The 57671-nt window shown below is 59.2% G+C and carries 40 protein-coding genes and 4 pseudogenes; 38 read left to right on the top strand and 6 right to left on the bottom strand.

The genetic code is table 11. The features are described 5' to 3' along the window. Positions 1-207: 207 nt before the first annotated feature. From K1W69_RS26220 to K1W69_RS26210, 3 genes are all read left to right on the top strand, one after another. Positions 208-1392: an acetyl-CoA C-acyltransferase gene (locus tag K1W69_RS26220; RefSeq protein WP_220231452.1), complete on the top strand. Its 1185-nt coding sequence runs from the start codon at positions 208-210 to the stop codon at positions 1390-1392. A 16-nt stretch (positions 1393-1408) separates the two neighbouring features. Continuing rightward, entirely contained in the window at positions 1409-2272 is an 864-nt protein-coding gene (locus K1W69_RS26215; protein WP_220231451.1) for an SDR family NAD(P)-dependent oxidoreductase, read from the top strand. 154 nt (positions 2273-2426) lie between these two features. Next, positions 2427-3647: an NAD(P)/FAD-dependent oxidoreductase gene (locus tag K1W69_RS26210; RefSeq protein WP_220231450.1), complete on the top strand. Its 1221-nt coding sequence runs from the start codon at positions 2427-2429 to the stop codon at positions 3645-3647. A gap of 11 nt (positions 3648-3658) precedes the next feature. Here the strand turns inward: K1W69_RS26210 and K1W69_RS26205 are convergent, their stop codons facing one another. Beyond that, positions 3659-4672, bottom strand: coding sequence for a LacI family DNA-binding transcriptional regulator (locus tag K1W69_RS26205; RefSeq protein ID WP_220231449.1), 1014 nt, complete (start codon positions 4670-4672; stop codon positions 3659-3661). Positions 4673-4786: 114 nt separating this feature from the next. On the opposite strand from K1W69_RS26205, the gene K1W69_RS26200 reads away from it, so the two are divergent. The 8 genes from K1W69_RS26200 (at position 4787) to K1W69_RS26165 (ending at position 11348) form a co-directional block, all read left to right on the top strand. Next, entirely contained in the window at positions 4787-5812 is a 1026-nt protein-coding gene (locus tag K1W69_RS26200; RefSeq protein WP_220231448.1) for an extracellular solute-binding protein, read from the top strand. Then, entirely contained in the window at positions 5809-6666 is an 858-nt protein-coding gene (locus K1W69_RS26195) for an ABC transporter permease (RefSeq protein WP_220231447.1), read from the top strand. The genes K1W69_RS26200 and K1W69_RS26195 overlap by 4 nt, the downstream gene beginning before the upstream one ends. Then, positions 6666-7475: an ABC transporter permease gene (locus K1W69_RS26190; protein WP_220231446.1), complete on the top strand. Its 810-nt coding sequence runs from the start codon at positions 6666-6668 to the stop codon at positions 7473-7475. The genes K1W69_RS26195 and K1W69_RS26190 overlap by 1 nt, the downstream gene beginning before the upstream one ends. Next, positions 7472-8554 carry an ABC transporter ATP-binding protein gene (locus K1W69_RS26185; protein WP_220231445.1) on the top strand — a complete coding sequence of 361 codons (1083 nt, stop codon included), beginning with the start codon at positions 7472-7474 and terminating at the stop codon, positions 8552-8554. Before K1W69_RS26190 ends, K1W69_RS26185 begins: the two co-directional genes overlap by 4 nt. A gap of 13 nt (positions 8555-8567) precedes the next feature. Further along, positions 8568-8999 carry a cytidine deaminase gene (locus K1W69_RS26180; protein ID WP_220231444.1) on the top strand — a complete coding sequence of 144 codons (432 nt, stop codon included), beginning with the start codon at positions 8568-8570 and terminating at the stop codon, positions 8997-8999. Positions 9000-9030: 31 nt separating this feature from the next. Further along, complete coding sequence (locus K1W69_RS26175) at positions 9031-10188, top strand: adenosylhomocysteinase (RefSeq protein WP_220231443.1); 1158 nt, start codon at positions 9031-9033, stop codon at positions 10186-10188. 50 nt (positions 10189-10238) lie between these two features. After that, positions 10239-10595, top strand: coding sequence for a hypothetical protein (locus K1W69_RS26170; protein WP_220231442.1), 357 nt, complete (start codon positions 10239-10241; stop codon positions 10593-10595). Between the two features lie 63 nt (positions 10596-10658). Next, positions 10659-11348, top strand: coding sequence for a L,D-transpeptidase (locus K1W69_RS26165; protein WP_220231441.1), 690 nt, complete (start codon positions 10659-10661; stop codon positions 11346-11348). Between the two features lie 95 nt (positions 11349-11443). Here K1W69_RS26165 and K1W69_RS26160 read toward each other — a convergent pair whose 3' ends face one another. After that, a complete protein-coding gene (locus K1W69_RS26160) occupies positions 11444-12874 on the bottom strand; it encodes an aldehyde dehydrogenase family protein (protein WP_220231440.1) in 1431 nt (476 codons plus the stop codon). A 299-nt stretch (positions 12875-13173) separates the two neighbouring features. Between K1W69_RS26160 and K1W69_RS26155 the strand changes: the two genes are divergently transcribed. From K1W69_RS26155 to tnpA, 4 genes and pseudogenes are all read left to right on the top strand, one after another. Further along, positions 13174-14349 carry a hypothetical protein gene (locus K1W69_RS26155; RefSeq protein ID WP_220231439.1) on the top strand — a complete coding sequence of 392 codons (1176 nt, stop codon included), beginning with the start codon at positions 13174-13176 and terminating at the stop codon, positions 14347-14349. Between the two features lie 159 nt (positions 14350-14508). After that, a complete protein-coding gene (locus tag K1W69_RS26150; protein ID WP_220231438.1) occupies positions 14509-16464 on the top strand; it encodes a TRAP transporter permease in 1956 nt (651 codons plus the stop codon). Further along, the gene (locus tag K1W69_RS26145) at positions 16461-17438 is read left to right on the top strand and encodes a TAXI family TRAP transporter solute-binding subunit (protein ID WP_220231437.1); all 978 of its coding nucleotides are present in this window, start codon (positions 16461-16463) and stop codon (positions 17436-17438) included. Before K1W69_RS26150 ends, K1W69_RS26145 begins: the two co-directional genes overlap by 4 nt. Positions 17439-17638: 200 nt before the next feature. Next, positions 17639-17881, top strand: a pseudogene (gene tnpA / locus K1W69_RS27525) (IS66 family insertion sequence element accessory protein TnpA); the annotation flags it as partial. A gap of 234 nt (positions 17882-18115) precedes the next feature. On the opposite strand, the pseudogene K1W69_RS26140 reads toward tnpA, so the two are convergent. From K1W69_RS26140 to K1W69_RS26130, 3 genes and pseudogenes are all read right to left on the bottom strand, one after another. Beyond that, a pseudogene (locus tag K1W69_RS26140) lies at positions 18116-18362 on the bottom strand (integrase catalytic domain-containing protein); the annotation flags it as partial. 76 nt (positions 18363-18438) lie between these two features. Continuing rightward, on the bottom strand, positions 18439-19662 hold the full coding sequence (locus K1W69_RS26135; protein WP_220231436.1) for an ABC transporter substrate-binding protein: 1224 nt from the start codon (positions 19660-19662) through the stop codon (positions 18439-18441). A gap of 56 nt (positions 19663-19718) precedes the next feature. Then, on the bottom strand, positions 19719-20483 hold the full coding sequence (locus K1W69_RS26130) for a glucose 1-dehydrogenase (RefSeq protein WP_220231435.1): 765 nt from the start codon (positions 20481-20483) through the stop codon (positions 19719-19721). Positions 20484-20670: 187 nt separating this feature from the next. Between K1W69_RS26130 and K1W69_RS26125 the strand changes: the two genes are divergently transcribed. Together K1W69_RS26125 and K1W69_RS26120 are read left to right on the top strand one after the other, a co-directional pair. Next, a complete protein-coding gene (locus K1W69_RS26125) occupies positions 20671-21549 on the top strand; it encodes an SMP-30/gluconolactonase/LRE family protein (RefSeq protein WP_220231434.1) in 879 nt (292 codons plus the stop codon). A 46-nt stretch (positions 21550-21595) separates the two neighbouring features. Further along, positions 21596-22795 carry an NADH:flavin oxidoreductase/NADH oxidase gene (locus K1W69_RS26120; RefSeq protein ID WP_220231433.1) on the top strand — a complete coding sequence of 400 codons (1200 nt, stop codon included), beginning with the start codon at positions 21596-21598 and terminating at the stop codon, positions 22793-22795. Between the two features lie 14 nt (positions 22796-22809). Here K1W69_RS26120 and K1W69_RS26115 read toward each other — a convergent pair whose 3' ends face one another. Beyond that, positions 22810-23589 (bottom strand): IclR family transcriptional regulator, encoded by a 780-nt coding sequence (locus K1W69_RS26115; protein WP_220231432.1) that lies wholly within the window; start codon positions 23587-23589, stop codon positions 22810-22812. A 269-nt stretch (positions 23590-23858) separates the two neighbouring features. Here K1W69_RS26115 and K1W69_RS26110 point away from each other — a divergent pair, with 269 nt between their 5' ends. From K1W69_RS26110 to K1W69_RS26010, 21 genes and pseudogenes are all read left to right on the top strand, one after another. Further along, positions 23859-24617 (top strand): SDR family NAD(P)-dependent oxidoreductase, encoded by a 759-nt coding sequence (locus K1W69_RS26110; RefSeq protein ID WP_220231431.1) that lies wholly within the window; start codon positions 23859-23861, stop codon positions 24615-24617. A 196-nt stretch (positions 24618-24813) separates the two neighbouring features. Next, positions 24814-25728 carry an SMP-30/gluconolactonase/LRE family protein gene (locus K1W69_RS26105; protein ID WP_220231430.1) on the top strand — a complete coding sequence of 305 codons (915 nt, stop codon included), beginning with the start codon at positions 24814-24816 and terminating at the stop codon, positions 25726-25728. After that, complete coding sequence (locus K1W69_RS26100; protein WP_220231429.1) at positions 25721-27829, top strand: acetate--CoA ligase family protein; 2109 nt, start codon at positions 25721-25723, stop codon at positions 27827-27829. The genes K1W69_RS26105 and K1W69_RS26100 overlap by 8 nt, the downstream gene beginning before the upstream one ends. Next, complete coding sequence (locus K1W69_RS26095) at positions 27826-28365, top strand: nuclear transport factor 2 family protein (RefSeq protein ID WP_220231428.1); 540 nt, start codon at positions 27826-27828, stop codon at positions 28363-28365. The genes K1W69_RS26100 and K1W69_RS26095 overlap by 4 nt, the downstream gene beginning before the upstream one ends. A gap of 30 nt (positions 28366-28395) precedes the next feature. Further along, positions 28396-28908, top strand: coding sequence for a flavin reductase family protein (locus K1W69_RS26090; RefSeq protein WP_220231427.1), 513 nt, complete (start codon positions 28396-28398; stop codon positions 28906-28908). 13 nt (positions 28909-28921) lie between these two features. Continuing rightward, positions 28922-30493 carry an SDR family oxidoreductase gene (locus tag K1W69_RS26085; RefSeq protein ID WP_220231426.1) on the top strand — a complete coding sequence of 524 codons (1572 nt, stop codon included), beginning with the start codon at positions 28922-28924 and terminating at the stop codon, positions 30491-30493. 151 nt (positions 30494-30644) lie between these two features. Continuing rightward, positions 30645-32276, top strand: coding sequence for a long-chain fatty acid--CoA ligase (locus K1W69_RS26080; protein WP_220231480.1), 1632 nt, complete (start codon positions 30645-30647; stop codon positions 32274-32276). Between the two features lie 44 nt (positions 32277-32320). Continuing rightward, the gene (locus K1W69_RS26075; protein WP_220231425.1) at positions 32321-33445 is read left to right on the top strand and encodes an acyl-CoA dehydrogenase family protein; all 1125 of its coding nucleotides are present in this window, start codon (positions 32321-32323) and stop codon (positions 33443-33445) included. Positions 33446-33456: 11 nt separating this feature from the next. Further along, positions 33457-34239, top strand: coding sequence for an enoyl-CoA hydratase/isomerase family protein (locus tag K1W69_RS26070; protein ID WP_220231424.1), 783 nt, complete (start codon positions 33457-33459; stop codon positions 34237-34239). Further along, complete coding sequence (locus K1W69_RS26065; RefSeq protein ID WP_220231423.1) at positions 34239-35396, top strand: acyl-CoA dehydrogenase family protein; 1158 nt, start codon at positions 34239-34241, stop codon at positions 35394-35396. The genes K1W69_RS26070 and K1W69_RS26065 overlap by 1 nt, the downstream gene beginning before the upstream one ends. 38 nt (positions 35397-35434) lie before the next feature. After that, positions 35435-36220, top strand: a complete 786-nt coding sequence (locus K1W69_RS26060; protein WP_220231479.1) for an ABC transporter ATP-binding protein — start codon at positions 35435-35437, stop codon at positions 36218-36220. Continuing rightward, a complete protein-coding gene (locus tag K1W69_RS26055) occupies positions 36210-36929 on the top strand; it encodes an ABC transporter ATP-binding protein (protein WP_220231422.1) in 720 nt (239 codons plus the stop codon). The genes K1W69_RS26060 and K1W69_RS26055 overlap by 11 nt, the downstream gene beginning before the upstream one ends. A gap of 5 nt (positions 36930-36934) precedes the next feature. Beyond that, the gene (locus K1W69_RS26050) at positions 36935-37819 is read left to right on the top strand and encodes a branched-chain amino acid ABC transporter permease (protein WP_220231421.1); all 885 of its coding nucleotides are present in this window, start codon (positions 36935-36937) and stop codon (positions 37817-37819) included. Then, positions 37816-38739 (top strand): branched-chain amino acid ABC transporter permease, encoded by a 924-nt coding sequence (locus tag K1W69_RS26045; RefSeq protein ID WP_220231420.1) that lies wholly within the window; start codon positions 37816-37818, stop codon positions 38737-38739. The genes K1W69_RS26050 and K1W69_RS26045 overlap by 4 nt, the downstream gene beginning before the upstream one ends. Before the next feature lie 40 nt (positions 38740-38779). After that, a complete protein-coding gene (locus tag K1W69_RS26040) occupies positions 38780-40432 on the top strand; it encodes a flavin-containing monooxygenase (RefSeq protein WP_220231419.1) in 1653 nt (550 codons plus the stop codon). Positions 40433-40648: 216 nt separating this feature from the next. Continuing rightward, positions 40649-40777: pseudogene (locus K1W69_RS26035) on the top strand (helix-turn-helix domain-containing protein); the annotation flags it as partial. Positions 40778-41368: 591 nt separating this feature from the next. Further along, on the top strand, positions 41369-44602 hold the full coding sequence (locus tag K1W69_RS26030) for a cadherin-like domain-containing protein (RefSeq protein WP_220231418.1): 3234 nt from the start codon (positions 41369-41371) through the stop codon (positions 44600-44602). Positions 44603-45253: 651 nt separating this feature from the next. Continuing rightward, positions 45254-49315, top strand: coding sequence for an autotransporter domain-containing protein (locus tag K1W69_RS26025; protein ID WP_220231417.1), 4062 nt, complete (start codon positions 45254-45256; stop codon positions 49313-49315). A 1109-nt stretch (positions 49316-50424) separates the two neighbouring features. Beyond that, positions 50425-51483 carry a helix-turn-helix domain-containing protein gene (locus tag K1W69_RS26020; RefSeq protein WP_220231416.1) on the top strand — a complete coding sequence of 353 codons (1059 nt, stop codon included), beginning with the start codon at positions 50425-50427 and terminating at the stop codon, positions 51481-51483. A 218-nt stretch (positions 51484-51701) separates the two neighbouring features. Beyond that, positions 51702-55556, top strand: a complete 3855-nt coding sequence (locus K1W69_RS26015; RefSeq protein ID WP_220231415.1) for an autotransporter outer membrane beta-barrel domain-containing protein — start codon at positions 51702-51704, stop codon at positions 55554-55556. Between the two features lie 161 nt (positions 55557-55717). Next, positions 55718-57671, top strand: a pseudogene (locus tag K1W69_RS26010) (hypothetical protein); the annotation flags it as partial.

The raw sequence follows: 57671 nt of genomic DNA, 5'->3' as shown, positions 1-57671 counted from the left end.
ACAGGAACGGTCGAATTGAAGGAAGACCATCCGGTGGACGCGTCGGCCGATACTGGCTCCGGCGGCCGCGGACCAGTTGACTTTACCCGGTGCTCCGGCATACCGGTGCACCGCACAGTTTTTTAGTTGCAATGCGAGACGGCGACAATCGCCCCGGATGCAAGGGCGGAGGTAATCGATGAAAAACAATCCCTGGAGGAGAAAAATATGAGAGAAGCAGTTATCGTCAGCACGGCCAGAACCGGTATCGGCAAAGCCTTTCGCGGCAGCCTCAATGCGACGAAATCGCCAACGCTGACTGGCCACGTGCTCAACAAGGCCGTCGAACGCGCCGGCGTCGAGCGGGACGAGATCGAGGATTTTGTCCTCGGATCGGTCCTGTGCGCCGGAACAGCGGGCAACAATCTTGCGCGCACTTCGGTCTTCGCCGCCAATCTGTCGAGCAGCGTTGCCGGCCAGACGATGGACCGGCAATGCGCATCCGGACTGATGGCGATCTCGACGGCGGCCAAACAGGTCATGGTCGATGGCATGGACGTTGTTGCAGCCGGCGGGCAGGAAAATATCTCGGCCGTCCAGGAAAAATTCTTTACCTGGGTGCAGGAGACGAAGGATCCGAATGTGACGGCGCATGCGCAGCACGCCTATATGCCGATGCTGCAAACCGCCGAATTCGTGGCGAAGAAATACAATGTCAGCCGCGACGCGCAGGACGAATACGCGCTTTCGTCGCAGCAGCGCACCGCCGCCGCCCAGGAAAAGGGTCTGTTCAAGGACGAGATCGTTCCCTTTGCAACCACGATGCTGGTCAAAGACAGGGAGACAGGCGAGATTTCAGAACGGGACGTCACGATCGAAGGCGACGAGGGCAACCGGCCGCAGACAACGCTCGCTGATCTCCAGAAGCTCAATCCTGTGATCGAAGGCGGCGTGATCACCGCGGGCAACGCAAGCCAGCTCTCGGACGGCGCGTCCGCCTGCGTCATCATGGAATCGAAACTGGCTGAAAAGCGCGGCCTCGAACCGTTGGGCGTCTATCGCGGCATGATGGTCGCCGGATGTCCTCCGGAGGAAATGGGCATTGGTCCAATCTATGCGGTTCCGAAACTGCTCAAGCAGCATGGATTGACCGTGGACGATATCGGCCTGTGGGAGCTGAACGAAGCGTTCGCCGTACAGGCGCTCTACTGCCGTGATCATCTGGGCATCGATCCGGAGATCTACAACGTCAATGGCGGTGGCATTTCCATCGGTCATCCCTATGGAATGACGGGCGCGCGACTGGTGGGCCACGCTCTCCTCGAAGGCAAGCGGCGCGGCGTCAAATATGTCGTGGTGACCATGTGCGTCGGCGGCGGCATGGGCGCGGCCGGGCTGTTCGAAGTCAACTGATCTACAGGAGAATAAAATGAATCTCAGCGACCGTGTCGCCATTATCACCGGCGCCGGGGGCGGTCTCGGTCGCTGCCACGCTCTGCTGGCGGCCCGCCTGGGCGCCAAGGTACTCGTCAACGACATGAACGGAGAGAACGCCGAGCGCGTCGCAGAGGAAATCAGGGAGGCGGGCGGCGTGGCGACCGGTTTCGCCGCTTCCGTGACGGACGAGGCGGCGGTCGCAGAGATGGCCGAGCGCGCACTGTCCGACTGGGGCCGCATCGACATCCTCGTGAACAATGCCGGCATCCTCAGGGACAAGAGCTTCGCGAAGATGGATAGCGCGGATTTCCGCCTGGTGATGGACGTCCATCTCATGGGCGCCGTCATCTGTACGAAGGCGGTGTGGGAGACGATGCGCCAGCAGAACTACGGCCGTGTCGTCTTCACGACGTCATCCAGCGGGCTCTTCGGCAATTTCGGCCAATCCAACTACGGCGCGGCCAAGATGGCGCTGGTCGGCTTGATGCAGACCCTGGCGCTGGAAGGGGCGAACTACGGAATCCGGGTCAATTGCCTGGCGCCGACGGCGGCGACGCCGATGACGGAAAACCTGCTTCCGCCGGATGTGATTGAAAAGATCGCCCCGGAACTGGTGAGCCCGGGCCTGATGGCGCTTGTCGGAGAGGATGCGCCCAACAAGTCGATCCTCAGCACCGGCGCCGGCCACTATGCCCGCACCAATGTGAGCCTGACAAAGGGTGTTTACATCGGTGGCGGCGACGACGCCGCCGACGCTGTGATTGCCCGCTGGGACGAGATTAGCGACCGGTCGGGCGATATCGTTCCGGGTCGCGGCTACGACCAGGTGGAACGGGAACTCAAAAGCGAGAAGTAAGAGCCGCGATATCAGTTTTCAAAAGATTGCACGCCCTGAACAATGCGGCAGGAGCTGGCCGCATAGCCATATCGCGCGGACCATGCAACCAATTGACTGTCTGGAGCATTATCGCCCCGCAAATTCGCCGTGATACAGGGTGGAGAAAAGGGACGTGCGGGAAACCACTGAAAAGCAGGACTTGCGCAGCGGTGAGCCCTTATGGCTCTCGACGCCGCGCATCTCCGTGCGCGCGCGCGCACGGCCGGAGCGCGACCACTATGACGTGGTCATCGTCGGCAGCGGCGTTAGTGGCGCCTTAATGGCGCATGCCCTGGCGGATGGCCAGAAACGCATCCTCATGCTCGATCGCCGGAAGCCCGTTCGGGGCAGTACGATCGCAAGCACCGCGATGATCCAGCACGAGATTGACGCGCCGTTGCACCAGCTTGCGCGCCGGATCGGCAAGGACAGGGCGAAGCGGGCCTGGCTGCGCTCTGCTCGAGCGGTCGAAGACCTGATCGAGCTCTGCCGCGAGACGAATATTGCATGCCAAATGCAGCCGAAGAAGGCGCTTTATCTTTCCGGAGACGAATTCGGATCCCGGGCGCTCAGGACGGAGGCCCGCATGCGCAGGCGCATCGGGCTCGACGCCGAGTTCATCGGAGCCGAAACGCTGCGGGATCAATTCGGAATCGACCGCACGGGCGCCATCGTCAGCACGGCCTCTGCTTCCGCCAATCCCGGGCAACTGACCGCCGGCCTCATCCGTATTGCGCAGAAGAAGGGACTTGTCGTAGCGAGCCCTGTTGAAATCACCGATGTCCTGCCTGTCGGCGACCGTGTCGCCATGGCGAGCGCGGACGGGAACGCAATCAGCGCCTCGCATGTCGTTTTCTGCACCGGATACGAGTTTCTGGACAGGCTGAGGAACTGCAATCATTCCGTGATCTCGACATGGGCCCTGGCGGCTCGGCCGGCAACGGAGATTCCGCCCTGGTTGCAAGACTATCTCGTCTGGGAAGCGTCCGATCCCTATCTCTATCTTCGCATGTCCGATCAAGGCTTTCTCATTGCCGGCGGAGAAGACGAAGCCGATCCGGAAGCGCACCGCGATCCCGTCAAACACAAGCGCAAGACTGCGACAATACTGAAAAAGGCTGAACGTCTGCTGGGGGTGAAAATCGCCGCCCCGGACTATGCCTGGTCGGCCCTCTTCGGGACAACCACAACGGGTTTGCCGATGATCGGGCAGGCGCCTGGAATGCCGAATGTCCACGCCGTCATGGGGTTCGGCGGAAACGGTATCACGTTTTCAATGATCGCCTCGCAAATCGTCGCAGCTGACATCCTGGGCAAAGCCGACGCTGACAGGGACCTGTTCGGGTTCGTTTGATAAAACCCGGATCAGCCTTTTGCAGGTCGCGCCGTCGAAAACCGGATCTTCAGGGTGAGCTCCGCCTCGTAGGAGGATGACGCCCTGGCCGGATCTTCAAGCTTTTCCAGAAGCTTGTGAACCGCTTCCTGCGCAATCCGCTCCGTCGGAATGGCGAGCGTCGTAAGCTCCGGGCTGAGCACACGCGCCAACTCGATGTCGTTGAACCCGACGACCGATAGATTGTCCGGTATCGCGCGGCCTGCCTTGCGCGCGGCGCGGTAGACACCGGCGGCCAGCAGGTCGTCGTCACAGACGATCGCGGTGATTTCCCGTTGGCGCGCCAGTTTCTCCGCGCCCGGCGTCGAAGCCTCGATTTCGAAGGTCGCGCCGGAATGCCACGCGTTCCTGAATTCCAAACCAAGGTCCCGGAGCTTTTTCCGAAAATAGTCGAAGCGACGCTGGAACGTCACCTTCGGGTAATCGGCGCTCAGGTAGCCGATGCCTGTATGTCCGAGGCCCGCCAGGTGCTCGACAACGGCGTCGACGCCGCTTTCAACGTTGATATCGACCAGCGAGCCCGAATTTTGCCCCTCGATGACCAGCACCTGGTCGGCGATCTCCGCCAGTCTCGGTTCGTCATCGCTGTCGCTGGCGTAGACGATGGATCCGGCGATCATCCGGCCGCGGACCATGTCGATGATCCTCTCGACCCATTTCGGATCGTTTTGCGTGTCGATCAGAACCACTGCGTGGTCCGCCTGCCGGGCGGCCTTTTCGGCCGCGACGAAGATCTCCCCGAAAAAGGGCTGCTTAACATTGGGCACTGCGAGCGCAAGGATGTTGAGAACGCCCGTGCGCAGCATGCGGGCCGTGGCGTTGGGCCGGTATCCCAGTTTGTCCGCGACAGCCATGACATGGTCCCTGGTGTTGTCGGAAACGCGCCCCGCCGATTTTCCGGACATGACAAGGGAAACCGTCGACTGGGAAACGCCCGCGGCTTTAGCGACCGAATTGCTCGTAATTGGCGATGGACCCGTTTTCACAACACACCTCTCTATGAAATCGTCATACGTAGTATTGACAGGGATTTCAACATGAGAGATGGTTAGTCATACGATTGACTTGATCAATCCAACACAGCAATGGGGAACCCGCAAATGCCTCTTTCATCTAGCATCCGCATACTCGCCACCGTGCTCGCCGTCGGATCTGCGGCGGCGCCTGCAATCGCCGAGGACGCGACCTTGGTCTGGGTCGACGGCGGCGGCGCATACCACGACACCGTACAAACACGGGTGCTTGACCCCTGGCAGGAAGAGACCGGAAACAAGGTTGTTTCCGTGGCCGGCACCGACAACGCCAAGCTCCGCGCCATGGTGGAAGCGGGAAGGGTCGTCTGGGACGTCTACAATGGCGACAATTCGTGGGGCACGGACGCCGATGGCGAATGGCTGGTTCCGATCGACTACTCGGTCGTGCCGAAGGACGAGATCATCCCGGGCTTTGCCTCCGCATATCGTGTCGCGAACATGATCTATTCGATCCAGCTTGCCTACAACACGGATCAGGTGACGACGAAGCCGGAAGGCTGGGCCGATTTCTTCGATCTTGAGAAATTTCCGGGCAAGCGGGCGGTGATGGATTATTCGGTCGGCGGCATTTTCGAGATCGCGTTGCTCGCCGATGGCGTGAAGCCCGACGCGCTTTACCCTATGGACATTGATCGCGCGATCGCCAAGCTGGACACCATCAAGCCATCGCTCGTCTTCTGGCAGAGCGGCGCCCAGTCCGAGGAACTGGTCGGATCCGGTGAAGTTGCGATGGTGATGACCTATAATGCGCGCGCCTATGACGCCAAGGTGGCGCTGGAAATGCCGGTGGATTACATTTTCGAGGAGCAGATCCTCGCCGCCGCCTATCTGACCGTGCCCAAGGGCTCGAAGAACGTCGACGAGGCCATGAACCTTATCGCCTTTGCCGTGAGCAAGCCCATCAACGAGACCATGAGCGCGGATCTGCCGCTCGGTCCTTCGAACGTCAACGCATCGCCCAATCCCGAGATGGCGCCGGATCTTCCCTCCAGCCACCTCGACAAACCCTATGCGGTTTTCGATGATCAGTGGATCGCCGAGAATTCGAAGATGATCGAATCCCGCTATCAGGCCTGGAAAAGCGCCCAGTGACGACTGTCGTTCGCCCCGAAGCAAGAAGCTGGCCCGTGTCGTTACCCGACAGCCTCGGCATCTGGCCGCTTCTTGCAGCGCTCCTTGTTCTCTTCATGCTTCCTGCCGCCACGATCATTTCGAACAGTGTGACGGAGCCTGAAAACGCCGGTCTGTCGAACTTCCGGTCCGTTCTGACCGACCCGACCTTCGCGATCTTTGCGATCAATACGGTCCGCACCGCCGTCCTCGTCTCGATCGTTTGCGCGGTGCTCGGATATGTCTACGCCTACGTCATGTACAGGAGCAGCCCGGGGTTGCGCGCCATCCTGATCTTCTGCGCGCTTCTGCCGCTCTGCACCAGCCTGCTGGTGCGCAGCTTCGCCTGGACGGTCATTTTGAGGGATACGGGAATCGTAAACTGGATCCTGATCAACACGGGCGTCATTGCGCAGCCGGTGGGTATGCTGAGAACGTCCTTCGCCGTCACGGTGGGCATGGCCCAGATCCTGCTGCCTTTCAGCATCTTTCCGGCCTATGTGAGCATGGCGCGGTTCGACGGCACACTGTTGCGCGCTTCGCGCAGTCTCGGCGCAGGCCCGGTCCGTTCATTCCTCGAAGTCTTCTTTCCCGCGACGCGGGTCGGCATGATCGCCGGCACCGTCCTCGTTTTCGTGCTTAGCCTCGGATACTTCATCACGCCGGTTCTGCTCGGAGGACCCGGAGACCAGCCGATCGCCGTATTGATCGACGCGCAGGTCACCAGTCTGCTCGATTGGGGAGCAGCAGGAGCAATGTCGGCGATCGTAACCTTCTTCGTGCTTCTGTTTCTTGCTATCGGATGGCGAGCCGTCAGCAGGATATTCTTCGCCTGATGCAGACTTCATCCACATCGCAAATCCGTAAGGCGTCAGGGTATCGCGGTCTTGTGACATCGCTTCTGATGACGCCGATCCTGATCATTCTGCTTGCGCCGTCGTTGATCATCATTCCGATGAGCTTTACGGAAGTGCCGTTCCTGTCCTGGCCGCCGAAAGGCTTCAGCGCCAAGTGGTATGCGCGCCTGTTCGACAGCCCGGAATGGCTGGCGAGCCTGTGGCACAGTCTCGAGGTGGCGCTTTTGTCCACGATCATCGCCGTGCTGCTCGGCGTTCCGGCCGGCGTCAGCCTGGCGCTGAAACAATGGCCTGGAAAGCAGTTCGTGCTCGCTTTCATCATTACGCCGCTCGTGGTGCCGACGATCGTGGTCGGGATCGGCATGTACAAAATCTACGCATGGCTCGGGCTTTTCGACCGGTCTGGACTGGTGGCCGCCCATGTCATGATCGGAGTTCCGCTTGTCGTGGTTACGACCATGTCGGCGGCGCGTCAGGTCAATCCGGTTCTGCTGCGCGCGGCGCGAAGCCTGGGGGCCGGACCGGTGTCCACGTTCTTCCGGGTCACGCTGCCGATCATTTCGTCCGGCGTCCTGTCGGGAGCAGTGTTCGCCTTCGTCAGTTCGTGGGACGAGGTGGTGATCGCGAAGTTCCTGTCGAGCCCGACCTACGAGACGGCGCCGGTGCGCATGTGGGCGCAGATTACCGAGCGGGTCGACCCCACCGTGGCGGCTGTCTCCAGCATTCTCTTCACCGCAGCGCTTCTGCTGATGATCAGTTTGATGCTTTTCGAAAGGGTCAGACGATGAAAGCCGGCCACTTCGCCAAGAGCATCAGGCTCGAAAACGTTCGCAAGAGTTACGGTTCGCAGATTGTACTCGACGACCTCAATCTGCATGTCGAACCGGGCGAATTCGTTTCCATGCTCGGTCCGTCCGGATCGGGCAAGACGACGGTGCTGAACCTCGTTGCGGGTTTCGACGACCCCGATGCAGGCAGCGTTCTTCTGGACGGAGGAAACATGACCGGCATTGCGCCCGAACACCGAAATATCGGCGTGGTTTTCCAGAATTATTCCCTGTTTCCGCACATGAGCGTCGCCGAGAACATCGAGTTTCCGCTCCGCATGCGCGGTGTTTCGAAGGCTGAGCGCAGGGAAGCGGTCGGAAAGGCCCTTTCTCTGGTCGCGCTCGATGGATTCGGAGACCGCAAACCGGAACAGCTTTCCGGCGGCCAGCAACAGCGGGTCGCTATTGCAAGGGCGGTGGTCTTCAATCCGGATGTGCTTCTCATGGACGAACCGCTCGGCGCGCTTGACCGCAGGCTGCGCGGCGACCTGCAGCTTGAAATCAAGACGCTCCACGAAGAACTGGGCGTGACCATCATCTACGTCACGCACGACCAGGAGGAAGCGCTTTCCATGAGCGACCGGGTCGTGGTGTTCAACAAGGGACGCGTCGAGCAGGAAGGCAAGCCGCGGGAAGTGTACCGGCGACCTGCGACTTTGTTTGTGGCCGATTTTCTCGGCGACTCTTTGTCGATCTCGGCGATGGCGTCCGGCGACAGTGTGACGCTGCGTGAGCTGAATACGGAGGTCGCGTCAAGCGGACACGGCCTGCAGGGGCCTGTCAGGCTGCTCTGGCGCTCCGATCAGGTTTCTCTTGCCGGCGCCAATGATCCGGGCGACCGGATTTTGACCATGCCCGCCACGGTCGAGACGGTGGCCTATGCCGGTACGATCACGCGGATGCGGGTGAAAACATCGACCGGAGATATCGGCGTCATAGAGGCTGCGGAAGACAGTGAATTCGCCGCAGGCGATGCGATCGTGCTTGCGCTCGATCTCGACAAGGCGTCCTTGCTTCCGGCCGATGAGGACAACAGGTGACGGGATGGGTGAGATGACCAGGATAAGCGATGAAGAGGTGAAGCGTCTGATCGCTGCGGCGACGGAATGCCGCGAACACGCCTATGCGCCCTATAGCAGGCATACGGTCGGCGCGGCGGTGCTCGACGGCGAAGGCGGGATACACGCCGGCTGCAACATCGAGTTCGTAACACTGCAGCAGACGGTTCACGCCGAGCGGACGGCGATCCTGAAAATGGTCGCCAGCGGCCAGCGGCAATTGCGCGCCGTCGCCGTCGTCGGACCCTATTCGGGGATTCCATGCGCCGAATGCCGTCAGGCAATCTGGGAGTTCGCCTGCGCGGACCCGACCGTGACGGTCGTCAGCGCGCCGACCGACAGCGAGATGGAACTGGTGGAACTCGGAGAAATCTATCCACGCCCATACGGTCCGGAGACCAAGAACATTGATCCGCGGGATTACTGACCCGGAAGTGCATTCAGAAAAGGAAACAATAATGAACAACCGCATAGACTGGGTGCGGCGAAACTGCCGCCTGCTCGCCTCGATTTCCGAGGAGTTCCGCGTCGAACAGCCCTTCGCCGGCATGACCATCGGCACTGGCATTCATCTGGAGCCGAAGACAGTTGCGCTTATTCTGACGTTGCAGGACGGCGGAGCGCGGTTGGTCTCGACCGGCAATCTCAACACCACGCAGCCGGCCGCCATGGATTATCTCGGCGCGCGCGGAGTGACCGTCATCGGACAGCCGACCCGCGACGCGGCCGAACACGGAACCTATCTGGAAAAGGTCATCGACGAAAAACCGGATATCATTCTCGACAATGGCGGCGATCTGTTCGACCGGTTTCTGAAAAAGCCCTACGGAAACCTGAAAGGAGGGACCGAGGAAACGACCTCCGGCCGGATGCGGTTAGAACCGCTGCGCGATGAGTTGGTCATGCCGATCCTTGTCATCAACGACAGTCCGATCAAGCAGTTCGCCGAAAACGAACACGCCGTTGGCCAGAGCGTTCTGGAATCCTATATGCGGATCACCAACCGCGTCACCAATGGTCAGCGGGTGACGGTTTTCGGCTATGGAGCTTGCGGCCGCGGCGTCGCCCGGAATTTCCGCGCGGCCAACGCCAAGGTCAGCGTCGTCGAGGCGGACCCGGTCAAGCGCCTGCAGGCGCATCTTGACGGTTACGATACGCCGTCGCGCGAGCGCGCAATTGCGAGCGCTGACCTGATCGTGACCGTGACCGGCAACGGCCGGGTCATTGGCGAGGCCGACTTGCCGCTTCTCAGGGATGGCGCGATTCTCGCCAACGCCGGGCACTTTCCAGTCGAAATAGACGCCGCGGCGATCGCAGGCAGCAACGCGGTGACGGAGCGCGTCGCCTACGAGGACGGCGTCGAAACCCTGCGTCTTGAAGATGGACGCGCGATCCACCTGATTTCCGAAGGGCACATGTTCAATCTGGCGGGGCCGCGGCCGCTGGGCAATTCGATCGAATCGATGGATCTCGGCTTCGCGCTTCAGGCGCGATGCCTTGAAGCCGTTGCGCGCGGCAAGGTCGGCGCGGAATCCTGCGTCGTGCCGGTTCCGCGCTTTATCGACGAGATGGTCGCGAGCTCCTATCTGGACCTGAATTATCGCGCGGCCGCATGAACAAGCCTTTGTGACTGGAAATCGCCGCATTTCGCTGTAGGTAAAGACTTATGGTGTTGCTTCGCGTTCTCATTGTCAGTCTGCTTGTCCTTGCTCCGGTCAGTCTCGGCATGGCGAAGTCCGCGCACGCAAGCGCGCAGGCGGACGTCTCCGCGGATCTGTCTGCTACACAGGCGAGCGCCTTTGCGGGTGGTTCCGATGGATCGACTTCTGCGCAGGCGCCGTCCAAGCGATGTCTGCAGGGCAGCGGCGGCAACAGTCTCTGCGCAGGAACCATTCTGACCCAGGATCGCCCGGTCGAACGCCTGATGTCGGGGGCCGCCAGACTTTGCGGCCCGCTTTCGGACGCATCGCTGGAGGGTCTGATGCTCGAAGGCATATTCCACCCGCCCCGTTTTCGGTCCTGATCGTCCGTCGCCCGGCCCGCTTGTCGCGGTCGGAATTTTCAGGTCTCAGGAAACGAAAACACAATGATGAAACGTCGCTCATTCCTGGGCGTGGCAGCCTTTGCCGCCCTCACCGGCTGTGCCAGCACAGGCAATCGGTCCAGCGGATCAGTAAACGCAATCGCTCGGCAACCCTCCGTGATGCCCTCATTCTACGCTGCTGTGCCGACCGAACCCTATCCGATACCGGCCGTGCCGCCTGACGTGGTTCCGCAGCGCTTTTGGCGTCAGCGGGTGGAAAATCCGTTTCCGGATGAACGGGTCGGAACTATCGTCGTCGATCCAAACGCCTTTTATCTGCATCTCGTGGAAGAGGGGGGCTCGGCCATGCGCTACGGCGTCGGCGTTGGACGCCAGGGATTTTCCTGGTCGGGGGACGCAGTCGTTCAGTACAAGCGCCAATGGCCGCGATGGAAGGCGCCGGACGACATGGTGGCGAGACAACCCGAACTGGAACCCTATTCGGTCGCCAATGGCGGCATGGATCCGGGTCTTGACAACCCGCTGGGCGCCAGAGCGCTGTACCTGTTCGAGAACGGGCAGGATACGCTCTACCGCATCCACGGAAACCCGGAGGCTCAGTCCATTGGTCAAGCCGTGTCGTCCGGCTGTATCAGGATGCTGAACCAGGACGTCATCGACCTCTACAACCGGGTGACCGATGGCGCGAGGGTCGTGGTGCGGCCGTCACAGATGCCCGACGCGCTTGCGTGACGCCGCCGACATTGCCCACCGCCTGGCCTGCCAGGCGGTATTACTCCTGTATTTTGATTTGCGCGCCTGCCACGAATCTATTGGGTTCGAACCGGTCAGGCGTCCGGGAAGCCGAGCAGAGCCTTTACCTCGAGATATTCCTCGAAGCCGAAACGGCCGAACTCCCGGCCGTTTCCCGACTGCTTGTAGCCGCCAAACGGCAACGCCCTGTCGAAGGGAGCGCCGTTGTAATACACGCGCCCGGCCTGCATCCGGTTTGCGATCTCCCGCGCCTTCTTCGGGTCCGTGGACTGCACGAAACCGGCAAGGCCGAAGGGGGTGGCGTTGGCGATCTCCACCGCTTCGTCTTCGGTCTCGTAGCTCATGATGGAGAGGACGGGTCCGAAGATTTCCTCTTCGGCGATGCGCATGCCCCGCACGACATCGGCAAAGACAGTCGGTTTGACGAAGTAGCCCCTGTTGACGCCGTCAGGTTTGCCTGTCCCGCCTGCGACCAGCGTTGCTCCCTCATCGATCCCTGACTGGATGAGCTCCTGAACCTTGTCGAACTGCTGGCGGCTGACCAGCGGCCCGAGCCCGGTTTCCGGATCGGCGGGATCGCCCACCCTGATGGTTTCGACAGCGCCGCGGGCAGCTTCGACAGCCTGGTCGCGGTGCGTATTGTGCACCAGCATGCGCGTCGGTGACTGGCAATTCTGCCCCCCGTTTGTGTAACACGCATGAACGCCCGCCACGACCGCGGACGCTATGTCGGCGTCGGGAAGGATTATGTTGGCGGATTTTCCGCCGAGTTCCTGAGCCACCCGTTTGACGGTCGGAGCTGCAAGCTGGGCCACGCGTATTCCGGCTGCGGTCGAGCCGGTAAACGAGACCATGTCGACTTCCGGGTGCGAAGCGATCGCTTCGCCAACTTCGGGGCCATCGCCGTTCACCAGATTGAACACTCCCGGCGGCAGACCGGACTCGTCTATGATTTCGGCGAGCAGCATGGCGCTAAGCGGCGCTATTTCGCTCGGCTTGAGCACAACCGTGCATCCGGTCGCAATTGCGGGAGCAAGCTTGGAGCCAACCTGATTGAGAGGCCAGTTCCAAGGCGTAATCAGACCGCAGACACCGATAGGTTCGCGCCGGATGCTGCCGACCCCTTCTTTCCATTCGAACTGGAAGTTCGCCAGCACACGCGCCGCCTCCTCGAAATGGAAAAGGGCGACCGTCGCCTGACGCTGGGTCGAGAAAGTGATCGGGGCGCCCATTTCCGCCGTCATCATTCCGGCGATTTCAGGCAGTCGTTTCCTGAATCCCGAGATGATGCGTTCGAGATATCCGAGACGCTCTTCTCTCGAGGTGAGTGAATAGGAAGCAAAGGCCCGGCGCGCAGCCATGACGGCGCGATCGACATCTGCGCGGGTTCCGAGACTGATCTCGCCGACGGATTCTTCCGTGGCCGGGTTTTCGATAGCCAGACGAACGGTTTCGACTGGTTCGACCCAGGCGCCGTCAATGTAGAATTTCGTGCTGTTGAGCATTGCCTCTTCCCGCCTCCTGCTGCCGTCCTGTCCTCGCGAACGCGATCTTTCCCACTGCACAAATGACTATAGTGAAGACCTCCGCGGTGCGTAACAGAGCGCATCGGAGCGTTCCGCTTGTTGAAACGCAGCCGCCAACCGGTTGACTCGCCTGGTAAAGCATCGATCCTGTCAGCTAACAGTTCACGGAATGTCGAAGTGGTGGAAAAGGCCCTGGGCCCTTAACCAAACCACCCGCTTCAGACGCCGTCGAAACTACGGTGATGCAAGAGGATGCGTCGCGAAGGGGGAGAGGACGCATGACAATCGCGCTCACAGAATCGATTCTGCAGTTCGGCGATCCGCTGGGCTTCAAGGTGCGCCACGGATCCGAACGCTCTCCCGCCATTATCGGAACGGGCTCGGACACCTTCAAGGTCGAGGCGCGCACGCTATCCGGCCATCAGAAGGAAGCCATCGTCACAGAGGGCGAGACGGGCAGTGTCTGGCGCCTGGCGTCAGACGAAGGCAAGGTCATGAAGGGGGACGACCTAGCTCCGTTTCCGCTCGGTTATTTCAACGCGGGCGTTATGGGCGACATCTCAAATCGGACGCGACGTATCGCCAACCAGCGTCAGCTGGGACTGGATCGGCTGCGCATCCGCATGTCTCATTTGTTCGGAACCGACGGATCATTTGTCCACTCCACGGCGAAGGCCTATTCGGAAACGGTCGAATTCCGGATCGAAATGGACGGCGCCCTTGGGCTCGAGGAGGCCGGTTCCCTTATTGAGGCGGCGATGGACGCCTCGCCGGCCATCGCCCTGTTGCGCCGTCCCATGCAGGAAAACACTTTCGCGCTCTACATAAACGGACGACGGCGGGAATTGGCAGATCATCCGAACTCCTCCGCGCAGGATGCGATGGACCCGTTCCTTGCGCACAAACGCCCCCCGCGACCGTCAAGCGGTGAACCAAGAAATGATCTCATCCGGAAGTGCGATGTCGTCGAAAGCGGCGAAAGTCCCGCCGTGCCGCTAACGTCCGCGCAAAAGAGGTGCTTCACGATCGAAGCCCAAGGAGAGTCGCGGGACCAGACCGGCGAATTTGAGACAGACACCTGGATCGGCCGTCCTGGCATGACCCATTTCCGCATGATCTCTGACGAGAGCGACACCGATGCCGCGCCTTCCGGTCTCGGGTTGATGTCGGCCGGTATCGGTCTCTGCTATCTGACCCAGTTGCAGAGATACATCGATGCACAGAAGCTGGATATTTCGGCGGCCCGGCTCGTGCAGTTTACGCCGTTCCTGACCGGTGCTGAGGGGCGATGCGACGCAATCGACACCCATCTGTTCCTCAACGGTCAGGCTCCCGACGAGATTCATCTCAACCTGCTGACCATCGCAGCGCGGACCTGTTTCATGCATGTGGCCGCGTCGACGGCCCTCGAACCCCAAGTCACTCTGGTCGTCAACGGACAGCAGGTCGGGTAAAGGCGGAATGGGAAGGGCTCTCATCATCCTCTGCGGTCGGGTGCTCGGACTCTCTTCTTCACCACGCGGCGTTTTCTCAGTATCCTCGCGAGGTTCCGGTCTGTCCTCCACAGGGAGGCGCGAGACTGACTGGGCGCAGTGGATGGGGAGGGGGGCTCGTTGACACAATCATCGACAAACAAGCCGCGTGACTGGCTGGTGGCGGGGCTTGCCGCTGTCATGTGCGTCGCCTGCATTCTGTGGAACATCTCTGCGCCGACCCGCCTGGGCTTCGCCATTCTCCTTCAGCAGTACATGGCCTTTCAACTCGGGTTGGCGCTGACCATCTGCTATCTCAGTTTCGATTGGCGCGGAGACGTCAAGGAGAGGCTCGGTCTCGTTGACGGCGCCGTTGCTGTCATCGCTTTCCTGACGCTCATGTATGCGGCATGGGATTATATCTGGCTGCTCAAGGAACAGCCTTACCGGCCCTGGCAGATCACCCTGGTCGGCGCTGTGGTCACGATCACTGTCATGGAGGGCGTCCGCCGGCGAACCGGCTGGCTGCTTTTCGCGCTGGTTGGGATTTTCCTGCTCTATGCCCTCGTCGCCGACAAGGTTCCGGGCCGGCTCATCGGCAAGGAGCTCAGCCCCGTTCGCCTTGTGCAATATGTCGGCTTCGATCCGTCTGCGGTGTTCTCGATACCGCTGGCGGTCGCGACCGTAATCGTCCTGCTCTTCGTTTTCTTCGGCAACCTGCTGTTTGCGGCGGGCGGCGGGACTTTCTTTACGGATCTCGCCATGGCTGCCACCGGCCGGTCTCGCGGGGGCAGCGCCAAGGTCTCGATTGTTGCTTCGGCGATGTTCGGTTCGATTTCGGGCAGCGCCGTTTCCAATGTCGTGACGACCGGCGTGATCACCATCCCGCTCATGCAGCGCGGCGGTTATACGAAGAGGGATGCAGGCGCGATCGAAGCCGTGGCGTCGACCGGAGGACAACTGACGCCGCCGATCATGGGGGCCGCCGCGTTCCTCATGGCAGAATTTCTAGAGATTTCCTATTACTCCGTCGTGTCTGCCGCGCTCATTCCGGCCATCCTCTACTATATCGCCGTCTTCATGCAGGTGGACCTGATAGCCGGACGCGACAATGTCAGCGCAAGCGTCGAAGAAAAGCAGACGGTGCGCCAGGTTCTGGCCGATGGGTGGCATTTTCTCCTGCCGTTCGCTGTTCTTCTCGCGGCCCTGTTCTGGTGGCGTGTGGATCCGGAGGACTCCGCGCTGCTTGCCTCGATCGTCATCGTGATCGTGGGGTTTGCGCGCGGATACCGGGGACAGCGGTTGAGCCTCGGCTCGCTCTGGCGTGTATTCGTCGAAACCGGCGTCGGCATGGTCAATCTCATTCTGATTGTTGCGGCGGCCGGTTTCGTGATCGGTATCCTGAACGTCACGGGACTGGGATTTGCGCTGACTCTGGTTCTGGTCGACGCCGTCGGTTCCAACGTGATCATGCTGCTTCTCATATCGGCCGTCATCTGCATCATTCTCGGAATGGGAATGCCCACGGGGGGCGTCTACGTTCTGTTGGCTGCGCTCGTCGCCCCGTCGATGGTTGAGGCGGGCCTTCTGCCAATCGCCGCGCATCTTTTCATTCTTTATTTCGGAATGATGTCCATGATCACGCCTCCGATCGCCCTGGCGGCGTTTGCGGCGGCGACAATAACCAAGGACGATCCGCTTTCAACCGGCTGGGCGTCAATGCGCATCGGATGGGCGGCATTTATTATTCCCTTCGTTTTCGTGGCGTCTCCCGGCATATTGCTGGAGGGAGACATGATCGGGATATTGGCCGCTTCGATCCTGTCGATCGTCGGGATCTGCGCGGTTACAGCCGCTATCGTTGGTTACTGGTCCCGACGACTTGGCTTCGCAATACGCCTGTGTGCAGGCGTGCTTGGCGTATTGGCAATGCCGTTGGGGTTTTTGCCATTCGCTGAATACGTGCATTGGCTTGCTGCCGTCCTGCTCATTGCAGTGGGGGGAGTTCTGATGCTTTTACGATCGCCCAATTCGACGGATGCAGAGGAGCATTCGATGAATGACGTCCAATCAAACCCAGGGAGGAATATCCAGTGAAGATTTTTGGAAAAACAGTCGCTTTGGCGGCGCTTGCCGTGGCGTTCGGCGCCGTGCAGGCGTCAGCCCAGGTGGTCACGATGGCGACGGGCGCGCAAGGTTCGCTCGCCTACAACTCGGGCCAGGCCGTCGCCAAACTGGCGAACGAGAATGGCATCACCGCGCGCACACAGCCGCTGGTCGGTTATCTGCCGCTGATCAACAACGGAGAAATCGATTTTGGTTTCACCAACGGCGTTGATGCGACTTTCGCTCTGAAGGGAACGGGGAACTACGACCGGGCGAATCCCAATCTGATGTATGTGGGCGTGATGTTCCCACTCACCACCGGAATCATGGCGCCATGCGATCTCGGCATCAAGACCGTAGATGATCTGAAGTCAAAGGCCGGCGAATTGCGGATTGCGGCGGAGTACACTTCCTCTTCGATCATCGCCTATTATATCAGGGGCGCGCTGGCGACTGCCGGGATGACCTACGATGATTTCGGGACACAAGTGCCCGTGGCCAGTTTCGTCGCCGGGATCAACGCCCTTGGCGATGATCTGGTCGATGTCGCGCTCGTCAGCCTGAATTCAGGCGCCGGCAAGCAGGCGGCCGTAAAGCTGCAGGGACGCGGCGGCCTTTGCTACATATCTTTGAATAACTCAGCCGAGGCCCTCGCTGCATTTCAGGAGATCATGCCCACGGCGGCGATCGTTGAAATGCCGCAGAACGAGAACAATCTCGGTCTCGAATCCAGCGGTGCGAACATTATCCGCATTCCCTGGATGATGCTGACCAACAAGGATGTGAGCGAGGAACTCGTCTACAACATCACCAAGGCGATTGCCGAAAACAAGGATACGCTCAAATCCTATTTCGGCCCGTTCGGTCTCGCCAATCCGGAAACAATGGCGCCGGCAAGCGATGTGCCCTATCACCCGGGCGCGGTCAAATACTACGAGGAAGCCGGCATAAAAGTCGGCGGGTAACAAAAATCCGGGAGCGCTCGTCATGGCGCTCCCGTCACGTCGGTCGCATACCCGTGAACCGGAGCACGCGCTTCTAGCTGCATGGATTGTGAAAGCATGAAATATTGGCTGTGCAGCCAGTATTGAGCGAACCAGTCTCTGCAGGAAATTTCCCTGCAACGCGGGAATTTCCATTTTTAGACAAGCAATTACAGTCTGCAATGGTAAGCGTCTGGGCGCTGCAAGATTGTTTTCGGCGCGGCGGCTTCGATCTTCTGTTTTACGGTGATGTCTGTGGAACAGGTGGGATGATCGTGCCGCGAATGAAGGATACGAAACGCGCTGAGCTCGAGGCTTTCTGGCGTTCGCACCTGGAAGGCTGGGCAGCAAGCGATTTGAACCAAAGAGAATATTGCGAGGCGCATGGTTTGCCTCTGAAGCGGCTTGGCAACTGGCGTGCGAAGTTCAGGTGCGAAGGCCCGGTACCGTCCCGCCGGCTGTTGTATTGGCGGGGCGGGAGCCCTGGCCATATGGTCAGCCATATGTCTGACAGGCAAATCGAGGATACTTCGACCGGCTATGTTCCCCCGGCGCTGGCCATGCCTGACGGACGGCGGAACTTCCGGATGTCAGACAAGAAGCGGATCGTGGCCGAAGCCATGACGGTAGGCGCGACCGTATCGGGTGCGGCCCGAAAATTCGCGGGAGATGAATTCGCTGCCCTTGTCGACCCGCATTGTCTTCGGATAGCCACCGCTTTTTGCAGATCCGCTCGAGAGTCTGAACGACATCCTCACCACGATAGGCAAAGCACGGTTTCGTTACCGGGCAATAGCATGAATGCGTGTCAACAATCGTCAAAATCCGCAGTTTCGCGCCTGTCGCCAACTGGTCGTGCATAAAATCCATCGCCCAGATATCGTTCGGCCCGATTGGAGAGTGACGCTAATGCAGCGACCACCCTACGCGGATATCCATCGCAGGGTGGTCTTGTCATGAAATCAGCGGTTTTGGATCTATCTTACTTCAGTAAAGCACACTGACTGTCAGCAGCAGGTCGCCATGCATCCTCTGGAGCGATTTCGCTGATGATATCATAATAGTCGTATTCACCCTTGGATTCGTCCGGTTGCTTGATGCGCGCAGCGTAAAGCGGGCGCATGACCTGTCCGTCATCGCGGATGGATACGTCTTTCATCGAGAAATCGTTGATCGGGATTTCCTTCATCTTCTGCATGACGGCCTCGCCGTCGTCGCTATCTGCAGCTTTGGCGGCTTTCAAATAGTGGGCGACGGCGCTGTAGGTTCCTGCCTGCGGTGCGTTCGGAAACCGTCCGTTGAAAGCGTCCTGGTATCGCTTCGTGAACGCACGAGTTTCATCATCCATGTCCCAATAGAAGGCCGTTGTCAGACGAACGTTCTGCAGAACCGGCAATCCGATGCCGTGGGCATTGTTGATGAACATGCCAAGTGGAACCAGCAGCTGGCCGTCAGTGCCGACACCGAATTCCGAAGCTTGCTTCATGGTGTTTGCGAGATCGCCGCCGGCGTTCGCCAAGGCGATAGCTTTCGCGCCGCTGGATTGCGCCCTTAACAGGTATGACGAAAAGTCATTGGAGCCCAGCGGATGCAGGACAGAACCCACGACCTCGCCGCCGCCATCCTTGATGAAGGTTGTCGCATCGGCTTCCCACGCCTTGCCGAAGGCATAGTCGACGGTAATGAAATAATAGCTGTCGATGCCTTCACCCAGCAGTGCGTTGACCGTCGCACGGGGCAGTGCGTATGTGTCGACGACCCACTGTGTCGTCATCGGCGAACAACGGTCATTGGTGAAAAAGGACGAAGCCGTCCCCGAAAGCATCAGCGGCTTCTTGCGCTCAGCCATCATGTCGTGAACGGCGCTGGCTATGGAAGACGCCGAACAGCTGACGATCGCGTCAACGCCCTCTTCATCCAGCCATTTCAGCGCGACCGCGGCGCCGACATCCGGTTTGTTCTGATCATCGGCCACGACGATTTCAATCTTCTTGCCGTTGACCTCGCCGCCGGCGTCTTCAACCGCCAGCTTTGCGGCGGCGACGGCTCCCGGGCCGCAATTGTCTGCGTATGGGCCTGACTGGTCATTCATTATCCCGATCTTGATTACGTCGCCCGAGATTTCGGCCGACGCGGTTACCGGGGCAAGCGCCGTTCCCGCCGCAAGCGTTGCGGCCAGAATGACTGTGGTGTCACGAGTTTTCATTGGTTCCTCCCTTGTGAGTTACAGGTGCTCGTAAGCGGGTACGCATGGACGGTCGGCTAGACACATCGACCTCCATCCACTTCCATCGTGACGCCTGTCACGAAAGCTGCTTCATCTGATGCGAAATAGAGCGCGGCGCTGGCGATATCGTCCGGATCGGCGAGCCGATTGAGTGGTATCGTCTTGCGCAACATTTCGCGGTTCGCTTGACCGTCACCGGTCATGTACTTGTCCAGCATCGGGGTTTCGCCAGCCACCGGGCAAATCGTGTTCACCCGGATCTGGTCACTGGCAAACTCCAGAGACAGGGTCTTGGACATCGCCACCGCCGCGCCTTTCGACGCATTGTATATGGCCATGCCGGGACGGGGACGCACTGCGCCCGTCGATGCCACGGTTATGAGCGATCCGCCGCGACCCACTTTCTGCATATGGGGCACGGCGTGACGGGCAAACAGCAGTATAGACCGCGTATTCACGCCGAAAACCGCTTCAAAATCAGCGTCTGTCAGTTTGAGCGCGGATTGCGGCTTGTGTGAAATTCCCGCGTTATTGACCACGCAGTCCACATGGCCGAACCTGTCGATTGCCACAGACACGGCAGCTTCGACATCATCGTTCTGTGAGACATTCGCCTCGACGGGAATTGCAAAACCTTCGCCTGGTTCTTCACGAATTTCGCGGGAAACGGCAGTCGCTGCGTCGAGATCGATATCAACGACCACGACATGCGCGCCTTCGGACGCAAAGCGCCGGGCGATTGCCCGGCCATAGCCGGAACCGCCGCCAGTCACTATCGCGACTTTATCCTCCAAACGCATGTTCTGTAGCCTCCCAATCTCCAACAACGTTAGCGAGACCTAATTCACGCGCCAACATGAATGAGCATGCCAAGCCCAGTTTCACATGGGTGAATTTGGACGGGGCGCGCCTATTTGCTTTGACCGACTGTCTTCGCCGGGGTCATTTTCGCCGATATCGTGACGTTGCATACGGAGGAGGCGCCTGATGACAATTCGCTTTGAACGGATCGGACCCGGTCGGGACTGGCTGGGTGAAAGCCCGGTCTGGGACCCGTCAACGGCTTCGATGTTCTGGGTCGACAGCCGCAGCGGGATTGTCCGTCGTTTCCAACCATCTTCGGGCCGTCAGAGATCGTGGCAATTGCCAGCCGAAATCGGCGCAATCGCTCTGGCGGGGCAGGGGCGCTTGATAGCCGCGCTCCGGAATGGCTTCTATTACGTTGATCTGGAAAGCGGAGAAATTGAACGGATCGTGGAGGCATTCGACGATGACGACAGCGCGCGTTTCAACGACGGCAAGATGGACCGGCAGGGTCGGTTCCTGTGCGGAACGATGGCGCTCGGTTCCGATGAGCCAACCGGCAAACTGGTGCAACTGAACGGAGGCGGGCAGGTCAAAATACTGGAGACGGGGATTGGCATAGCCAACTCCACTTGTTTCAGCCCGGACGGCCGCGTGCTCTATTTCGCCGACAGTTTCGATCGGGCTCTGCGAGCTTATGACTATGATCCAGACACCGGTTCGGTGAGCAATCGGCGGATTCTTTGCGACGTGTCGACCCACAATTCGGCGACAGATGGAGCGACGGTCGATTCCGAAGGAGGCATCTGGGTATGTCTTGTGCAAATTGGCAAGCTGGCGCGGCTGACGCCCGACGGCGCTCTGGATCGACTGATCGACACCCCTGTCCCGCTGCCCAGTTGCCCGGCATTCGGAGGCGAGGACATGAATGTGCTTTACCTGACATCCATTCGCGATTCCGGCACCGGGCGCACGAAATCTGACGACCCCAAAGCAGGCGCTCTCTTCGCCATACACGGCCTCGGTGTCCGAGGTATTGCGGAAGCAGCCTACTCCGCCTGACGCGTGTCGAGGCAAATGCGCACAATGTCCGTGGAGGGATGACAGTATGAGCAACCTGTTTCAGCCAATTACCGTCGGAGGCCTGGCTCTCGGGAATCGCATCGCGATATCTCCCATGTGCCAGTACAGCGCAGAGGAAGGTCTGGCGCAATCCTGGCACCTGATTCACATAGGTGGGATGATGATGTCGGGCGCCGGTCTCGTCATCATGGAGGCGACGGCTCCGGAAGCGGCTGGGCGCATAACACACGGATGTCTCGGCCTCTACAACGACGCTCATGAAGAAAAGCTGCGGGAAATCGTAACAGAAACCAGGAAACTCTCTTCGTCTCGCATCGGCATTCAGCTGAGCCACGCCGGGCGCAGAGCATCCTGCCGATCTGTGCGCGACCGCTGGCGCGGGGAATCACTTCCGCCGGAAGAGGGCGCCTGGCAGACCTGGGCGCCGTCGGCGCTGGCCTATGACGATTCGTGGCACTGTCCGGCAGAGATGAACGCTGACGCCCTGGCGCGGGTGCGTCGCGCTTTCAAGGACTCTGCGGAACGGGCGGACAGGGCTGGTTTCGACCTGCTGGAGATACATGGCGCCCATGGTTACCTGCTGCACCAGTTTCTGTCGCCCGTGACCAATCGGCGCAGAGATTTGTATGGCGGCGACGTCGTCAAGTGCATGAGATTTCCACTGGAGGTGGCGCAGGCCATTCGCGAGGTGTGGCCGGCGGACAAGGCTCTGGGTTTCAGGATGAACAGTTCCGACTATCATCCGGATGGATTGACGCTCGATGATGCTGTCACGCTTGCGCGTGAGCTTGAGGCCATCGGCATCGATTATGTCGTCATGTCGGCGGGCAATCTGGCGCCAGGATGCAAAATACCTCCGGCGACGCCCGGTCACCAGGTGGAGTACGCCGCCCGCATCAAATCCGAGACCGGGCTGACGGCGATGGCTGTCGGGCTGATTGTCGAACCGGAGCAGGCTGAAGAGATTATCACATCCGGGAAAGCTGATATGGTGGCGATTGCGCGCGCTGCGCTCGACAATCCGCGATGGCCGATGCATGCGGCCGCAGCGCTTGGCGTCGATATGGAATATCCGCCACAATACATTCGCGCTCGACCGAACAACTGGACAGGGTTTCCGATTGTTCATCCGAACGCACGGGAGATAAAGGCGACACGACAAATGGACAGGCCAAGTTCCGGAAGCTGGGATAGGCCGGAAGTCGTTACGATAACAGACAGTTAAACGATAGCCTGAAATCAGATTTCAATCTGAATCGGCGTATCGAAATCCGGCGTGGCGCGAATGGTGCTCGCCGCGTCGCGCAACACAGTCAGGTACTTGTCCGCATTCTGGCGCATGCGCTGTTCAGCGCCTCCGAGCGCCAGCGTGACGGGTTGATTATCCACCTGCACATCCAGCAATATTGCCAGGGTGGCGCCTCCTTGGAATGGTACATTTTCTGCCCAAGCATAACCGTTGCGCCTGATTTTCTCGATTTCCGTGAAGATGTCCTTGATCCGTACCCGTTCAGTCGGCGCGCCGACGGCAATATTCGCCCGCCTCACCATGTTTTCGATCTTTTCGTCCGTCAGGGTCGACAAAAGCACCCAGCCTGCGGCGGACTTGATGATCGGACGCACTGTGCCTTCCTCGATATGAAAGCGCAGCGCGTGGAGTGACTGCTTCGTTTTAAGATATTGCAGGTAGATATCGTTCTTCGCGCCTATGAACACCCCTTCATGGGTCGCCGCATGAACGTCGTTGAGCGCATCGAGAATTTGTCCGGCTCCAAACAATGCGCGCGGAATCCATTCGCCGAGCGCCGTGACCTTCGGCGTTGGAAAATAGACGCGCCGTGTGCGGTCGTAGTTCACATAACCCATTTTTACCAAAGTCTTGAGCAAGACGGTGGTGCTGGACAGAGGATATCCCAAATCGTGCGCGAGTTCCGACATCGAGCGCGGTTGTTGGGCAAGCTTGAAATATTCGAGCATTTCGATGGCCCGCGTAGCAGATTTCACCTGCTTGTCTGACATGGCGCTCCTCCCAGGTTTTCACAATTGTGAAATTGGCCATCACATATAGAATTTTCTAGCTCGACTCCGCTCCACATGGCAAGCTGCGAAACAGGTTGGTGACCCGGTTTGACCGGATCACCTCGTGGGAGGACATCCACGCCTTGCCGGTTCACAAACCCTGACAACGAGCGGCGACCGCCCTCGTTGCTGTGTACGATCTATGGAACGTCGACTCCGGACCAAGGACGCAACGAGGATGAATTCCTTCTTGCAGGAAGGATGCAGGCGTGTCTGAAAGACTACTGGGAAATGTTGCTCTGGTGACCGGGGGCGGTCAGGGAATTGGCCGCGCAATAGCGGAAGCTTTCGCTCGCGAAGGCGCCAAGGTTGGCGTGCTGGATATCAAGCAGGAGTTTGCAGAAAAGGGCGCCGAGGCAGTCATAGCCGCAGGCGGCGAGGCTGTAGCGCTGACTGGAAATGTGGCCAATCGGGACGATGTTTTCGCCGCCGCGGATGCGCTGAAACAAGCCTTCGGCTCCATCACCATTCTGGTCAACAACGCCATGTGGAACCGCTACGGGCCATTAGAGGAACAGTCAGAGGCCACCATTGGCCGCATGATCGATGTCGGCTTCAAGGGCGTGATATGGGGATATCAAGCTGTTTTGCCGCAAATGCGCGACGCCGGCCATGGCGTCATCATAAATATCGCATCGCCTTCAGCGGTTCTCGCGATGAAGAATGGCGTGATGTACAGCTCGGTCAAGGCGGCGGTCGCGGCTGCGACCCGTTCCGGCGCGGCGGAGTTTGGCGCGATGAATATTCGCGTCAACGCGATCGCGCCCGGACCCACCCAGACAGACGGCGCAAATCTTGTGCTTGACGAGCAGGCCTGGGAAAGGCGCCGACAAAGGGTGCCGATCGGTCGCCTTGGCCAACCGGAAGACATGGCAAATACGGCCGTCTTTCTCGCTTCCGGTGACGCGTCCTTCATCACCGGCGAGATGATCCTGGTCGACGGCGGAATTACCTACGCGTTTTCGTGAGGATATATCCGTGATGAACACCAGGTCTCAATTCAGTGTTCTGGACCCGTCCACCGCATGGTCGTCATGTTCTGCTGCAAAGGCGCCTGTCCAAGTTTCGGCCCGCAAGCGGGCTTCCTCCCGGGAGGGTCGTCGTCGCCTCGTCGGCGGCGACCCGAACCGTACCGGACTGGCCTGAATCGGAAAGCAGAACGCCATGGCTTCGCACATAAACACCGTTACAGCGACGCGGATTTCGCAAGAACCGGATATGCTTGGAGAGAGCCCGGTCTGGGACGATCGTCGGCAGCGCCTCTACTGGGTGGATGGAACCGCCTGCAAGATTCGCTATCATGATATTGGCAGTACGGGGTGCCACAGCATCGACACACCCTCAATCGTTGGATCGGTAGGATTGACCGAAGACGGCGGCCTTGTGGCCGGGCTTGTCGACGGTTTCTACCTGGTCGATGTGGAAAGCGGGGCGGTCAAGCCTCTCTATATACCCGAGCATCAAAATGAGCATGCCAGGTTCAATGACGGCAAGGTCGATCGCCAGGGCCGGTTCGTATGTGGCGGAATGGGCGTCCAAGCCGAACCTGTGGGCGAACTGATGCGTGTTTCGGCTGACGGGTCGGCACAGGTGCTGGCCAACGGAATCCGGATAGCAAATACGCTTGGCTTCAGTCCGAACGGCGACATGATGTATTTCTCGGACAGTCTTGATCGCATAATCCGCGCCTATTCCTACGGCGCCGACGACGCGGCGTTGACCGAACCCAGGATGTTCGCTGATACGCAGCGGTTTGCATCGAGCCCGGATGGCGCGACCGTCGACAGCGAAGGCTGTCTGTGGGTTGCGCTCGTCCAGGCAGGCAAGATTGCACGCTTTACCCCTGACGGAGAGCTGGACCGTATGGTTCAGGCGCCAACAGACATGCCCACCTGCATGGCGTTCGGCGGCCCTGATCTCACAACGCTGTTCGTAACTTCAATCAAGAATTCCGGTTCGGGACGCGCCATTTCTCGACATCCCCTCGGAGGGCATCTGTTCGCCATTGAGGGACTGGGCGTAGCGGGGCTGCCGGAGCCGCGGCTGGGACAGCATCAAGGAGCCATGAAGAATGACTGACGCCATTGAAACGCTCTTGTCGCCGGCCAGCGTCGCGTTGGTGGGCGCATCCGACAATCCTGCGCGAATTGGTGGTCGGCCATTACGATATCTGCGCGACGGCGGCTTCAAAGGCGGTGTTTATCCGATTAATCCGAAACGGGATACGGTGCAGGGCATGAAGTCCTATGCGGCGCTTGCCGATTTGCCGGAAGCGCCCGACACGGCCATTCTTGCAGTTCCTGCCTCAGCGACATTGCGGGCAGTTGAGGACTGTGCCGCGCGCGGCGTCAGATCGGCCATCGTATTTTCTGCAGGCTTTGCGGAAACAGGCGCGGAAGGCGCAGCGCAGCAGAAACGCATGACTGGCCTCGCCAAAGAGGCCGGCCTCCGACTGCTGGGCCCGAACTGCCTTGGGGTGTTCAATCCCGCGAAGGGATATTACGGCACGTTTTCAGTCATTCTCGACGAACAGTTCATAATGCCCGGCCCAGTCGGCATCGTGTCCCAGAGCGGCGCTTATGGCGCCCATCTGGCTCATCTCGCCCGCAAGCGGGGGTTGGGCGTCAGCCACTGGATTACCACTGGCAACGAAGCGGATATCGACGTCGCCGAGGCGCTTCACTGGATGGTGCGTCAGGATGAAACACGGGTTGTGATGGCCTATGCGGAAGGCGTGCAGGATCGTGACGTCTTCATCAAGGCGCTCGAAACGGCCCGTGATAACGGCAAGGCCGTCGTTTTCATGAAGACCGGGAGATCGACTGTCGGCGCTGAGGCAGCGGCCTCGCATACAGCAGCCCTGGCCGGCTCGGACGAAGTGTTCGATGCAGTATTGCGTCAGTATGGCGTACACCGGGCGGCGACCACCGCTGAGCAAATCGATATCGCTTATGCGTGCGCAGCCGGACGGTATCCGGCTGGCAACCGAATCGGAATATTTACGCTATCTGGCGGCTTCGGGATACAACTGGCCGACGACAGCGCAGCAGCGGGACTTGATGTTTCGCCAATGCCCCGGGAGGCGCAGGAGAAACTTCTTGCCTTGCTGCCTTACGCCTCGCCTCGCAATCCGGTCGACGCCACAGCGCAAGCCGCCACGGATATGAACTTGATTACGTCAAGCGTCGAGGCGATGGTTACCATGGGTGGTTATGACGTGTTCACGGCGATTCTTGGCGCCGGCCCTGCTAGCCCAACCTTTGCCGAACCGCTGCGCTCTGCGATCATGCAGGGAGTAGCCGCATCGCCGCATTCCATCCGCAGCGTCACAATGTCCGCGCCGGAAGACGTGGTGCGCAGTTACGAGGCCGAGGGTTTCCTTGTCTATGAAGACGGATCGGCGCTCGCGTCCTCGCTGGGCGCGCTGGTTCGTTTCTCAGACAGTTTCGCCCGCAAAGACAAGGAAGCACCGCCAGCGCCCATGTCGCCTGTTCCGTTACCCGATAGCGGCGCCATGAGTGAAGTGACCGCAAAAGTCATACTTACCGAAGCCGGATTGAGTTTCCCTGCAGAACGGCTGGCGTCAACGCCTGATGAAGCGGTGAAGGCGGCGGAGCAGATCGGATATCCGGTTGTTCTGAAAATCTGTTCGCCGGATATCGCGCACAAGACGGAAATTTCAGGCGTTGCAGTCAATCTGAGGGATGCGCAAACGGTGCGGGACAATGCCGAAGCGATTCTCGCGCGCGCCGCTGAAATGAGGCCGAATGCCCGTGTCGAGGGGCTTATTGTAGCCCCCATGCTGGGCGATGGAGTGGAAACGATTGTTGGCGTGGCGCAGGACTCGGTTCTTGGTCCGGTCGTCATGTTCGGCCTCGGCGGCATCTTTGTGGAAGTATTGAAGGACGTGACTTTCCGCGCCGCGCCATTCGGTCTCGAGGAAGCGCGCCGGATGATTCGGGAGATCAAGGGTTTCCCGTTGCTCGAGGGCGTGCGCGGAGCCGGACGCAGCGACATCGAAGCGCTTGCCCAACTCCTTTCGGATCTGTCGCGTTTCGCATACGCGCACCGCGATCAAATCGACAGCATAGATCTCAATCCGGTGCGCGTGATGCCGGAGGGCCAGGGCGCTGTTGCGCTGGACGCCCTGATCGTGAGGAAGGAGGAGTGTGAACAATGACCGACAGATCCACCGAGGCGCTTGTGGTCGAACTAGTCGACCGGGAAGCCATTCGCGACTGCATGTACCGATATTGCCGCGGAATTGACCGGGCGGACGAGGAAGCGTTGCGCAGCGCCTATTGGCCTGATGCGATCGATAATCACGGCGCCTACAACGGTCCGATCGAAGGCTTTGTCCAGATGGCCAAAAAGGTTTGGGCGTCCGGAGCGCGCAATATTCATGTCGTCAGCAATATACTTATTCAGTTCCCCGATTCGGACCAGGCGGATGTCGAAAGCTATTTCACCGCTTACCAGCGTGGCGCGGGCGCTGATGGCGTGACCAGACAGTATCTTCTCGTCGGTCGTTATTGTGATCAGTTTGAAAAACGTCAGGACGAATGGCGGGTAGCCCGGCGCACTGTAATTTACGACTGGGTAGAGGAACAGACGGTCCCCAAGGGTAGCGAACAGGAACGCTTCGGACCACGACAGCCAGTTGGAGGCGCCAAACCCGAAGACCCGATTTATCGTCTTTTCGCCAGTAACGACTAGCTGTCCCGAAACCAGCGAAAGGGCTTCCAAGTGGATGACGGTTCGACCGAAATGCTGACCCGCGACCTTGTCGGAAAATACAAGTCCGCAATGAGCAACGTGCCATCGCCCGTGGCCGTCGTGACTTTCCAAACGAAAGACGGATACGACGGCGTCACGTGCACCGCCATTTGTTCAGTAACGACGGAACCGCCAATGCTGGCGGTCTGTCTGAAACATGTCACCGCCGCGCCGCTTCTTATCGCGGAAGCGGGCGCGTTCGCGGTCAATTTCGTCAGCGAGGATCAATCCGATATCGCTCGGCGGTTTTCCGAGCCGCACCCTGATCCGGCCGCGCGATTCGAATTCGGACAATGGCAGCAGCGTGCGACAGGCGCTCCGATTCTCGCTGGCGCCATAAGCTGGTTCGACTGCCGTGTCGTGCGGCACGTCGAGGAGGGCGCCCACCGCGTGTTCTTTGGCGGCGTAATCGAGACCGACACGGCGCCCGGAAACGGTCTGCTTCACCGCAACGGCTTCTTCCGCCGCCAGGCATCCGAGTAAGGAGAACCACTGAATGCGTACAGTAATCATTACGGGGGCGGCGGGTGGCATCGGCCGCGCGCTGCTGGAGCAATTTGCTGAAACCGGAGCCCGGTTGATTGGCGTAGACCTGCCAAACAGCGGCGTAGCAGCGGCTGTCGCCGCCTGTGGCGAAGGCCACATTGCACTGGAATGCGACCAGTCGGACGAAGAACAGGTTACGGCGATGTTCGCCCGCATCGACGAGGTGTGCGAACGCGTCGATGTCCTTGTCAACAACGCTGCAAGGGCGCCGACCATGGCAGCGACAGTCGATACTGACCTCGCCGGTTTCCAGGCGACGATCCGAACCAATCTCAGCGGCCCATTCGTCCTGGCCCGCGAAGCGGTAAAACGCATGCAACCTGGCGGCGTTATCGTGAACACCGCCTCGCTCGCGGGCGTGGTCAGCAACCCGTGCCGTAACGCCTATGCGGCCTCAAAGGCAGCCCTGATATCGTTGACCAAGTCACTGGCCTGCGAGTGGGCCTCGCGCGGCCTCCGCGTTTGCGCCATCGCGCCTGGATACGTGCTTACCCCGATGGTCGCCGCGCTTGAAGCGGAGGGAAAGGCCGACCTGTCGGCCGTCCGCCGGCGCGTGCCGCTCGGTCGCCTCGGCCGTCCCGACGAAATGGCTTCCGCTGTGGTCTTTCTGGCGTCCGACGCCGCGCGCTACATTACCGGTTCGGTCCTCGCGGTTGATGGCGGCTGGGGTTCCTTCAACCAGCCTGGCCATGCGCATCCTCCGGTGGACGGTCAACCCGGAGCCGAAACCGCAACGCCTGTTTTGTCGGAGAGCAAACGGGTTACGGTTATAACCGGCGCGGCGCGGGGCATCGGCGCAGCGATCGCGCGGCGATTTTCCGCCGCCGGCGATCAGGTGGTGCTGATCGACCGTGATTCACCGGAACCGATTGCCCTCGAACTGGATAACCATGCACTCGCCTTGCAAGCTGATATTTCAAGCGAGAGTGATGTAACGCAGGCGTTTGAACGCATCCGTGACCGGTTTGGCCGTATCGACGTGATGATCAACAACGCCGCCATCGCGGACGAGTTCAAACCGGCGCTCGAACAGAGCGCGGCCGATCTTGAACGCGTTCTGGATATCAATCTGACCGGCACATTTCTTTGTGCGAGGGCCGCAATTCCTCTGATGGACTCGTCGGGAGGCGTGTTGATCAATCTCGGATCGATCAACACCTTTCTGCCTTTTGCCCCACGGCACGCCTATGGAGCGTCGAAAGCGGGCGTAGACATTTTCACACGGTGCTTGGCGGCGGAGTTGGGGCCGAAAGGCATTCGAAGCGCAACACTTGCGCCCGGTTATATCCGTACGCCGGGCGTAGCTGCCCTGGAGCAGGCGGGACGCATCGATTCCAATGCAATTCGAAAGCGCATTCCCATGGGTGACTTTGGACGTCCTGAAGATGTGGCGGATGCCGCATGGTTCCTCGCGTCTCCATCAGCTTCCTACGTCAATGGCGGCATCCTGTACGTGGATGGCGGCTGGACATCCTTTGGAAACGCAGGAAATGCAAGCGACCCGGAAGTCGCGGATGCCTGAAAAGCATCTCTAATGAGGGTGATGCACCCGGGAAATTCACAGATATGAAATTGAACTTCACTCCGTGGATATTCTTTGACTTTCCCGGCCGTTCAGCGAGTTTGGAAAACAGCGTGGCGCTGAGGAAACGCCACAAATGGGAGGACTATTGATGCTCGGTCTTATGCAGGACAAGCCCTTGCTTGTTTCTAGTCTGCTCGTACATGCGGAACGATTCCACCCTGAGAGTGAAATCGTGTCATGCACTTGCGAAGGACCGGTAGTGAGACTGTCCTACCGCACGATGGCTGAACGTGTTCGCCGTCTGGCAAGAGCGCTTGTCTCTCTCGGCGTCACGCCGGGCGATCGCGTCGCAACCATGGCGTGGAACACCCATCGTCACATGGAGCTCTATTTCGCAGTCTCAGGCATTGGAGCGGTGTTGCACACTGTGAATCCCCGTCTGTTTCCCGAGCAAATCGAATACATTCTGAACCATGCCGAAAGCCGCGCGCTATTTTTCGACATAACGTTCGCCAGCGCAGTCGCCAATTTGCGCGACAAGCTGCCGGCTGTGGAAAACATGATCGCGTTGACGGATGCGGAGCATGCCGCCGGGATGCCTGAAAGTGCGCTGATATACGAAGAACTGCTCGCTGAGCAGAGCGCCGAACCCTATAATTGGCCGCAATTTGACGAGCGAACAGCATCGTCGCTTTGCTACACATCCGGAACCACCGGCAATCCAAAGGGCGTGCTCTACTCGCACCGCTCGACTGTGCTTCATTCTTCGATGGCCTGTCAGGTAGACGGTCTGCAGCTCAACCGTCGCGACACGACATTGCTGGCGGTGCCGCTCTTTCACGTCAATGCCTGGGGTATTCCCTACGCCTCCGCTCTGTGCGGGGCAGGTCTCGTGCTGCCCGGGCCAAAACTCGACGGCAAAAGCCTTTTCGACCTTGCCGTCGCGGAGCGCTGCACGTTCTCGCTCGGCGTCCCGACGGTGTGGCTGGGCTTTTTGAAGTATATCGACGAAGACGCAGACGCCGATCCGGCGATGCTGTCGCTGGAACGGGTGATGATCGGAGGGTCTGCCGCGCCGCGAGCGATCATCAAGACTTTCGACGAAATGGGCGTCCACACCATTCAGGCTTGGGGGATGACCGAGACAAGCCCGGTCGCCACAGTCTGCAATCTGCTTCCCAGACATGCGGAACTCGCGGGTGAAGGCAAATACGATGTTCAGGTTCTGCAAGGACGGCCTGTTTACGGCGTTGACATCCGCGTAGTGAACGACGACGGCGAGGCGTTGCCTTTCGACGGCGAGACGCCCGGCGATCTGCAGGTGCGCGGTCCGTGGGTGACCTCGGGCTATTTCCGAGGCGAAGGGGGGGACGTTCTCGATCGGGATGGCTGGTTTTCCACCGGCGATGTCGCGACGATTGATCCAGATGGATATGTGCGCATAACCGACCGATCCAAGGACGTCATCAAATCCGGTGGAGAGTGGATCAGCTCGATCGACCTCGAAAATGCGGCCGTGTCCCATCCGGCGGTGGTGGAGGCGGCGGTGATTGGCCGACCGCATCCCAAATGGCAGGAGAGACCTTTGCTGATCGTGGTCGGCAAGGACGGAGCGGAAGTCACCAAAGATGCGATTCTCGATCATCTGAAACCGCTGGTCGCGTCCTGGTGGCTTCCGGATGACGTCGTCTTCGTCGACGATCTTCCGCATACAGCCACCGGCAAGCTCCAGAAAATGAAGCTGCGCGAGCAGTTCAAGGACTATGAGCTACCGGCCTGATGTGATGTCGAAGATGCGCAACATTTCAAACGAACGGAGCCTACATGCCGCTTATCTCTCTGGATGACGACGATAACACGCTCGGAATGCTGCGTGAGAGCGCCAACGCCCTAGCAGAGCGCATCGACGGCGCACAGGTAATGCGTTCGCGACGGGCCGGAAAGAGCGATCTGGACAGAAGCGTCTGGACAGCAATGGCGGAAGCGGGCTGGCTGGGCCTCCTGCTTCCCGAGGAACTGGGTGGTTTGCAACTCGGAAGCCGCGAACTTGTGGTGTTGTGCGAAAGCCTGGGCCGGGGGCTTCTCACCGAACCATATGTGCAGCTTGCTGTTTTTTCCGGCGCGCTCTTGATGGGCGCCGACCACGGCGCAAACACCTCAGCCTTGGCCGGCGGCCTCGTCGACGGATCGCGCATCGTCACGACCCTTTGGCAGACTGAGCGCGGCGCGCGCGCCGAGCTGAAAGCCACTGAAAAGGATGGCGAGGTCCTGTTGAACGGATGCGCAGGACTCGTAAGCGCCGCACAATCGGCGAGCGACTATCTCGTTTTGGCTCAATCAGACGGCGATAGCGTTCTGGTTCATCTTCCGGCGGACACGGGCGGGATTGGCGTAAGTCTGCGCGCATCCGTCGATGACGCCCAGTTGGGCTCAGTGGACCTTGACGGTTGCTCGGTTCCTTCCGGCAATGTTCTCGCGCGCGGCCACAAGGTCGAGACGGCGCTGGTCAGGGCGATCGAGACAAACCGCCTGGCGATTGCGGCGGAACTTGCCGGCATTGCGTCTAAAGCACTGGAAGCCACAGTGGACTACACGCGGGAGCGGATACAGTTCGGTAAACCCATCGCCAGTTTTCAGGCCATCCAGCATCGGCTTGTCGACATGTGGAGCGACGCCGAATTTGCCTGCTCGGCTGTGACGGATGCGACGGAGAAACTTGGAGAACCCGACAGCGCCGCCGCTTCACAGGCCGTGCTAGCCGCCAAGGCGCGAGCCGGCGACGCTGCAATCGGCATTACCCGGCGCGCCATCCAGCTCCATGGCGCCATGGGTTTCACCGATGAATGCGATATCGGCCTCTACATGAAACGGGCCATCAATCTCAACGCAACACTCGGCCAGCCGGAAGAGCTTCGGCTGCAGTATCTGGCAACCGAACGAGCTGCCTGAAAGGAGCGACCATGCAAAACAATCTGATCAAGACCTCAATTGAGAACCACGTCGCGGTCGTGACGATGGACGCGCCTCCCGTCAATGCCCAGTCGCGAGAGTTCATGGAGGAACTGATTGAGGTTTTTGACGAACTCAACGAAACCGTCGGCGTTCGCTGCATCGTTCTGACCGGCAACGGCAAGTGCTTTTCGGCCGGCGCCGACGTCAAGGCCCGGGCAAAGATCGTCGCTGAAGCCAAGCCTGGGGACACCTACAGGCACCTACGGCGCGCGCGCGAGGTCGGATTCGTCATTATGGAATCCAATATTCCGGTCATTGCGGCCGTCAACGGACCGGCGCTCGGCGCAGGCATGGGGCTCGCGATCTGTTCAGATATCATAGTGGCGTCTGAAAATGCGGTTTTCGGTTTGCCGGAAATTGATATCGGTCTCATGGGCGGCGTGCGCCACACGATGCGTGTTTTCCCCCACGCGCTGACGCGACGCATGGTGCTGACCGGCTGGCGGGCGCCGGCTGAGGAACTCTATCGCCGCGGTCTCATCGAAGCCTGTGTTCCGGCTGGTGAATTGATGGAAACCGCCATGGAAATGGCCGCCAATATCGCTTCGAAAAGCCCGCAAGCGCTGAAGCTGGCGAAGCGCGCCCTGAACACGGTCGAAACCATGGGGCTCAAGGATGGATATCGTTTCGAACAGAATCTGACTGTCGAGATGACCCGAAACGATGACAGCAAGGAAGCCATGCGCGCTTTCATGGAAAAGCGCGCGCCTGTCTTCAAGGATGAACTGTAATGCAGCAGCAGGACTGGAACGCCCTGTCTGATGACGAATTCCGCGGGATATTCCGCGAATGGGTCGATGCGAACTGCCCGTCGCATCTGCGTTTCATGCGCAAGCAGCGACCGGTCTTCGACGAGGTGGCGGAATGGTATCACGCGCTTGCGGAGAAAGGCTGGCTGTCGCCGGTATGGCCACAAGAACACGGCGGCATGGGACTCGACGCCGCCAAGCACATCGTCTACGTCGAAGAATGGGCTCGCCTGGGTTGTCCTCGCATTCCCGATCACGGCATTGGTCTTACAGGTCCATTGCTAATAGAATTCGGAACGGACGAACAGAAGGCGAATTTTCTTCCGAAGATACTCTCCGGAGAGCACGTGTGGTGTCAGGGCTATTCGGAGCCGAACGCCGGCTCCGACCTTGCAAGTCTGCGGACATCCGCCGTGAGCGACGGAGATGATTACATCGTCAATGGCCAGAAGATCTGGACGACTCTTGCACACTGCGCCAACTGGATCCTTCTGCTTGTTCGCACAACAAAGGACGACAACAAACGGCAAAACGGCATAACGGTTATGCTTGTCGACATGACGACGCCGGGGGTTGTTGTCCGGCCGATCGCCAATCTCCGGGGCGAAGCTGATTTCTGCGAGGTGTTCTTCGAGAACGTGCGCGTCCCTGCGAAGAATGTTGTTGGCGCAGTCGATCAGGGCTGGGCGCTCGCCAAGTCTGTGCTTGGACATGAACGGATCTTCCTGGGTGCTCCATCGCGTCCCGAATACGCGCTCAAGCGGTTGGAAATGCTGGCTGAAGATCGCGGCGCTTTCGACGACCCCGCATTCCGATCGCGTTATGCGCGTCTGCTGCTGGACCTGAATGACCTTGGATCCGCGTTCGAAAAATTCGCGAAGATCCTGCGCGAAGGCGGACAGCTTGGCGCGGAAGTCTCGGTTCTCAAGATTTTCTGCAGTGAATTGTATCAGCGCATTACCGAGGAGACATTGGCTGTCGCAGGCGAGGAGGCGCGATATTATGACGATCTGCCGGTTGGCGACAATGAGGTCGACGCAATGAACCTGTATCTCGACTCCCGCGCGCCGACCATTTTCGGCGGATCCAACGAAATACAGAGAAATATTCTTGCCAAGGCGGTGCTGCGGCTGCCGTGAAGGCGGGCGCGACCAGGGGAGGAAGAGTGTCAGCGATTATGGATACGGCGCAAATCGACACCACAAGCGCGCAGGATTACGCACTGGAGACCAGGGATCTCGGCAAGTCTTTCGCCGGTTTCTATGCGGTTAAAGGCGTGAACCTGCAGGTCAGGCGCGGATCCGTTCACGCGTTGATCGGCCCCAACGGCGCCGGCAAGACAACGTGCTTCAATCTGCTTACCAAAACGCTCAGTCCGACAACAGGCAAGGTGTTCCTTGAGGGTAGAGACATAACCCGTCTGAGAACGGCGCAGGTGGCCAAGCTTGGACTGGTTCGCTCATTCCAGATTTCGGCGACTTTTCCGCACCTCACATGTCTGGAGAATGTCCGTGTCGCGTTGCAGTCGGACTACGGCAAATCGTTCCGTTTCTGGTCGCCGATCAGCGCAGTGTCCGAGTTGAACGCGCGTGCGGTCGAGTTGCTGGAGCGCGTCGGATTGGCCAACGCCCTCGATCTGACTGCAGCCGAACTTTCCTACGGCAAGAAGCGCGCTCTGGAGATAGCGACAACGCTGGCGCTCGATCCGAAGGTCCTCCTGCTCGATGAACCGACAGCAGGCATGGGACACGAGGACATCGAGCCCATCACGAAGATGATCTCGGAAGTCTCTGATGGCCGAACCATCCTGATCGTCGAACACAATCTTTCGGTGGTGGCGACGTTGTGCGAACGCATCACCGTGCTTCAGCACGGCGAGGTTTTGACTGAAGGGACCTATGACGAGGTCGCCAACGACCCGGATGTGATAACGGCCTATATGGGAGGCGTCGATGAACTCTGACGCAAACGCCGCTCCCTTGCTTCAGGTCAAGGATCTCAGGGCCTGGTACAACGAATCCCAGGCGCTGCACGGCATGAATTTCGACGTCCGTCCCGGCGAACTCGTGACACTCATCGGTCGCAACGGAGCCGGCAAATCGACCACGCTGCGCTCTATCATGGGAATCGTGCGCAAACGCACGGGTTCGATCTGCTACGAAGATGAGGAACTGATCGGCAAGCGAACGTTCCAGATCGCGCGCAAGGGCATTGCCTATTGTCCGGAAGAACGGGCGATATTCTCCCTTTTGAACGTCGGCGAAAACCTGACGCTGCCTCCGGTCCTGCGTCAGGGCGGCGTGCCGGACAGCGAACTTCTGAAGCAGTTTCCAAACCTGCGGGAGAGACGCAAGAGTCGTGGCACGCTGCTTTCCGGCGGCGAGCAACAGATGTTGGCTATTGCGCGCATCCTGCGTACAGGATCGCAGTTTCTGTTGCTCGATGAACCGAGCGAAGGACTTGCGCCGGTGGTTGTCAAGGAAATCGGCCAACTGATCCTGCGCCTGAAGGCGCAAGGTTACACAATTCTTCTCGTCGAGCAGAATTTGCAATTCGCTCGCCTGGTTGCAGACCGTCACATCGTTATCGAACACGGCGCAGTGGTCGATACGCTGAGCGCCGAAGAACTCGTCTCGGACATGGGACGCGTCAAGAACTACCTGGGGGTCTGACCGACATGTTCGAACATCTGTCCATCCAGCTCATCATGGGACAACTGCTGATTGGCCTGATCAACGGGTCCTTTTATGCGATGCTCAGTCTCGGGCTCGCCATCATCTTCGGATTGATGAACGTCGTCAATTTCGCCCATGGCGCCCAGTACATGCTCGGCGCATTCGCGGCGTGGTTCCTGCTGACCACATTCGGCGTTTCCTATTGGGGAGCGCTGGTGATCGCGCCGATCATGGTCGCGATATTCGGGCTGATCATGGAGCGCTTGATCCTTCGGCCGATACAGCATCTCGACCACCTGTACAGCCTGCTGGCCACCTATGCGGCGGTGCTGATCATCGAGGGCCTCATGCGCCAGCAATTCGGCTCAAGCGGCATGCCTTATGCTCCGCCGCTGCGAGGCGGCGTCAATCTGGGCTTCATGTTCCTGCCATGGTACCGGCTCTGGGTCGTGTTGTTCTCGCTGCTGGTCTGCATCGGAACCTGGATGTTGATCGAGCGGACAAAGCTCGGCGCATATCTCAGGGCTGCAACCGAAAAACCCGACATTGTCGAAGCGTTTGGCATCAACGTGCCTCGTATGATCAGCCTAACCTACGCATTCGGGGTTGGACTCGCGGGATTGAGCGGCGTTCTCGCTGCTCCCATCTACCAGGTTTCTCCCTCAATGGGTTCTAACCTGATGATCGTCATCTTCGCCGTCGTGGTGATCGGCGGAATGGGTTCCATCGTCGGCGCGGTCCTGACCGGTTATCTCATTGGCGTGGTCGAAGGTCTGACGAAGGTGTTCTATCCGGAAGCCGCCAATCTGGTGATCTTCGTCATCATGATCATTGTGCTGGTCCTGAGACCCAACGGGCTGACATCGGGCAGGGGGACCTCGACATGAACCGGCTTCTCCTCATCGGCTTGCTGCTGATTGTCGCGATCGCCGCGCCGTTTTTCGTCTATCCTGTTCTGCTGATGACCGTGCTCTGCTTCGTTATCTTCGCGTCGTCCTTCAATCTGCTGCTCGGCTATGCGGGACTTTTATGTTTCGGGCACGCCATGTTTTTCGGAACCGCGGCCTACATAACCGGATACGTGCTCAAGACGACCCCGATTTCCATCGAAATCGCGATTCTTGGCGGCGCGCTTTTCAGCGCCGCGATCGGCTACGGCGTTGCCCTGGTGTCCGTCCGGCGCAGCGGCATCCAGTTCGCCATGATCACGCTCGCGATCTCGCAATTCATCTACTTCGTGCTTCTGCAGTCCGAATTCACCGGCGGCGAAGACGGAATGCAGCGTATTCCGCGCAACGATCTGTTCGGCGTCATCGACGTCGCTGACAACAATGCCTACTACTATGTCGTTCTGGCGTTTGCTGTCGCAGCCGTCGCGCTCGTGTATCGTATTGTGCATTCCCCCTACGGCGAAGTCCTCAAAGCCATTCGCGACAACGAGCCGCGCGTGGAATCACTCGGCTTCCGTCCAGAACGCTACAAGGTGTTGGCCATCACGCTGTCAGCCGGTCTGGCCGGGCTTGGCGGCGCGCTGAAGGCGACTGTTTTCCAGTTCGCAACGCTCACCGACGTGTCATGGACCGTCTCCGGCGAGGTGATCCTGATGACCCTCATGGGCGGTCTCGGTACGCTTGTCGGACCCATGGTCGGCGCCGGTCTTGTTATCTGGATGAACGACGAACTCTCGCAGTTTGGCGAGTGGTCGCTGATCGCCCAGGGCGCAATCCTCCTGCTGGTCATCATCTTCTTTCGTCGCGGCGTGGTGGGAGAAGTCCAGAATCTCGTGCGCTTGGTGCGCAGCAGATGAGACCCCAAACCGAAATCTCTGAAAAACGAGGAGTAGTTTCATGAGCCATTCTGACGCAAATAACGCCGGAGACACGATCTCCAAATGCGACGTGATCGTCGTCGGCGCAGGTTTTGGCGGAATGTACGCCGTCTACAAATTCCGCGAGATGGGTAAATCCGTCATCGGCGTCGAAGGCGGCGGAGACGTCGGCGGCGTGTGGTACTGGAACCGCTATCCAGGCGCGCGCTGCGATTTGATGAGCGTGGACTACAGCTACGGCTTCTCGCCGGAGATCGAGCAGGAATGGACATGGTCCGAGCAATTTGCCGCCCAGCCCGAAATTCTCGCCTACGCCAATTTCGTTGCGGATCGTCTGAAACTTCGCGACCACTATCGCTTCAATACGCGGGTAGTCTCTGCAGAATGGAATGAGAAAACCAGCAAATGGCGAGCGACCACCGACGCAGGCGACGTGATAGAAGCGCCATACTGCATCATGTCAACAGGACCGTTGTCGATCCCCAAAGATCCGGACATTCCCGGCATAGACGCCTTCAAGGGAGAATTGCTGAGAGCTCAGATATGGCCGCATGAACCGGTGTCTTTCGAAGGCAAGCGCGTCGGAGTGATCGGCACTGGATCGACCGGCATCCAGATCATTCAGGAAGTCGGACGCCAGGCCGGTGAACTCTATGTCTTCCAGCGGACGCCAAGTTTCACGCTGCCCATGCGCAACCGCGCGCTGGAGCCCGAATACGTGGTCGAAATGAAGCGGCACTATCGCAGTCTCCGGGAAGCGATGCGCAACAATCCGACCGGGGGAACGCGGCCGGTTTCGAGCCGCCCGTTCTTCAGCCTGCCGCCGGATCAGCGTAAAGAGGCGATGGAACAGGCCTGGATCAATGGCGGCCACACATTTCTGGGTTCGTTCGGCGACCTTATGATCAATGAAGAGGCCAACGAGCAGGTGGCTGAGTTCGTCCGCTCCAAGATCGGAGATGTCGTCGAAGACCCGGCGACGGCGGAAGCGCTGAAGCCGCGCGGCTATCCGATCTTCGCGCGCCGTCCTTGTCTCGACACCGGATATTACGAAACCTACAATCTGCCCAACGTCCATCTGGTGGACTGCCTGAACGGCGAAGAAATCATAGAGATAACCGAAAAGGGCGTTCGCACATCCGCCGGCGAGTACGAACTCGACATGCTGATTTTCGCAACCGGTTACGACGCCCTGACGGGCGCCCTGATGGCGATCGATGTCACAGGCCGAGACGGAGTGAAGATAAAGGATAAGTGGGCGTCAGGCTCGCGGACTCATCTGGGGTTGATGACAGAAGGTTTCCCCAACATGTTCATGACATGCGGTCCCAATGGCCCTGCGGCGCTGGCGAATATCATCACCATCAGCGAACACGACGTGGACTGGATCGCTGATCTGATGTCCCACATGGAGGCGAATGGATATTCCGCGGCCGAGCCAACTCTGGCCGCAGAAGACGGATGGATGGATCTGGTGGCGGCCCTTGCGTCGCGCTCTCTGGTGCGCAAGGCCAAGACATGGTGGGTCGGCGCAAACGTCAAGGGTAAGCCGCAAGGTCTGACTATGTACACCGGCGGATTCGCCAATTACCGGGCCGAATGCGCCAAAGAGGCGATCGATTATGCGGGATTCAGGTTTGACATGGAGCAAGTCGCCGAACCGGCTGAATAAATACCTATCGCAAGAAGGTGTGTCGGGAAGAGCCCTGTGCTTTCGAGCAAGTGGTTATTGAGTGGCGCATGGACTTGTCCCGTCGGTGTCCGCCGTCAGGGATTTCTGGACAGATCGCTGCCTGGAGCATTTCCGGATTTGATGGAATTGTGAGGGTTTCCCCTCCGATGTGATCTGTGATTCAAGATGCTGGCTGGATAAGGAGGCCAGCATCATATGACAGCACCTCTATCCGATGATTTGCGAGCACGTGTTGTTTCGTCGGTATTGGCCGGCGAGAGTTGTCGATCCGCGGCGGCCCGGTTTGGCGTCTCAGTTTCCTCCGTGGTGAAGTGGTCGCAGCGTTAACGGTCGACCGGTTCGGTTGCACCGGCAAGATGGGCGGACAATCAGAACATATCAGACATCAGAAAACTCCTTCGTTTCCTGCTTTGAATCTGATTTGCCTGAACCTGAAAACCCCCTTAATCAACAGGTCCTGACCCTGGCAATCCGGTATCGGCGACAAGATGCGGTCCCGCAACGCCGTGCTGGCTTTTTCCGATGTCACCGGCGCCGAGTATCATCCCCCGGTGGCGGCCCCGGGTGATTGTTCATCCCAAGGAGTAGGATGGAGCGGGTGGTCTCATCCTTTTGCCTGCGCATGGCGCATTCCGCCGTGTCGAAAACCGGTTCGTCGAAATGATCTATTGTCGAAGAACTGAATTTATCTTACCAGTAATATTGATAGTACAATCCATGGATTTAACAATAAGAATATCATCTAATGATCTCCATGATTGAAGATCATGCAAACAACGAATGGACAGAAGAATAGAACGATTAGATTTCGGCTTGTAAAGCCAACGAAGATCTTCAGTCGATATATCGGGTCGCATTGATCAGCAGTAAACTGATTGATTCAGGCGCGATCTGTATCGTTTGGAGGTTCGCACCATGTCTGAAAGTTCCCGTAGCACCGCTTCTCAGGCCGCCGCCGACTGGCAGGCGCTCAACGATGAACTGGAACTGGATCCGTCCGTCGATCAGGTTCTTTCAGTCGATGCCCAAGCAGGAGTTGCGTCCGGTTTTACCACTGTGTTCGAAGAGGACTTCTCGGGGCGTCTCAACCTTTTCTCCCTGGAAACGGTTGCCGAAAGCGACATGTTGGGTCTTCTCGGCACGGCTTTCTCCAATTCCCTGTTCGACGGGACGCTGTTGTTCGAACCGGTCGACGTCTCGGCGATTGATGACGGGACAATCGGGTTCTCGATCGAAGCCGACGGGTTCAATTCCGGTCGTTTTGCAGGATCCGGAACCGCGGACGCGGATTTCCTGCGGGTCGAAGTCAGTATCGATGGCGGCGAATTCCAGCTGCTGGACCTGTTCCAGGCCGCCTCGTCCGGCGAGTTGCAGACCTTCGTCGGCAGCGACACCGGTCAGGTTTTCGACAGCGAGACCGGCCGACTTTCCTATGTCATTCCGGATGGCGCCGAGAGTGTTCAGCTGCGACTGACCACCGAACTTTCCAAGATCAGCCATATCATACGGATCGACGACGTCGAGATCGGTGGCCTGCAGCAGGTCGCAAACGGTTATGAAACGGGTCTTCTCGCCAATGATGGCGACAAAGGCGGGGCCGGCCTTTCGATCGTCTCTGTTGAAGGTATCGCCCTGTTCGAGACGACAGAAGTTCTCTTTACTGCCCTGCATGAAGACTTTGATCATGCGGGAAACTTCGTCGTTGCTCCGGAGACGGTCGCGCAGACCGACCTTCTCGGATTAAACGGCGTCGCACAGGCCAATGCGCTTTTTGACGGCGTCCTCGAATTCAATAGCGTCGACATTGCCGATCTGAATGATGAAACCCTTTCGTTTTCCCTCAACGCGGATTTGCTATGGGGCAGCAGTTTCAGGAATTCGGCACAAAACGGGTCCGGAGTGCTCGTGGAGGTTCGCCTTGATGACGGGTCTTATCAGGTCATCGATGAATTCGAACTTGAAGGTTCAGGCGCTCAACAGGTCTTCGTCGGCTCTGAGAGCGGACAGCAAGTCGCCGTCGGTGCGGGGTTTGCAAACCTTGCCTACGACATATCCGATCTGGCGGGGAATGCTGAAACGGCGCAGCTCCGTATCACCGCTGAAGTTTCGGGATGGCGCGAGATCCTGGAGATTGACGACGTGTCACTGACGGGCACGAAGATCATCCGGACGGGTGAAGGTATCGCCACGACGACTCTTTCCTCCGGAGCCTTGTTGACGGTCAGTGCCGACGGTTCGTTCAGCTACGATGCGAACGGGATGTTCGGCTCCCTGGGCAAGGGCGAGGAAGCGATTGACACATTCACCTATGTTGCTGCCGACGCGAGCGACAACAGGGACGATGCCATGGCTACTGTGCGTCTGGCAGGGGCCAATGACGCGCCCGTTGCCGTCGAGGACATGGATTTGGCGGTGGAAGACGGTCCGGTCCTCAACGGTTCGGTCGCTGATAATGACAGCGATATCGACAACGACGCGGTCCTGACATACGCGCTGGATGTGCCCGTTGACGGATTGAACCTCGATACAGACGGCAGCTACGCCTTCGATCCCGCCCACGAAACCTTCCAGTCGCTTTCCGAAGGAGCAGTGATCGAGGTCGAGGCAGCCTATACAGTCACCGACGAGCACGGTGCGAGCGATCAGTCAACGCTGACAATCCACCTGACCGGAAGGAACGATATTCCGGTCGCCGTTGAGGACACTGCCACGGTGAGGGAAGACGCTCCACCCATTTACCGATCGGTGGCCTACAATGACAGCGATGCCGACGACGGCGCGGTCCTGACATACAGTCTGGACGAACCTGTCGATGGATTGAGCCTCAATCCCGACGGCAGCTATGCGTATGATATGCCGGACGCGGCCTTTCAGTTCCTTGCCGAAGGCGCGACGATCGAGATCGCAGCGGCCTATACGGTCACCGACGAGCACGGTGCGAGTGATCAGTCAACGCTGACAATCAGCGTAATCGGTGAGAATGATGGTCCGGTTGCCGTCAGCGATACCAATTCTGCTGTGGAAGACGGACCGGTCGTCAATGGTTCGGTGGCCGACAATGACAGCGATAGCGACGACGACGCGGACCTTATATACATTCTGGACGAAGCCGTTGATGGACTGACCCTCGACCCCGACGGCAGCTATGTGTTCGATCCCACTGATAAATCCATCCAGTTCCTCGCCGAGGGAGAGGAGATCGAGATTGTCGCGGCCTACACGGTCAGCGATGAACACGGCGCCACCGACCAGTCGACGCTGACTATAGGCGTAACCGGCAGGAACGACGCTCCTGTTGCGGTCAGCGACGGCAATTTTGGAGATCCGGTGACGGAAGCGGGACCGGATGATGCCGGTGACGACAGCGCCGAGGGCAATGTACTGACGAACGACAGCGATGCCGAGGGAGATAGCCTGACAGTCACCCAGGTCAACGGCTCCGCCGGCAATGTCGGACAGATCATTGAAGGCGTTTATGGCGTGGTGACGATCAATGCCGACGGGTCCTGGACCTATAAACTCGATAACGCCGATCCCAATACAGAAGCGCTGGGGTCAGATCTAGTAATCCCGGTCGACATCTTCAGCTACACCGTGGCCGACACCCGGGGTGCGACCAGCACCACGACGCTGGGTATCAGCATTATTGGAGTTGATGACAGTGCTTCGGCTCTCTCCGGACCCGCCAGTTTCGAACTCGCGCCGACTGCGGATCTGAACACCGGCGACACTATAACCAACTCGACATTCGGGAGCGCAGTCGCTTCCGGTGGCGACCTCAACAAAGACGGTTTCGACGGTCCTGTCGTCGGTATGACCCGTTACGCAGATCCCGGAACGGACGATGTCACAGGCGACGATATTTTCGTCGGCGGAAACTGCGACGATATCTTCATTTTCAAAAATCTGGACGCACAGCACGACTTGTTTGTCGACTTCCGCCAAGGCGACGATTTCGTCGAACTGAAAGGGTTCAGTCTGACCCTCGGCGATCTGGATTCGTGTGATGGCGATGTGTTGAACGATGACGGCTCTGCTTTCGACGACTGGTCCGGTGGTTTGCTGACGGCAGACCTTGGTGGGTCCGAAAGCAGGCTGCCCTTTCAGGAAGTCAGCAGTCTGTTCGAAGGCGACCTGCTCTTTTCCTAGCGGCGTTGCTTGAAGGGCTTTGTCACGAACATCCCATCAATCCCTGGGATCAAACATCCAGGACCGCGCCCGCTAACGGGCCTCCCTTAAAAAACGTCAACAGAACGCCGCGGAAACGGGGGCGTTTCGCTCCGGGCAAAGTCTTCGACGAGCATACGCCCGATCGAGAACTGCGTTCTGCCGTTCCGTGAAGGGTTCGTCGCCCGCCGGTGCTGCACCGGTTCGGCGGTCGCCACGGTTTCGATCCCACATGGTGCTGTTCGGTACGGTAGGCTGCCGTCAGGAAAATTCCCAATCCGGTCAAGCGGAAAGTGCAGGGAAAGCAGCTCTCTCCGCATCGGCACGACTCCGTCGTGAATCAGGACCGTGTTGCTTTCCAGTTGTCGAGTATTCGCTCCCAATACCGCCATTTATATAGGTACTTGGAACAGAGAATAAGCAGACAGTTGACGTACATTTTCTAATGAATGGCAAATAAATCTCAGAATATTAATGCGTTAACGAATTTCTCTATGCACATTTATTTGTTTGTATACAAACACGGAACTAATTGAAACAAAAAAAATAATAGACAGAGTTAATAAATGAAATATTATGAACATTAATAAGAATAAGAAATTTTTTATCAATTATTTGGCGGGGAATATATTCATGTGTATCAAACAGAATTCTGCGGTATACGCGGTCTTGTTCTGGCTGTTTGCATCCAGTTTCTCTTTTGCGCAATCCTGGGACAACGAAGTCGGCGACGTCGACTGGTTCAACCCGACCAATTGGGATACCGATCTGCTTCCTGACGGAACACAGGACGTCATTGTCGACACAACCGGCGAAACGGTGCAGATAACGGATCAGGATCCGGATGCGCCGGCACAAACCAGGAATCTGACTCTCGGCTCGACGGCCGGCGCGAACGGCGAATTGACCATTAGTTCCGGCGGGATTGCCCAAACCGCAGGTTTCCTCAGCCTGGGGCATGGCGTCAATTCGACCGGCACACTGATTGTCACCGGCGCCGACTCGATGATCACAGTGGCCGATAACATTTCAGTAGGCACATTGGGGACAGGAACGCTTCGCGTCGAGGACGGCGCGACAGTGACCGCGAACGCGGACACACTTATAGGTTATAGCGGGGACGCCGTCGGTGAAGCGACGATCAGCGGCGCTGGCTCGACCCTGGACATTGCATCCGGTGAACTCATCGTCGGCTATGCGGCAGACGGCACGCTGACGGTCGAGGACGGAGGCCTGGTGACCTCGAATCTCGCCAGCATCGGTTCGACACCGGGTTCGCTCGGCACGGCAACGGTGACCGGCGCAAATTCGCAGTGGAACAATACCACGACATTGTATGTCGGCAATGCCGGAACCGGTACGCTCACTGTCGAAAATGGCGGGACAGTCGTCAACACCGGTGCGGTCGTTGTCGGCGTTGAAACTGGTGCGACCGGACTGGTCGAGGTGACGGGGACCGGCTCGAGTCTGGCAACCAGCAGTTTGAACATTGGTCAGGGTGGCTCGGGTTCGCTCTTGATTAATGATGGTGCTACCGTAACGAATGAAGTGACCAATCTGGCTATAGGATCCGGATCCCCAGCCGTTGCGACGGTTTCCGGAAGCGGTTCATCGTGGACGAGCGACACCATGTTCGTCGGCATCGTGGGATCCGGCGCCCTGACGATCGAAGACGGCGGATCGGTTACCACCGAAACGACCCTTATTGCCCTGCCTGGTGGTACGGCCAGCGCAGCCACGGTTTCCGGCGCGGGATCGACATGGACAAACACAGGAGCCGTCTTCTCGATCGGATTGGGCGGCGACGGAACGCTGACCATCAGGGAGGGCGGTCTTGTGTCGGCAACGGATATGAGCATCGCCCAGTCGTCAGGTTCAAAAGGTACGCTGAACATCGGCGCTGCGGCGGGCGAAGCCCCGGCTGCCCCCGGCACGCTGGACGCGTCAACGCTCGCCTTCGGTGATGGAACAGGCAAGCTCATCTTCAATCACACGGATACAACTGGTGCTTACGAATTCGCGCCCGGTATGTCCTCCGGCGGCGGATTGTCGACCATAGAGCACCTCGCCGGCTACACGAACCTGACGGGCGACAGCAGCGGCTTTGCCGGCCGTACCTATGCCGAGGGCGGCACCCTCGCCATTACCGGCGGCGGCGTGCTTGGCGGCAGCTATGGCGCAATCGGCGACGCCGCCGGCTCCGACGGCGCAGTGTTTGTGTCGGGCGCCGGCTCGATGTGGTCCATGTCAAAACAACTCTATGTCGGCGTCGCCGGTACCGGTACTTTGACAATCGCCGATGGCGGCATGGTCAGCAATGATTACGCCTACGTCGGAGAGACGAGCGGTACCGAAGGAGCCGTGACCGTCACCGGAGCAGGATCCACATGGACGAACGCCAATGAAATCTACATGGGTTTGTCGGGGGCGGGCACGCTGAAGATCGAGCAAGGCGGCTCCGTCTCGGCCACGAACAGCTACCTCGGAGTGAACTCCGGCTCCGAGGGAACAGCTACCGTCATGGGCTCGAACTCAAGCTGGACGAATTCCGGCAATCTTTATGTTGGCTACGAGGGTGACGGCACGTTGACCATCGAGGACGGCGGGGTGGTTACCAATACGGCGGGTTATATTGGTGAGGCATCCGGCTCGGAAGGGACTGTGACGGTTTCCGGAGCCGGCTCGACCTGGACGAATTCGGGCAATCTTTTTGTCGGATTGAAAGGCGCTGCGGCACTGTCCATTGCAGATGGCGGGATGGTCAGCAGCACCACCGGCTACATCGGTTACCTGTCACCATCAGAGGGTGTTGTCACTGTTTCCGGACCGAATTCCACCTGGACCAACTCGATCGGTCTAGTTGTCGGGAGTTACTCGAACGGCTCGCTGACACTTTCGAATGGCGGCCTCGTATCGTCACCGGAGGTCGCTATTGCGAGAGACAGTGTCGAGGGCACGCTGAACATCGGCGCCGCCGCAGGTGAAACCGCAGCCGCACCCGGCACGCTCGACACACCCAGTCTTCTCTTCGACGCGGGATGGGCTACTCTTGTCTTCAACCACACCGACGAGACGGGCCTGTACGAGTTTGCGCCCGATATGTCATCGGACTATGGACGGGCGACCATCGAGCATTTTGCAGGTTTCACCCGTCTGACCGGAGACAGCAGCGGTTTCGGCGACAGTTGCTGCTTAGCGAAGACGACGAATATCTACGGCGGCACGCTGGCGATCGAGAACATGCTCGGCGGGCCGGTCAACGTCATGAGCGGCGGCACGCTGGGCGGGTCCGGCACGGCCACCGGCGACGTCACCTTCAACAGCGGCTCCTATTACCTCGTCGAGATGGACGGCACGACATCCGATCAGGGCCTGACGGTCGAGGGTACAGCCACACTCGACGGCACGGTGATGCTCGCCGGAGACTATGCCTCCACCGGCATGGGCGATGTCGTCGTCCTGACCAGCCAGACGCAACTGACAACGACCTTCGATGGCGTCGAACTGTCGACTCCGTCGCTGTTTCTATCGCCATTCCTTTCCTATGACGATGACGGCATCGGCGACGACCATGTCTATGTCTTGGTCGAACAGCTTCCATTCGCAACCTTTGCGGAAACCCCGAACCAGCGTTCCGTGGCAGGTGCGCTGGACGGCCTGCCGGGCAGCACGTCCCTGATCGGCGCTATTTTAATGATCGAAACGGAAGAAGAGGTCCGCGACGCCTACGACCAGCTTTCCGGCGAAGCCCATGCCTCGCTGAAGGGGGCGCTGTTGGAGAATGGCCAGCGGACGGCCGGCGCCGTCAACGACCGCATCCACAATGCCTTCGACGGAACGGACGCCAATACGTCTGTTGCAGCCTATGGCGATATCTCCGATGCCGTGAACGGCTTCTGGATCACCGGCTATGGCGACTGGATTTCGACCGACGCCACCTTCAACACCGCCGCGGCCGACAGCGACCTCTATGGCGTCGTCGCAGGCTTCGACCGCAAGATCGGAGACTACGCACGCCTCGGCATTCTCGTCGGCTACAGCCGCACCGATACCTCCGTCGATGCGCGGGCTTCCGAAGCCGATGCAAACAGCTACACGCTCGGCGTCTATGGCGGCGCCGACAACGGCAATGCGGTCTTGAGCCTCGGCGCCCTCTACACATGGCATTCGGTCGACAGTTCCCGGTTTGTCACCAATCCGGTGTCGGAACAGCTCGTTGCCGATTACGACGCCCGTTCGTATCAGTTCTTCGCCGAGGCCGGCTACCGGATGACGACGGGTGCGGCCACCTTCGAGCCCTTTGCCGGTGTCTCATACATCAGCCTGAAGACCAACGCCTTTGCCGAGACCGGGGGCATGGCGGCGCTGGCCTCGCCGTCGCAGACGACCAGCACCACCTTCACGACGCTGGGGCTGCGCGCCGCCGTTGCTGTAACCGACAGTGCGCGTCTGACCGGCATGGCCGGCTGGCGTCATGCCTTCGGCGACATCGATCCGGCCTCGACCTTCACCATTGCCGGCAGCACGCCGTTCTCGGTGCTTGGCGCGCCGATTGCCGAGGATGCGGCGGTTGTCGAAGCCGGCATCGATTTCGTCGCCTCCGACACCGTCACCATCGGCGCTGCTTATGAGGGCCAGTATGGCGACGGGGCGATTGCCAACGGCTTCAACGCCAGGATAGTGGCAGCATTCTGAGCCCCAACCACCTTATCTTCCGAGCTCAGGCTAATTTTTTTGGACTCGAACCGCGCGCCCCGGAAACGGGGTAGCCAAACGCGATATGTGACAAACAATTTGCTGGAGATCCACTCGTAGGCACGAAAGTAGGCTGGATGCCGGCCCGGATCGTATCCTATGGCATCGTGCGGGATTACGACCCCGACTACATCCGAATTCCCGGAAAACGAGTGAAACTCGCGCGAGAAGTCAAATATGTGTGCTTCGCCGGGTTTCATACTGGAAGATTCTTCGTTTACAATACCGCGGCGTTCTCCCTTTGTGTAGATTTGAAGTGAAAGATAGTCGCTTGCTGTCTTGTGATGATCATGATGGCGGCTGAATGACTGGCTTGAGATACAAACATCTGAAAAGATGAGAGAATCGACTAACCATTCTTTGAGTTTTTCCGATGGAGCGATAACATCCTGGTTCGGGTTGACATCATAGCAATCGCGAACGATTTCCCGCCAAGCGTCGAACAAATCTTTCTCAGCGCCAACGGATTTGTCGAGTACAATTGATGGTATAGCATCAAGAACCCTCATAAGCGGGCCAAGTATTCCTCCAATTGCAGCAGAATAGCAAAATTAACTTATACATTAAAATTTTGTTTTTATTCTCGTATTATGTACTTTTACGAAGCGTAATGGATGGTTGCTTGCGAACGTCTTGCCATGATTGCCTGGTGAGGCAATCTGTAAACGGCGCACAGGGACGTCCATAAAAACCGGCAGCGCAAAACCATACGTCTGATGCTGACTCCGATTTCCAGTCAGCGACATTGAAGGAATGATGTCGTTTTCATGTATAGTTTCAATAGGAAACACTGGGCCAAAATTCTTCGAACTGTTGCGATAACATGTAGCTGGCGCCCTTTTCGACAATATGCCTCAAAGGTCCGCCGTGCCAGGTATTGATATGATTTTCCAATGTTTGGTGATAGTTCTCTCCATGGACTATTCTTGTATCGATAACCATTATCGAATTGAAAAAATTGGCTTTTACAACAAGGTTAATGGGTATGAGGAGGCCATTTAAGCGATAGTGTGGTTTCTGGTGTGTGCGAGACAACAAGGAAGGTCATTTTGGACGACACGAAACATCTCGATCTCATTCCGTCAATTGCATTGGACACGTCTATTGTTGGTGAACGGCATATATTCGATGCATGGCGCGAATCCGTTCGCGGCATCTATGACGTTAATCCGAACGATGACGAGCGTGGCGTACACGAGAGAGTACGGTCCTATCTCGTGGCATCGCTGATTTTTACTGAAGTCACTCTCTCCAGCCAGTCGTTCAGCCGCCAAAGCAGCCATGTGAAAAATGCAGGCGACTATCTTTGGCTGAAAGTCTACAAAGGCGGAGAGAGCCGGGGTATTTCCGATGATCGTAGTTTTGTGATCATGCCCGGCGAAGTGCATATATTTGATTATACTCGAGAATTTCGTTCCATAATCACTGATTCCTCGGTCGCGGGGGCGGTCATTCCTCATGAAGCCGTTGGTTATGATCCCAGTCGTCATCCGTCCTACTTCATGTTTCCGTCCGCGTCACCGATTGGATGTATGCTGAAGCAGGCTCTCTATACGGTGCTGGACTTGGCGCCGAACCTTCAGAAAGAGGACGCTTCTGCTGTCAGCGACGGCTTCTGCAGTTTGCTGCAAAGTGCACTTTGTTTGTCGCCCCTTGGGAATCCAGAAACGCCCAACACCTTCGAAGCGCGTGTACATGCGATGAAGGCTTATCTGGACAAGCATCTGTCGGATCCTGATCTCGGCCCTGAGAGGCTGAGTAAGGAGTTCGGTATGTCCTTACCGACAGTTTATCGGCATTTTTCGGAAACCGGGGGCGTAAACCACTATATCGTGAACCGTCGACTGGACCGCGCCTATTCTCAACTTGCATCGCCTTCGTCCCGCAAACGAAAAATTCACGAGATCGCAAATGCCGCGGGATACGATGATCCTGCGTACTTTAGTCGATCGTTCAGCAAATACTTCGGTATTCCACCCTCGTCTGTGCAGAAGCTGAACCAGTCGCGTGAGGCAAACGGCTCAGATGGACGAAAATTTGCGAATACAAGTATTGAAGACTGGTTGTATAACAGAAAACCGCAATCGCACTCTATATTTTCCAGATGAGTTGACGTTTATAATCAGAGAGTTACTGGTTTCCTGATATCATTGGGCCGACAACCAGAATTCGTTCAGCATCAAAATCTTTAGTCCGGCAGACGACGTTCTGCCGGACGTCTCGATACGTTACTCCAAGCTTAAAGATAGCAGAGTCCATGGACTAGCATTCAGCTGTTAGCAATGATGACCAGTAGTTTGTTTGGCTGTTACAAAGGTAACTCGGTATGACGGCGCCGCGACTACTAAACAGTAGATTTTACCAGAAGTTTGAATGCTGTGATTGGCATTTTCTAAAGAACAAGATTTCAATAGTTTCGCTGATCAGTGGCATATTTTTAGTCAGTTTAATTGCTGTTTGTTTCAAACCAGTACCTGCCTCAGCCGCCTGCACCATCGACGGAACGATCACGACTTGCACCGGCAGCGGGCTTGGTCCAATCAGCTATACGGAAGCGGATGCCGTCGACGAGATCATCCTGGAGGATCTGACCGACGATGTCAGTGGGTCGGACGGGACGGCGATCTCGCTTACCGAAACAGGCACCGATGGATCGGATGACGGCGATGACGGTTCGTCTTCTTTTCCGGCTACTGTGACCTTCGATGGAACCAACGGCAGCGATACATACGGCGTCACCGATGCGACGGACAGCAGCATCATCGTGACGACGACGGGCGGGGAGGGGCATGAGGGAGAAAACAAGAGCGGCCGTCACGAGACCGGCGGCGACGGCGGCGACGGCGGCTCGGGTTCGGCCGTATCCCTGACGATGAGCGGCGGTTTCGTCAGCCAGACCGAGGGCGGAACCGGTATCGATGTATCGAACACCGGTGGGGCTGGAGGAAAAGGCGGCGAAGGCAGTTACACCGGCGACAGCTTCGATGATTCCGATCTCTATGGGGGTACAGGTGGCGCGGGCGGCGCCGCGGATACGGCAACGCTGACGATCGGCGATTTGACCAATCCGGACAGCAGCTACGGCATCGATCTCTCAGGGGTTGATATCGGGATCAGCCTGGCCAGTACCGGCGGTCAAGGTGGCCAGGGTGGGGAAGCCCGTTGTGATGCCGGCGATTCGACGTGCAAGTCCTATTCCGGGGTAGGGGGCGCGGGTGGTGCAAGTGGGGACGCCAAGGCGACTATAACCGACACCGAGGTTTCGATTTCGGATTTCTCGGACACCGGGATCGAAATCCTGAGCACCGGCGGCAACGGTGGCCAGGGCGGGCTGGCGAAGGCCATCTATGCATCGAACAAGGTCGAGAACAAGCCCTCCAACGGGTACGGCGATGGCGGTGATGGTGGTGATGCGGGGACAGCTGCATTTACAGTCACAGACAGTGCGATCATTGGGACCGACACCGACGGTGAGGCGATTTATGGCGTTGTCGTATCCAGTACGGGCGGCGCCGGCGGTGATGGCAACGATTCCTATACTGGCGGCGCAGGGAGTGATGCAGTCGGTGATCATCCCGGCTGGGGAAGCGGCGGCGACGGCGGGAATGGCGGCGAGAGCAGCCTGACCCTCACGGGTTCCGAAATCTCGTTATCGATGTCAGCCGATGATGCCGTCGGCATACTGGTGTCTTCGGTTGGCGACAGCGGTGGTGACGTTGGAACCACGACGAGCGATGTTACTGATTGGGCCAACGATCCGGACGAAGGCGGCAATGGCGGCGCGGGGGGTGATGGCGGGTCGGTGTCCGGCACAATGGATTCGAGCTCCGTCATGACCGTGACGACGACCGGGGAGGGCGGTTCCATGGGTGCGCTCACCTTGCTCAGCCAGGGTGGCGACGGCGGTGACGGAGGATCGGGTGGCGAACATGGCGACGGCAACGGCGGCGCCGGCGGCGCCGGTGGCAGCATATCCGGCACCATGACGACGGTTTCTGCGACGACCTCGGGCGACGATGCCTACGGCATCTATCTGGCGAGCGTGGGCGGCGATGGCGGGACCGGCAAGGCCGGTGATGGTTCAGGCGGTGACGCAGGCGCCATCGATGTCTCGTTTTCCTCGGTCACCGTCCAGGCGAGCGGCGACGGTTCGCACGGCGTCTATGCGCTGAGCCAAGGCGGTGCGGGCGGGGACTCAAGCAGTGACGGCGACGGCGGAGACGCCGACTGGATTTCCCTCACGGTCACCGGCGGGACAGTCGAGGTCACCGGGGAGGACGCCTACGGGATCGCCGCAATCAGCAGCGCCGGCAGTGCCGGCAGCGGCGATACGGGGGATTCGGCGGGCTATGTGAAGCTGACCACCGGAGCGGACGTCACGGTCTCGGGCAGCGGCGGCATCGGCCTGTATGCAGCCAGTTCCGGCGGCACGACCAGCGGGCAAATCGAGGTCACCGTCGATACGGGTGGAGTCATTACGGCTTCCGACGACGCCTCAGCGGCTGTCAGCATCGTCAACGGCAACGGCAACACGCTGACCAATGACGGCACGATCACCACCGATGATCTCACCAGCACATCGATCTATGCACTGATGACCTCGGGCGGCGATCTCGCCGTCACCAATAACGGCACCTTCAGCGGCGCGGTCGACTTCGACACCGACTATACGAACTCCTTCACCAACAACAGCGGCGCTACGCTGAACCTTGGCTCGGCCTTCGATATCGGCTCGAGCGGCACGCTGACCAATGACGGCACCATCTCGCCGGGTGGGTCCGGGTCGGTGATGACAAGTACGATCACCGGCGTCTTCACGCAGGGCAGCGACGGGACTTATCTGGTGGATGTCGACGGCAGTTCCGTGGATGAACTGGTGTTCGAGACGGCGGGTGCGACGATGGCTGGCACGGTCAGCGTCAACGTCATCACGGCGCCCTCGGCCAGCGGCAGCGCCGATATCGCCTTGTCCGAGGCCGGCAGCATGGACAGCTCCGGCCTCACGATCGGCGACACGGCGACGGCGGACTATTCGCTTGACACCAGCAGTTCCTTCTATGTCGCGCTCGAGTGGGACGTGAGCATGGACGACAGCGACCTTCTGGGGTCGGCGAGCCGCAACCAGTCGGCGGTTGCGGGCCACCTTCAGAATGTCCTGGAGAACGGCGGGCTCGGCAAGGAGCTGACGACCCTGCTCAACATCGTCGATGAGGACGAATATATCGCGGCGCTCGATACGTTTGCCTCGCAGATCGCCTCCGACATCCAGCTCACCTCGCTGTTCTCGGCGCAGCGCTTCTCCGACGCGCTGCTGAGCTGCAGCGTGCGTGACGGGGTCTATCGATTCATCGACGAAGACCAGTGCGCCTGGATGCGGGCCGGCGGCTCTGGTATGGAGCGGTCGTCGAGTTCGGCCAACCGGCCGTTCACACAGACCGCCTGGCAGTTCGAGGGCGGCGGCCAGTTCGCCCTTCAGGACAACTGGTTCCTTGGAACCGGCTTCAGCATCGGAACGCAGTCACTCTCGGTGGACGATATCGCCGACAGCGACGGTAACTTCTACCAGGGCGGTGTCGTGGCCAAGCACACGATGGGCAACACGCTCCTGTCGGCCTCGCTGACGGGCGGCTATGGCGACTTCGATATCACCCGGTATCTCTATTCCTCCGACTTTGCCCAAGGCAACGAGACGCTGTGGACGTTCTCCGGCCAGCTCAGCGCGTCGCACGCCTTCGTGCGCGGCGACTGGTACCTGAAGCCGCGGGTCGACATCGGTTTCGACCATGTCAACATGAACGGGTTCACGGAGACGGGAGCAGGCGGGGCAAGCCTGACGATCAACGACAATGCGCAGACGTATTACAGCATCCAGCCTTCGATCGAGATCGGGGGCGAGATTGCGGCTGCGAACGGGGTTCTGTTCCGACCGAGCGTTTCCGTCGGGCTGACGCAGTTCCTGGGGGATGCGGCGCCGGCGACATCGGCCTCGTTTGCCGACACCCCGGCGGGCATTGCGCCGTTCACGATCGGCAGCGAGTTCGACACGACTTATTTCGACGTGACGGCGGGGCTGGAGGTTCTGGCGACGGAGCGTCTCAGCCTGTCGGCCGAAGGCTTCGGTCAGTTCTCCGACAGCATCACAAGCTACGGTGGCTCCGCAAAGCTCGCAATCCGGTTCTAGGGACGACCAGTTCAGAGGGGAAACTACTTGTTATGATCAGCAGGTCGAAATCAGTTGCGATGCGAGCGTTTCCGTCAAAATGTGCCGTTCTTGCGGGTCTGGGGATTCTGTCAATATCGGCAAGCCCGGCTTCGTCTGCGTGTTCTACAAGCGGCACTAAGGTGACGTGCACCGGCAGCGATCTTGGCCCGATCAGCTATACTGAAGCGGATGCCGTCGATGAGATCGTTGTCGAGGATCTGACCGGCGATGTCAGCGGTTCGGACGGGACGGCGATCTCGCTGACGGAAGCCGGCGCCGGGGGATCGGATGACGGCGACGACGGTTCGTCTTCTTTTCCGGCTACTGTGACCTTCGATGGAACCAACGGCAGCGACACCTGGGGCGTTACCGATGCAACGGACACCAGCATCATTGTGACGACAGTCGGTGGTGCAGGTTATAGCGGAGAATCCAAAAGCGGGCGCCACGAAACGGCCGGCGATGGCGGTGACGGCGGTGCGGGATCGGCCGCCTCAATCACCATGACCGGTGGTTTCGTCAGTCAGACCGAAGGCGAGACCGGCATAGCAATATCGACAATTGGTGGAGCCGGAGGAACAGGCGGTGAAGCCGAATATACCGGTAACAGTTTTGATGACTCAGACGTCTATGGAGGCGACGGAGGAACCGGCGGCGCCGGCGATACGGCGACTCTGACGATCAGCGACTTGTCCGATCCGAACAGCAGCTACGGAATCGATCTGTCCGGCCTTTACACCGGCATCGAAGTGCTGAGCATAGGCGGCAATGGCGGCGATGGCGGTGAAGGTCGTTGTGATGGCCAGAATTCAGACAGGTGCAGAGCCTATTCTGGAGCGGGCGGAGCGGGCGGTGCTGCCGGTGACGCCGAAACGACCGTCACCGATACCGATATTTCCATTTCGGACTTCAGCGGAACGGGCATCGAAGTGCTGAGCATGGGCGGCGATGGCGGCGCGGGTGGCGAGGCAAAGGCCTATTGGAACGGTTACGTCGGAAACACGCCCTCAAATGGCTATGGCGACGGGGGTACGGGTGGCGATGCGGGGACTGCTTCACTCGGGCTAGTCGACGGCGCGATCGTCATTTCCGACGACAGCGGTGAAGCCGCGTATGGCGTTGACCTGTCCAGCGCCGGCGGCAACGGTGGCAGAGGAAACGAATCCAAAACGAACAGTGACGAAACATTTGATTATGCCGTACAACCCGGCTGGGGCAATGGCGGCGATGGCGGTGACGGCAGTGACGCCGAACTGACGCTGGAGGGCTCCGAACTCTCCGTTTCCCTGTCGGCCGACGATGCCGTCGGCATCCTGGTCTCCTCCACTGGCGGAACCGGCGGCGATACCGGGTCGTCCAGTGGTGACTGGGTTTTAGCTCCTGACGAAGGCGCCGATGGCGGCGCAGGCGGCGCCGGCGGGCCGGTGTCGGGCACGATGGACTCGACCTCCGTCATGACCGTGACGACGACCGGGGAGGGCGGTTCCATGGGCGCGCTCACCTTGCTCAGCCAGGGTGGCGACGGCGGTGACGGAGGATCGGGTGGCGAACATGGCGACGGCAACGGCGGCGCCGGCGGCGCCGGTGGCAGCATATCCGGCACCATTACGACGATTTCTGCGACAACATCCGGCGAAGATGCCTACGGCATCTATCTGGCGAGCCTCGGCGGCGACGGCGGAACGGGAGCGGCCAGCGATGGTTCGGGCGGTGACGCAGGCGCCATCGATATCTCGTTCTCGTCGGTCACCGTTCAGACGAGCGGCGACGGCTCGCACGGCGTCTATGCGCTGAGCCAGGGCGGTGCGGGCGGCGACTCAAGCAGTGACGGCGACGGCGGAGACGCCGACTGGATTACCCTCACGGTCACCGGCGGGACGGTCGAGGTGACCGGCGAGGACGCCTACGGGATCGCCGCAATCAACAGCGCCGGCAGTGCCGGCAGCGGCGATACGGGGGATTCGGCAGGCGATGTGAAGCTGACCACCGGAGCGGACGTCACGGTCTCGGGCAGCGGCGGCATCGGCCTGTATGCAGCCAGTTCCGGCGGAACGAGCAGCGGCAAGATCGAGGTCACGGTGGATGCCGGCGGCG

The sequence above is a fragment of the Flavimaribacter sediminis genome (assembly GCF_019492055.1).
Taxonomy (GTDB): Bacteria; Pseudomonadota; Alphaproteobacteria; order Rhizobiales; family Rhizobiaceae; genus Flavimaribacter; species Flavimaribacter sediminis.
This window is presented reverse-complemented; position numbering and strand designations above follow the sequence as displayed.

Excerpts from the sequence above, each read along its gene's own strand:
- K1W69_RS26040 (WP_220231419.1), top strand. The coding sequence starts at position 38,780 with ATGAGCCATTCTGACGCAAATAACGCCGGAGACACGATCTCCAAATGC.
- K1W69_RS26025 (WP_220231417.1), top strand. The coding sequence starts at position 45,254 with ATGTGTATCAAACAGAATTCTGCGGTATACGCGGTCTTGTTCTGGCTG.
- K1W69_RS26050 (WP_220231421.1), top strand. The coding sequence starts at position 36,935 with ATGTTCGAACATCTGTCCATCCAGCTCATCATGGGACAACTGCTGATT.
- K1W69_RS26095 (WP_220231428.1), top strand. The coding sequence starts at position 27,826 with ATGACCGACAGATCCACCGAGGCGCTTGTGGTCGAACTAGTCGACCGG.
- K1W69_RS26175 (WP_220231443.1), top strand. The coding sequence starts at position 9,031 with ATGAACAACCGCATAGACTGGGTGCGGCGAAACTGCCGCCTGCTCGCC.
- K1W69_RS26220 (WP_220231452.1), top strand. The coding sequence starts at position 208 with ATGAGAGAAGCAGTTATCGTCAGCACGGCCAGAACCGGTATCGGCAAA.
- K1W69_RS26065 (WP_220231423.1), top strand. The coding sequence starts at position 34,239 with ATGCAGCAGCAGGACTGGAACGCCCTGTCTGATGACGAATTCCGCGGG.
- K1W69_RS26015 (WP_220231415.1), top strand. The coding sequence starts at position 51,702 with ATGACGGCGCCGCGACTACTAAACAGTAGATTTTACCAGAAGTTTGAA.
- K1W69_RS26105 (WP_220231430.1), top strand. The coding sequence starts at position 24,814 with ATGGCTTCGCACATAAACACCGTTACAGCGACGCGGATTTCGCAAGAA.
- K1W69_RS26130 (WP_220231435.1), bottom strand. The coding sequence starts at position 20,483 with ATGCGTTTGGAGGATAAAGTCGCGATAGTGACTGGCGGCGGTTCCGGC.
- K1W69_RS26120 (WP_220231433.1), top strand. The coding sequence starts at position 21,596 with ATGAGCAACCTGTTTCAGCCAATTACCGTCGGAGGCCTGGCTCTCGGG.
- K1W69_RS26155 (WP_220231439.1), top strand. The coding sequence starts at position 13,174 with ATGACAATCGCGCTCACAGAATCGATTCTGCAGTTCGGCGATCCGCTG.
- K1W69_RS26160 (WP_220231440.1), bottom strand. The coding sequence starts at position 12,874 with ATGCTCAACAGCACGAAATTCTACATTGACGGCGCCTGGGTCGAACCA.
- K1W69_RS26190 (WP_220231446.1), top strand. The coding sequence starts at position 6,666 with ATGCAGACTTCATCCACATCGCAAATCCGTAAGGCGTCAGGGTATCGC.
- K1W69_RS26125 (WP_220231434.1), top strand. The coding sequence starts at position 20,671 with ATGACAATTCGCTTTGAACGGATCGGACCCGGTCGGGACTGGCTGGGT.
- K1W69_RS26170 (WP_220231442.1), top strand. The coding sequence starts at position 10,239 with ATGGTGTTGCTTCGCGTTCTCATTGTCAGTCTGCTTGTCCTTGCTCCG.
- K1W69_RS26200 (WP_220231448.1), top strand. The coding sequence starts at position 4,787 with ATGCCTCTTTCATCTAGCATCCGCATACTCGCCACCGTGCTCGCCGTC.
- K1W69_RS26115 (WP_220231432.1), bottom strand. The coding sequence starts at position 23,589 with ATGTCAGACAAGCAGGTGAAATCTGCTACGCGGGCCATCGAAATGCTC.
- K1W69_RS26070 (WP_220231424.1), top strand. The coding sequence starts at position 33,457 with ATGCAAAACAATCTGATCAAGACCTCAATTGAGAACCACGTCGCGGTC.
- K1W69_RS26215 (WP_220231451.1), top strand. The coding sequence starts at position 1,409 with ATGAATCTCAGCGACCGTGTCGCCATTATCACCGGCGCCGGGGGCGGT.
- K1W69_RS26100 (WP_220231429.1), top strand. The coding sequence starts at position 25,721 with ATGACTGACGCCATTGAAACGCTCTTGTCGCCGGCCAGCGTCGCGTTG.
- K1W69_RS26180 (WP_220231444.1), top strand. The coding sequence starts at position 8,568 with ATGACCAGGATAAGCGATGAAGAGGTGAAGCGTCTGATCGCTGCGGCG.
- K1W69_RS26185 (WP_220231445.1), top strand. The coding sequence starts at position 7,472 with ATGAAAGCCGGCCACTTCGCCAAGAGCATCAGGCTCGAAAACGTTCGC.
- K1W69_RS26075 (WP_220231425.1), top strand. The coding sequence starts at position 32,321 with ATGCCGCTTATCTCTCTGGATGACGACGATAACACGCTCGGAATGCTG.
- K1W69_RS26165 (WP_220231441.1), top strand. The coding sequence starts at position 10,659 with ATGATGAAACGTCGCTCATTCCTGGGCGTGGCAGCCTTTGCCGCCCTC.
- K1W69_RS26080 (WP_220231480.1), top strand. The coding sequence starts at position 30,645 with ATGCTCGGTCTTATGCAGGACAAGCCCTTGCTTGTTTCTAGTCTGCTC.
- K1W69_RS26030 (WP_220231418.1), top strand. The coding sequence starts at position 41,369 with ATGTCTGAAAGTTCCCGTAGCACCGCTTCTCAGGCCGCCGCCGACTGG.
- K1W69_RS26135 (WP_220231436.1), bottom strand. The coding sequence starts at position 19,662 with ATGAAAACTCGTGACACCACAGTCATTCTGGCCGCAACGCTTGCGGCG.
- K1W69_RS26045 (WP_220231420.1), top strand. The coding sequence starts at position 37,816 with ATGAACCGGCTTCTCCTCATCGGCTTGCTGCTGATTGTCGCGATCGCC.
- K1W69_RS26060 (WP_220231479.1), top strand. The coding sequence starts at position 35,435 with ATGGATACGGCGCAAATCGACACCACAAGCGCGCAGGATTACGCACTG.
- K1W69_RS26055 (WP_220231422.1), top strand. The coding sequence starts at position 36,210 with ATGAACTCTGACGCAAACGCCGCTCCCTTGCTTCAGGTCAAGGATCTC.
- K1W69_RS26085 (WP_220231426.1), top strand. The coding sequence starts at position 28,922 with ATGCGTACAGTAATCATTACGGGGGCGGCGGGTGGCATCGGCCGCGCG.